The sequence below is a fragment of the Pseudooceanicola marinus genome, assembly GCF_002786295.1.
In the GTDB taxonomy this organism is placed as follows: Bacteria; Pseudomonadota; Alphaproteobacteria; order Rhodobacterales; family Rhodobacteraceae; genus Pseudooceanicola; species Pseudooceanicola marinus.
The window spans coordinates 174,104-226,999 of sequence record NZ_PGTC01000013.1 but is presented as its reverse complement, the minus strand read 5'-3'; the positions used below and the strand labels follow the sequence as shown (position 1 = coordinate 226,999).

The window sequence follows — 52,896 nt, the reverse complement described above, 5'->3', positions numbered from 1 at the left end:
ATGAAAACCCGTGCAGCCGTCGCCTTCGAGGCGAAGAAACCTCTGGAAATCGTCGAGCTCGACCTGGAAGGCCCGAAGGAGGGCGAGGTCCTGGTCGAGATCATGGCCACCGGCATCTGCCACACCGACGCCTACACTCTGGATGGTCTCGACAGCGAAGGCATCTTCCCCTCCGTTCTGGGCCACGAAGGCGCCGGCGTCATCCGGGCCGTGGGTCCGGGCGTGAAATCGGTGAAGCAGGACGATCACGTCATCCCGCTCTACACCCCCGAGTGCCGCCAGTGTAAATCCTGCCTCTCGGGCAAGACCAACCTGTGCACCGCGATCCGCGCCACCCAGGGCCAGGGCCTGATGCCCGACGGCACCTCGCGCATGTCCTACAAGGGCGAGGCGATCTACCACTACATGGGCTGCTCGACCTTCTCGAACTTCATCGTGGTGCCGGAGATCGCCGTGGCGAAGATCCGCGAGGACGCACCCTTCGACAAGGCCTGCTACTGCGGCTGCGGCGTGACCACGGGCGTCGGCGCCGTGACCAACACCGCCAAGGTGACGCCCGGTTCGAACGTCATCGTCTTCGGCCTGGGCGGCATCGGTCTGAACGTGATCCAGGGCGCCCGCATGGTCGGCGCGGACAAGATCATCGGCGTGGACCTGAACGACGCCAAGGCCGACTGGGGCCGCAAGTTCGGCATGACCGATTTCGTGAACCCCTCGAAGATCGACGGCGACATCGTGCAGCACCTGATCGCCATGACCGACGGCGGCGGCGACTACACCTTCGACTGCACCGGCAACACCATGGTGATGCGCCAGGCGCTGGAAGCCTGCCACCGGGGCTGGGGTGTGTCGACCGTGATCGGCGTGGCCGAGGCGGGCAAAGAGATCTCCACCCGTCCGTTCCAGCTGGTGACGGGCCGCGTCTGGAAGGGCTCCGCCTTCGGCGGCATGAAGGGCCGCACCGAGGTGCCGAAGATCGTCGACTGGTACATGAACGGCAAGATCGAGATCGACCCGATGATCACCCATGTCCTGACACTGGAAGAGATCAACAAGGGCTTCGACCTGATGCACGCCGGCGAGAGCATCCGCTCCGTGGTGGTCTTCTGATGGACACCGTCAGCACCAATCGCGCCTTCGGCGGCACGCAGGGTGTCTACAAGCATGTCTCGACGGAGACGGGGACCGAGATGACATTCTCGGTCTTCGTGCCCGATCACGCGGAGGGGGAGATCCTGCCGGTGGTCTGGTACCTGTCGGGACTGACCTGCACCCATGCCAACGTGACGGAAAAGGGCGAGTTTCGCGCCCATTGCGCCAAGCATGGCCTGATCTTCGTGGCCCCCGACACCTCGCCGCGCGGCGAGGGCGTCGCGGATGACGCGGAGGGCGCCTATGATTTCGGTCTCGGCGCCGGGTTCTACGTGAACGCCACCGAAGAGCCCTTTGCCGCCAACTACCGGATGCAGGCCTATGTCGAGGACGAACTGCCGGCCCTGATCGCCGATCAGTTCCCCGCCGACATGTCCCGCCAGGGCATCATGGGCCATTCCATGGGCGGCCATGGCGCGCTGACCATCGGGCTGCGCAATGCCGACCGGTTCAAGGCGGTCAGCGCCTTCGCACCCATCGTCAGCCCGCTGAACTGCCCCTGGGGCGAGAAGGCCCTGACCGGCTACATCGGCGCCGACAAATCCGCCTGGCGCCAGTATGACGCCTGCGCCCTGATTGAGGATGGCGCCCGTGTGCCCGACCTGCTGGTCGACCAGGGCACCGCCGACGATTTCCTGGAAGGGCAACTGAAGCCGGAACTGCTGGTGGAGGTCTGCAAGGAGAAGGACCAGCCGCTGACCCTGCGCATGCAGGAGGGCTATGACCACTCCTATTACTTCATCTCGACCTTCATGGGCGAGCATCTGGACTGGCACGCCGCTCGGCTGAAGGCCTGAGGCCCGCGCGCCGCAGGCGCAACCGGACCGGAGAGAGACAACGGGCGGGCCTTCGGCTCCGCCCGTCTTTGGTTCGACCGGCCCTGGCCGTCGCTCAGGGCATCTGGCTAATCCGCATCAGGCCGGCGCTGCAGAAGGGCATCAGCCGCTCGTAGACCTCGTCCAGGTTCGAGAAGTCCGCCCGGTCGAGGTCCACCGTCGCAGAGCGTATCTCGCCGGAAAGGCAGCGCGTCGTCAGGGTCAGCAGGAAGGTCAGACCGTACATCACGTTCTCCTCCCGGGCACCGGGCAACGATGTCAGGATGGCCTCGACATAGTCCCGGGCCGTCTCGTCGAAATGCTCGGCGATCAGAGCGTCGAAACGGGTGTCCTGCGAAGTGTAGGCGACCATCCGGACATAGCTGACCCAGCCGGGGTCCTGCGATTTCATCTTGTCGAACAGCGGGCGCATGTAGGTGGCAACCACGGTCTCGGTGTCCAGCGTGCCAGCCGCCCGAAGCTCGGCCAGTCGCTCCCTTCGCAGGCGCGCCAGGTCCGGCGCCCGGCGGGCAATGGCCGCGGCAAACAGGTTTTCCTTCGAGGAAAAGTAGTATTTCACCAGCGCCAGGTTCACCCCGGCTTCGCCGGTGATCCGGCGCAGGGACACCGCGTCGTAGGGGCCCGTGGCAAACCCCCTCTCGGCCGCGTCGAGGATCTTGTCCCGGGTCGCCTTGCCGTCCGCCCTGACTGCGGTGCGTTCCTTTTCTCCCGCACCGGATGCGGCGGGCCTCTCCTGCGGTACAGGCGTCTTATTCGTCAAGTGCTCGCGGCCCCCTCAGACCTCTCGTCCCTCGTTCCAGGTCCGGGTCGGAGCCGCCGAGGTCAGTGGGCCGGTCTGGAAGACCCGAAGGTATCTCCCATAGCGGTGACACCACCCCCATCCATTAGCGGTTCACCACAGGAAACCGGAACATCGGTGCGTTCTTCCGATGCAAACAAAGTCGAGGCAGGACATAGCGAGCTTTTGCCCGGGATGGCACCAATTCCTCACCGCGGAGAGCGTTTGGCGAGAATCCGCTGCAACGTACGGCGGTGCATGTTCAGCCGGCGGGCCGTTTCGGAGACGTTGCGGTCGCAAAGCTCGTAGACGCGCTGGATATGCTCCCAGCGGACCCGATCGGCGCTCATCGGGTTTTCCGGTGGCGGCGGCAGCTCATCTCCGGTGGCCAGCAGGGCGTTGACGATGTCTGTCGCATCGGCGGGTTTGGCCAGGTAGTCGGTGGCGCCGACCTTCACCGCGGCCACGGCGGTGGCGATGGCGCCATAGCCGGTCAGCACGACGATCCGGGCATCGGGGCGCTTTTCGCGCAGCACCTCGACCACGTCGAGGCCATTGCCATCCTCCAGCCGCAGATCGCAGACCGCATAGGCGGGTGGACGGGCGGTGGCGATGGCGCGACCGGCGGCCACGGTCTCGGCCGTCTCGACGTCGAAGCCGCGCTTCTCCATCGCCTTGGCCAGGCGTTTCAGGAAGGGCTCGTCGTCGTCGAGAATAAGAAGCGACCGGTCTTCGCCGATCTCGCGCAGGTCGGTCATGTCGTCCTGTCCCATCAAGGTGATAAAAGGGCGGCCAAAGCGCGCCTCGGACAGTAGTAATGCGCTGATTCCAAGCCGTCAAACCGGCGCGGATCACTTTGCCGCAGGGGCAGGGCGCCGACCGGCTGGGTGCCAGCCATCGCATTGCCTTGGCCGACGCGGCCCCCTATCAACAACGGGCGCCGCGGGCGCCGTACAGACAGGAGCATGCCATGGCCTCGCCGGACACATCCCCCGACACGGCCGAAATATCCCTGCCCCAAGGCCAGTACCGCGGCAACTGGATCCGTCTGCGCACGCTGGTCCTGCTTCGCTGGGGCGCGATCTGCGGCCAGCTGTCGGCGCTGGTGGTGGCCGGGCAGATCTACGGGCTGCAACTGGAATACGGCGCCTGTCTCTTCGTCATCGGCCTGTCGGTGATTTCCAACCTGATCACCGGCTTCGTCTTCCCCGAAAGCAAGCGCCTGAACGAGGTCGAAAACCTCGCCATGGTGCTGTTCGACCTGCTGCAACTGGGGGCGCTGCTCTACATCACCGGCGGGTTGCACAACCCCTTCTCGATCCTGATCGTGGGACCGGCGACCGTCTCGGCCCTGGCACTGTCGGCGCGGATGACGCTGTTCGTCGGCTCCACCGCCATCGTGCTGGTCACCCTGCTGGCCGAGTTCCACCTGCCGCTGCGCACCGCCGACGGACAGATCCTGGAGGTGGCGCAGGTCTTCCTGTTCGGCAACTGGCTGGCCATCGTCATCGCGGTGATCTTCCTCGGGATCTATTCCCGCTGGATCGTCAACGAGATGCACTCCATGTCCGACGCCCTGCAGGCCACCCAGATGGCGCTGGCCCGCGAACAGAAACTGACCGATCTGGGCGGCGTGGTCGCCGCCGCCGCGCATGAGCTGGGCACGCCCCTGGCGACGATCAAGCTGACCTCGGCCGAGTTGATGGATGAGCTGGAGGACCAGCCCGAGCTGGCCGAGGATGCCCGGCTGATCCGCGACCAGGCCGACCGTTGCCGCGACATCCTGCGGTCGATGGGACGGGCCGGGAAGGACGATCTGCACATGCGCCAGGCGCCCCTGTCGACCGTGGTCGAGGAGGCCGCCGAACCGCACCGCGACCGGGGGATCGAGATCCATTTCTCCCATGGCGACGGAGACACCCCTCCCCCCGCAATCCTGCGTCGCCCCGAGCTGATCCACGGGCTGCGCAACCTGGTGCAGAACGCCGTCGATTTCGCCCGGTCCGAGGTGCGTGTCGAAAGCCGCTGGACCGAGGACACGATCTCGGTCCGGATCCTCGACGACGGGCGGGGCTTCTCGCAGACGGCTTTGGGTCGCATCGGCGATCCTTTCATGCGCCGGCGCTGGTCCTTTTCCGAAAGCCAGGAACGGCCGGGGTACGAAGGCATGGGCCTGGGGCTCTTCATCGCCAAGACGCTGCTGGAACGCACCGGGGCCGAGCTGATCTTCGCCAACGGGAACACCCCGGCGGCGGAGATGAAAGACGGCGCCCACCCGGGCCTGCGCGGGGCCATCGTCGAGGTCACCTGGCCGCGCCGATTGATCGACGCCCGCGAGGGGGACAATGCCCTGCGCCCCGGTCGCAACATCCCCTTCGTGTGACGCCCAGTCGCGCTCCTCTTCACCCGGGTTCGCCGGATCGAAGAGATTGGTTAATCAATTCTTTACTCTTGCCTCAGCATGCTTCCGGCTGAGCAGGAGGATTTTCCCGTGACGCCAATTGACGTCAGTTCATTCAATAGCCTGACCCTTTTCGAACTCGCCCTGGCCTTGCCACTAAGCCTTGCCCTGACCCTTGCCGCGCTGATCCTGGTGCGATCGCGCCATCGGGACCGGGCCGTGCGCGCGCGCCCGTCCCAAAGGTCGCGGCCATCCCACGCCGATTTCAGGCCGGACCGCTTCCAGCCGGGCCCGGACCGCTTTCAGACGGAGCCGGACCGGGGCGCGGCCCCCTCAGGTGGCGCGCGGATCCCCCTGGAGGACCGGTTCGAACATCTGCCGATCCCCAGCTGGGTGATGACCGACGACGGGCTGATCGAGGACGGCAATGCCGCCTACGAGAAGATCGCGGCGCGCCTGCAAACCTCCGACGACATCCTGGCGCCCCTGCGGCGCAGCGACGAACGCAGTGACGAACGGCCAGGCTTCACCTACCGCGCCCGCCTGCCCGTGGAGGGACGCCAGGGCGAAAGGTGGCTCGACATCTCGGCCCGACGCAGTGCCGGCGCCTGGGACTGTGCCGCGCAGGACGTCACCGCCCTGGTCGAGGCCGAGCGGGCGCAGCGCGATTTCGTCCAGACCCTGACCAAGACCTTCGCCCAGCTGTCCACCGGGCTGGCCATCTTCGACCACGACCGGCAGCTGATCCTGTTCAACCCCGCGCTGCTGGACCTCACGCAGCTCAGCGCGGAATTCCTGGCCTCGCGCCCGGCGCTGTCGCATTTCTTCGACCACCTGCGCGACCGGCAGATCATGCCGGAGCCGAAGAACTACGCCACCTGGCGCGAACACCTGTCGCATCTGGTCAGCGCCGCCACCGACGGTCGCTACCAGGACACCTGGAGCCTGCCCGGCGGCGCGACCTACCGGGTCAGCGGGCGGCCCCATCCCAACGGCGCCGTGGCCTTCCTGTTCGAGGATATCACCGACCAGATCGCCATGACGCGCCGCTTCCGCCAGCAGCTGTCGCTGTCGCAAAGCGTGCTGGACGCCTTCACCGACGGCATCGCGATCTTCGATGCTTCGGGCACGCTGTCCTACTGCAACAGTGCCTATCGCCAGCTTTTCGGCCTGCCCGAGGCCACCGACCTGGCCGGGGTCACCACCGACGATTCCCTGCGCCTCTGGGCCGGACAAAGCGAGGACAGCGCCGCGCTGGAGCCGGTGCGCCGGCAGCTGGAGCTCTATCGCGGGGGCGACGGCGCGCGGCACGAGGTCGTCCTGAAAGGGCGCGGCCCGGTCAGTTGCACCGTGCTGTGCCTGGCCGGTGGCGCGCGCATGGTCAGCTTCGGCGCGCGGCCGGGGCAATTCGTGCCGCTGCAATCGCCCGAACGGCTCGACAGCGCCTGAGTGCAAGGTCCCGGGCCGGGGCGCGATCCGCGGTCCTGATCCACGCGCCTGACCGCCGGGGGATGCCGCGGGCCACGAAACCCGCTTGCGGGGGCGGGCCTGCCGGGTAATGTCGGCAGGGATGAGCAGCACCCCGTTTCAAGACATCTTCCTGCCCGCGCCGGAGGCCACCGCAGGGCTGGCCCGCCGCCTTGGCGCGCGCCTGGCGCCCGGCGACGTAATCCTGCTGTCGGGCGGCATCGGCGCCGGCAAGACCCATTTCGCCCGCGCCCTGATCCAGTCCCTGCTGGCCGAACCGGAGGATGTGCCCTCGCCCACCTTCACCCTGGTGCAGGAATACGACACCACGCACGGCCCGCTGTGGCATGCCGACCTCTACCGCCTGTCCGACCCGATGGAGGTGGTGGAACTGGGCCTCGAAGAGGCCTTCGAGACCGCCATCTGCCTGGTGGAATGGCCCGACCGCCTGGCCGACCTGACCCCCGCCGACGCCCTGTCGCTGGAACTGACGGCCCTGCCCGACAATGACGGTGAGGCGCGGCGGCTGGTGATCCATGCCCCCGCCCGCTGGCAGCCCCTTCTGACCGAGATCCTGAAAGAGACCGACGCATGAGCCGCGACGCCGAGAAACGCGCCTTCCTCTCCGGCACCGACTGGGCGGGGGCAGAGCTGCGCCCGCTGGCCGGCGATGCCTCGCTGCGCAGCTACCAGCGGCTGCACCGCGCCGATGGCAGCACCGCGGTGCTGATGGACGCGCCACCGGGCAGCGGCGAGGACATCCGCCCCTTCTGCGCCATGGCGCGGCACCTCACGGCCCTGGGCCTGTCGGCGCCCGCATTGCTGAAGGAAGACGCCGGGGCGGGCCTGCTGCTGCTGGAAGACCTCGGCGATGCGCTCTACGCCCGGGTAATCGCCGAGGATCCCGCCCTGGCCGCACCGCTCTACGATGCCGCCGCCGAGGCGCTGCGCGTGTTGCATGCCGCGCCGCCGCCCGAGGGGCTGGCTGCCTATGACACCGGCATCATGACGCAGATGAGCGTGCTGGCCTACACCTGGTACCAGGCCGGCGCCACGGGGCAGGGGGTGCGCAACCTGCCCTTCTTCGTCACCACGCTGCAACCGCTGCTGGCCGCGCTGGAGGCCGAACCGCCCGTCGTGATCCTGCGCGACTACCACGCCGAGAACCTGCTCTGGCTGCCCGACCGCGCCGGCGCCGCCCGCACCGGCCTGCTGGATTTCCAGGACGCCATGCTGGGGCACCCGGCCTATGACCTCGTCTCGATGCTGCAGGACGCGCGGCGCGACGTGGACCCGGCGCTGGAAGACGCCATGGTGCCCCGCTTCGCGGCCGCCACGGGGCGCGACCCGGACACCTTCCGCCGCGCCTATGACCTGCTGGGCGTGCAGCGCAACCTGCGCATCCTCGGTGTTTTCGCCCGGCTGTCGATGCACTATGGCCGCCCGCGCTACGTCGATTTCATCCCCCGGGTCTGGGGCCTGCTGTGCCGCAGCCTGGACCGACCGGGGCTGGAGCCACTGCGCGAGCGCCTCCTGACCGACCTGCCCGAGCCCACCCCCGAGATCCTCCAGACCCTGAGAGACAAATGCGCGACCGTCCCGCAGCCCTGATGCTTTTCGCCGCCGGCCTTGGCACGCGGATGCGGCCCCTGACCGACGACCGGCCGAAACCCCTGGTCGAGATCGCGGGCCGGCCGCTGATCGACCACGCGCTGGCGCAACGCGGCGACCTGCGGCTGAAGACCGTCGCCAATGCCCATTACCGCGCCGAACAGGTGGAGGCGCATTTCGACGGGAGTGACGTGACCGTGCTGCGCGAGGCGCCCGCGATCCTCGACACCGGGGGCGGGTTGCGCAACGCCCTGCCAGCCCTGGGCGAGGGGGCGGTTTTCACCCTGAACACCGACGCGGTCTGGAAGGGCCCCGCCGCCCTGCCGCTGCTGGCCCGCGCCTGGGACCCGGCGAAGATGGACGCCCTGCTGCTTTGCGTGCCGCGCGACCAGACCCGCGGCCATACCGGGCCGGGCGATTTCACCACCGACGAAGAAGGGCGCGGCAGTCCCGGCCCCGGCGCGATCTATTCCGGGGCGCAGATCATCGACACCCGGCTGATGGACGGGATTGAGGGCCCGGCCTTCTCCATGTGGGAGCTGTGGCGCCGCGCCCTGGCCCATGACCGGCTCTACCTGCTGGCCTACCCGGGCCTGTGGTGCGACGTCGGCCGCCCCGACTGCATCCCCATGGCCGAGGACATGCTGGCCGATGACTGAGCTGCGCCTCTTCGACCGGCCCGGGCCACGCCTCTTCGGCCTGCCGCCCGGCGCGGATTTTCCCGCCGAGCTGCTGCGGGGGCTGGAGGACCGGCTGGGCGACGCCCCGCCGCATGCGCGCGCCCGGGTGCAGATCGTGGTGAACACCCGCCGCATGGCCCGTCGCCTGCGCCGCCTCTACGACAGCGGCCCGGCCCGGCTGCTTCCCCGGATCGACCTGCTGACCGGCCTCGACTGCCGCGCCGCGATCCCGCCCTCCGTCTCTGCCATTCGCAGGCGTCTGGAACTGATCCGCCTGATCTCCGCCCTGCTGGACGCGGAGCCCGACCTGGCGCCGCGCGCCGCGCTTTACGACCTGGCCGACAGCCTGGCACGGCTGCTGGACGAGATGCAGGGCGAGCGGGTCACGCTGGATGACATCGCCGCGCTGGACGTGTCGGACCTGTCCGGCCACTGGGCGCGGGCACAGCGTTTCCTGGAAATCGTTGGGCAGATCCCGCGCAGCGACGACCTGCCGGACCCCGAGGAACGTCAGCGCCGCGTGGTCGAGACGCTGATCGCGGAGTGGGAGGAAAACCCGCCGCAACACCCGGTGATCCTGGCGGGCTCCACCGGGTCGCGCGGCGCCACCCACCTGCTGATGCAGGCCGTGGCGCGTCTGCCGCAGGGCGCCGTGGTGCTGCCCGGGTATGATTTCGACCTGCCCGACGCGATCTGGTCGGAACTGGACGACCCGCTGACCGGCGAGGACCACCCACAGTACCGGTTCCGCAAGCTGATGCTGGGCCTCGGGCTGGAGCCCGGCGAGGTGGGCAACTGGGTCGAGGGCGCCGCCGCCGACCAGGCCGAGGACAGCGCGCGCAACCGCCTGCTGTCCCTGGCCCTGCGCCCCGCGCCCGTCACCCACCAGTGGCTGGAGGAGGGCCCCGGGCTGGGCGCCCTTGGCCCGCCGACCGAAGGCATCACCCTGGTCAAGGCGCCGGGCCCGCGGGCCGAGGCCATGGCCATCGCCCTGCGCCTACGTATGGCCGCCGAAGAGGGACAGACCGCCGCCCTGATCACCCCCGACCGGATGCTGACGCGCCAGGTCTCTGCCGCGCTGACCCGTTGGGGTATCACCCCGGACGACAGCGGCGGCACGCCCCTGCAAACCACCGCGCCAGGCCGCCTGCTGCGCCAGGTCGCGGACCTGCTGCACGCGCCCCCCACGGCGGTGCAGTTGCTGGCGCTGCTGAAACATCCGCTGACGCATAGTGGCGAGGGGCGCGGTACCCACCTGGACCTGACACGCGGCCTGGAACTCTACCTGCGCGGCGAGGCGCGGCCCCATCCCGGCCCCGACGATATCCGCGCCTTTGCCGCCACCCGGGAGGAAGCCCTGGCTGCCCCCTGGGCCGAGTGGCTTTGCACCACCGCCTTCGCCGCCGCCGCGCCGGAACCGGTGCCGCTGGAGAAGCGCGTCGCCGATCACCTCGCCCTGGCCGAGGCCATCGCGCGCGGCACAGATGCGGCGGGCAGCGGTACGCTCTGGCTGCGGGACGCGGGCGAGAAGGCGCGTGGCGTGATGGACCGGCTGGCCGAGGATGCCCCCCATGGCGATGCCCTCTCGGCCCGCGACTATGGTGATCTGGCCGGCGCGATCCTGGCCACCGAGGAGGTCCGCAACCCCGATGAGCCGCACCCCAGGATCCTGATCTGGGGCACGCTGGAGGCCCGCGTGCAGGGCGCCGACCTGGTGATCCTGGGCGGGCTGAACGAGGGCAGCTGGCCCGAGGCGACACAGCCCGATCCCTGGCTGAACCGACAGATGCGCAAGGCCGCGGGGCTGCTGCTGCCGGAACGCAAGATCGGCCTTTCGGCCCATGATTTCCAACAGGCCGTTGCCGCGCGCGAGGTCTGGCTGACCCGCGCCACCCGCAACCAGGACGCCGAAACCGTGCCCTCGCGCTGGCTGAACCGGCTGACCAACCTGCTGAACGGCCTGCCCGGCCAGGGCGGCGCCGAGGCGCTGGCCGAGATGGAGGCGCGCGGCGCCCATTGGCTGGACCTGGTGCGCCAGGTCGAGGCGCCGATCGCCGCCCCCAAGGCGCCGCGCCCCTCGCCCGCGCCGCCCGTCGCCGCGCGGCCCCGCACCTACTGGGTGACCGACATCCGCCACCTGATCCGCGACCCCTACACGATCTACGCCAAGCGCATCCTGCGCCTGCGCCGGCTGAACCCGCTGATGCGCGACCCCGACGCAATGATGCGCGGGATCGTATCCCACACCGCCATCGAAACCTTCGTGCAGGGCGTCAATGCCGGGGAAATCCCGCTGACCCGCGGCGCGCTGCTGTCCACCGTCGCGCAGGTGCTGGACGCCGACGTGCCCTGGGGCGAGGCCCGCGCGCTGTGGCTGGCGCGGCTGGAACGCAACGCCGACTGGTTCATCGCCGGCGAGGCGGCCCGCCAGGCCGAGGCCGTGACGGTCCATACGGAGGAGAAGGGTGAAGCCACGATTACGGAGCTGGGCATCACCCTGGCCGCCAAGGCCGACCGGGTGGACATCGACGCCCAGGGCCGTGTGCATCTGTTCGACTACAAGACCGGCGAGCCGCCCAGCAAGGCGCAGCAGAAGGCCTTCGACAAGCAGCTGCTGCTGGAGGCCGCGATTGCCGAACAGGCCGGATTTGCCCGCATCGGCCCCCGCGACGTGGCCCGCGCCACCTACATCGGGCTGGGCACCAACCCGAAGGAGGTCGAGGCGCCGCTGGACGAGGAAAGCCCGGCGCTGGTCTGGGAGAAATTCACCGAGCTGGCCCGCGCCTGGGCCGATCCGGGGAAGGGCTACACCGCGCGGCGCGCCATGGAAGAGATGCGCACGGGCAGCGATTACGACCAGCTGGCGCGCTTCGGCGAATGGGACGATACCGACGCGGCCCTGCTGACGCCGCTGGTGATGCAAGGGGGCGAGACATGAAACGCGATCCCGCCTCCGACCGGCAAATCCGCGCGGCGGAACCCGGCCGCTCCACCTGGCTGGCCGCCAACGCCGGGTCGGGCAAGACCCGCGTGCTGACCGACCGGGTGGCGCGGCTGCTGCTGAACGGCGTGTCGCCGCAGAACATCCTGTGCCTGACCTATACCAAGGCCGCCGCGTCGGAGATGCAGAACCGCCTGTTCCAGCGTCTGGGCGAATGGGCCATGCTGGACGATGCGGCGCTGCGGGCGGCCCTGCAGCGCCTTGGCTTCGAGGATGTGATCGACGGCGCCCGGCTGGCGCGGGCACGCACGCTCTTTGCCTCCGCCATCGAAACGCCCGGCGGGCTGAAGATCCAGACGATCCACAGCTTCTGCGCCGCCCTTCTGCGCCGCTTTCCGCTGGAGGCTGGCGTTTCGCCACAGTTCCAGGAGGTCGACGACCGCAACGCCCTGATCCTGCGCGACGCCGTGGTCGAGGAGATCGCGGAAAGTGAGGATGCCGAGGTGCTCAGCCGCGCCGCCCTGCTGACCACGGATGAGAATTTCCGCGGCCTGACCGGCGAGATTGCCCAGTACCGCGACCTATTCGATACGGCTCCGGATGGAGACGCGCTGGATGAGCTTCTGGGCCTGCCGCCGGGCATGACCCCCGACGCAGTGCTGGAACTGGCCTTCACACGCGCCGACATGGAACGGCTGGGCCATCTGGTCGAGGCGCTGCGCGGCGGCACCACCAAGGGCGATGAGACCGCGTTGCACAAGCTATCGGTGCTGACCGGGCCGTCGCTCGCGGCGCTGTCGGTGCTGGAGGATGTTTTCCTCACCGGCGCCACGGCGAAGGAGCCCTTCTCGCCTTCCTCCCGCTTCCCCTCTGCCGGGGTGAAAAAGGCCCACGCCCACCTGATGCCCGAGATCGAGGACTGGCAGGCCCGTGTGGCCGAGGCGCGGGAGCTGCGGGTGGCCCTGCTGGCGCGCGACAAGGCGCAGGTGCTGCAGGATTTCGCCCGCGCCTTCCTGCCCCGCTACGCCCGCGCGAAAGAGGCGCGCGGCTGGCTGGATTTCGACGACCTGATCCTGCGCACCCGCGAGCTGCTGACGAATACCGTTGTTTCCCAATGGGTTCTCTGGCGGCTGGACGGCGGTATCGACCATATCTTGGTGGATGAGGCGCAGGACACCAGCCCGGTGCAATGGCAGGTGATAGCGGCGCTGGCGCGCGAGTTCACCTCGGGCGCAGGCGCCCGCGATGGCGTGGAACGCACCATCTTCGTGGTCGGCGACAAGAAGCAGTCGATCTATTCCTTCCAGGGCGCCGACCCCTCCGGTTTCGACCGGATGCGCGCCGATTTCGGCGCCCAGCTGGCCGAGACGGGCCAGCCGCTGCAAGTGTTGGAGCTGGAATACTCCTTCCGCTCCGCCGGGGCGATCCTGGGGCTGGTCGACCGCGTCTTCGATGGCCGCGAAGAGGCCGGGTTCACCACCGACCAGCGGCACAAGGCGTTCAAGGACGCCATGCCGGGGCGCGTGGATCTTTGGCCGCTGGTGGAAAAGCCCGAGGTCGAGGACAAGGAGGATTGGTGGGATCCGGTGGACAAGCCGGGGCAGAACAATCACCACGTCCTGCTGGCCCGGCAGATCGCGGAAGAGATCCAGCGCATGCTGCAGGACCGCGTGCCGGTGCCTGTCGAGGTGGGGCATACGGGGCAGTATCGTGCGCGGCCGATCCGGCCCGGTGACATCATGATCCTGGTGCGTTCTCGGTCACGCGTCTTCCCGCATCTGATCGCGGCCTGCAAGGCGCTTGGCCTGCCGATGGCGGGGGCCGACCGGTTGAAGGTGGCCGCGGAACTGGCGGTGCGCGACATCACCGCCCTGCTGAACTTCCTCGCGCTGGAACAGGATGACCTGAGCCTGGCGGCGGTGCTGAAATCGCCCCTGTTTGGCTGGGATGAGCAGCGCCTCTTCGACCTGGCGCAGGGCCGAGGCCGACGGACCCTGTGGCAGGTGCTGCGGCAGAACCCGGAAACCTACGCCACCGAACTGTCCCTGTTGCACGACCTGCGCGACCAGGCGGATTTCCTGCGCCCCTTCGACCTGATCGAACGGCTGCTGACCCGACACGAGGGGCGGCGCAAGCTGCTGGGACGGCTGGGGGAAGAGGCCGAGGATGGCCTCGACGCCCTGCTGGGCCAGGCGCTGGTCTATGAACAGACCGAGATCCCCAGCCTGACCGGTTTCCTGGTCTGGATGGAGGCGGACGAGCTGCAGATCAAGCGGCAGGCGGACAGTGCCAGCAACCAGATCCGGGTGATGACGGTGCATGGCGCCAAAGGGCTGGAAAGCCCGGTGGTGATCCTGCCCGACAGCCTGAACTCCCCCGACCAGGACCGCGCCCAGGTGCTGCCGACGCTGGACATGCCGCTGTGGAAGGTGAAGGCCACCGAGGAGCCCGCCGCCATGCGCGAGGCCCGCGAGGCGCGGCGCGCCCGCGCCGAGGAGGAACGCGACCGGCTGCTGTACGTGGCCATGACCCGGGCGGAAAAATGGCTGATCGTCTGCGGCGCGGGCAAGATCGCCAAGGACCGCAGCGATTGGTACGCCCGGATCGAGGACCAGATGGCCGAGATGGGCGCGGGCGAACACGCCTTCCCCGGCGGCGAAGGGCTGCGGCTGGAAAACGGCGACTGGGCCGGGCTGGCGATGGACGACACGCCGCCCACGCCCCGCGCGCGGCCCATGCTGCCCGACTGGGCACGCCAGATGGCGCCCCCGGCGGAGGGGCCGGAACAGACGCTGTCGCCCTCCGTCGATCTGGGCGGGGCCAAGGCCCTGGCCGGCGAGGACGGACTGGACGAGGAAGCCGCGAAACGGCGCGGGCGGCAGGTGCACCTGTTGCTGGAACACCTGCCCGGCAGCGACCCGGACACTTGGGAAACGATGGCCGACACCCTGCTGGGCGAGGGCCCCGACCGGGCCGAGCCGGCGGAACTGGACCTGCTGCTGGCCGAGGCGCGCGGCGTGCTGACGAAACCCGCCACCGCACGGTTCTTCGCCACCGAGGCCCTGGCCGAGGTGCCCGTCACCGCCACGCTGGAAGAGCTGGCCGGGCGCCGCATCCACGGCACCATCGACCGGCTGATCGTCGGCGAGGACGAGATCTGGGCGGTGGATTTCAAGACCAACGTGACGATCCCGGACCGGCCGGAGGATACCCCCGAGGGCCTGCTGCGCCAGATGGGCGCCTATGCCGCCGCGCTGACGCAGATCTATCCCGATCACCGCATCCGCACGGCCCTTCTGTGGACCCGTTCAGCAACCCTGATGGAGCTGCCCCACGATCTCGTCATGGCGGCCCTGCGCCGCAGCGACCCTTCTTGACCCCTATCCCACGGATACCTAGGTTCGGTTCAACATTCCCTCGATGGAGACGAGATCAATGGCTACCGTTCACGCCACCGACGACACTTTCGAAGCCGAAGTCCTGAAATCCGACACCCCCGTCCTGGTCGACATCTGGGCCGAGTGGTGCGGCCCCTGCCGCCAGATCGCCCCGGCGCTTGAAGAAATCTCGGAAGAGATGGACGGCAAGCTGAAGGTGGTGAAGCTGGACGCGGATTCGAACCCTCAATCCGTGATGTCCATGGGCGTGCGCGGCATCCCCGCGCTGTTCATCTTCAAGGACGGCGAGATCGTGTCGAACCGCACCGGCGCCGCCCCCAAGGCCGCGCTGCAAAGCTGGATCGACGAAACGATCTGATCCCGCACCGGGCTATCAATTCGAAAGGGGCGCCTCTGACGGGGCGCCCTTTTTCATGTCCGCCGGGTCAATCTCCAGCGGCACGCCCAAGCGGTGCAGCCGCGCGGCGATCTGCTGCTCCACGTTGGGACGGCCTGCATTTATGCTCATCTTCTGCCAGAACCACCAGATGTAGCGGTCATAACCCGGGGTATGGTCGGCGATCCTGTCGAAATCCTCCGGGCCCAGGCAGATGTGGTGAAAGTCGATCCGGGCAAAGGTGATCGCCGGCTTGCCGAAGAAGAAGCCGAAGAAGGCGGCGGAGCTGTTTTCCGTCACCACGTAATCGCAATGGGCCAGCAGGTCGGCCATCGGCCGTTCGGTCAGCTGCAACCGGGGGAAGCGGCGGGAAAGATCATCCAGCGCGGCGCGTTCCTCGGCCGAGTAGGTCTCTTTCGGGTGCAGGGTGGCCAGAAGCGGGCGCGCAGGCTCCGCCTCCAGCACCCGTTCCAGCATCTCGATCGGCGCGCAGTCCTGGAAGTTGCGGTGTTCCAGCAGGCGGCCCTGCAGGGGGATGTAGACGAACCCGTCACGCCGGGCCTGCTGTGGCGCATCGCCGAAGAGGCGGCGTTGCCAGCGGGCGTGGAAGGCGGCGGCCTTTTCCGGGTCGATCCGGTGCAGGGGAAAGCGCGCCTGCGCCACCGGCCAGCGCCAGCGTTGCGCCTGGCGTTCGATGGCCCAGAAGGGCCCGTGATAGACCTTGCGGAAGACCAGCGCACGGTCGTGGGTCGGGTGTTCCATGTGAAACATCGCCCAGCCGGGCTGATCCGGCGCCGCGTCCTTCGCCGCCGCGTCATTGCGGCAAAGCCGCACGCTATAGCCATTGCGTTCCAGCACCCCCGACACCTGCGCCAGGAAGGCATGGCGCCTGGCCTCGACCTCGGCGATCAGGCGGCGGGACAGGTAAAGGCGAAAGTCACGGGACGCATCCATTGCGGCAGGCTAGGCTGCGCCTGCGGGCCGGGCAAGGGGGGCGTCCGGGTTGCCCCGCGGCGCAGGCGCCCTCATATAGCCTGACAGACCAAAGGAGGCAGACATGGCAGAAAGCGAATTTCCCGGCTGGCACGGCACCACCATCATCGGCGTGCGCAAGGGCGGGCGCGTGGTGGTCGCAGGCGACGGGCAGGTCTCGCTGGGCCAGACCGTGATCAAAGGCACCGCCAAGAAGGTGCGCCGCCTCAGCCCCGGGGGCTACGACGTGGTGGCGGGCTTTGCCGGGTCCACCGCCGATGCCTTCACCCTGCTGGAACGGCTGGAGGCCAAGCTGGAGGCGACGCCCGGCCAGCTGGCCCGGGCCAGCGTCGACCTGGCCAAGGACTGGCGCACCGACAAGTACCTGCAGAAACTGGAGGCGATGCTGATCGTCACCGACGGCAAGGACCTGTTCGTCATCACCGGCGCGGGCGACGTGCTGGAACCCGAACATGACATCGCCGCCATCGGATCGGGCGGGAACTTCGCCCTGGCTGCGGCGCGCGGGCTTTACGATCATGAAGACGACGCCGAGACGATCGCGCGCAAGGCCATGGCGATTGCCAGCGACATCTGCGTCTACACCAATGGCAACCTGACGGTGGAAGCCATTGACGGCTGATATCACCCCCGAAGACCTGCGCGCCGCCATCGCCGCCGGTCACTTGACCGAGGCGCAGGCGGCGTCGCTGAAGGCCCTGGCAGAGACCCGCGCCGGGCTGCGCACGCCGGAGGATGAACCCTTCGAGCTGTTCCGCGGCTTTTCCGAGATCTTCGTCACCGTGGGGCTGGGGATCCTGATCGCCGGCGGCTTCGGCCTGGCGCTGGCCCTGTCGGTGCCCTTGGTCATGGCCCTCGCGATCGTGGCCTTCTACTTCCTCGGGCGCTATTTCACCCTGCGGCGGCGGATGATGCTGCCCTCGATCCTGCTGGTGACGGCCTTCGCCACGGCGCTGGCGGCCATCGTCGGATCGCTGATGTCCGTGGATAACCCGTTTTCGTCGATCTACGACCTGTTCGGCGATGCACGCACCAGCCTGACGCAGCACCTGGTCGTCTGCACGGTGACCGCCGCCGGGCTGATCGCCTGGTTCCGCGTCTTCCGTGTGCCCTTCACCATGTTCCTGCTGGGCGTCACCGGGGCCTTCGCGGTGCTGTCCATCGCTGGCGCCACCGGCGACATCGCGGGCACCGAAAACCCCTTCGACCTGCTAGAAGGATCGACCGTGGCCTGGGGCACGCTGGTGCTGGGCCTGGCCGCCCTGGCCGGGGGCATCTGGTTCGACATGCGCGACCCGCACCGCCTGGGCCGCATGTCGTCCTCGGGCTTCTGGCTGCACCTGGTGGCGGCGCCCGCGCTGGTGAACACCGTGGCCCAGACCTTCCTGACCATGGGGCCGGGGCTGGGGTACGTGCTGATGGCCATCGCCCTGGCGCTGATCACTCTGCTGGCCGTTGTGCTGGACCGGCGCAGCTTCCTGACCGCCGGGATCGGCTACCTGATCTTCCTGCTGCTCTACGTCACCGACCGTTCGGGCGAGGGACGCAGCTGGGTCTTCGTCTTCCTCGGCACCGGGGTCTTTCTGACCCTTCTGGGCAGCTTCTGGATCGAGGCGCGCGGCCAGATCATGCGCGCCCTGCCGAACTTCCCCGGAAAGCACCGGTTGCCGCCCTACAAGACCGCAATCGCAACACCGACGCCCGCCTGACGGGCCAGCCAGGCCCCCGCGGGGCCCGGCATGAACAGACAGACAGGCAAGGACATCATGACAGACCTTACCCCCCGTGAAATCGTCTCCGAACTCGACCGGTTCATCATCGGTCAGAAGGACGCCAAGCGCGCCGTGGCCGTGGCCCTGCGCAATCGCTGGCGGCGCAAGCAGCTGCCCGATGACCTGCGCGAAGAGGTCTATCCGAAGAACATCCTGATGATCGGCCCGACGGGCGTCGGCAAGACCGAGATCTCGCGCCGCCTGGCGAAACTGGCCCGCGCGCCCTTCATCAAGGTCGAGGCGACGAAGTTCACCGAGGTGGGGTACGTCGGCCGGGACGTGGAACAGATCGTCCGCGATCTGGTCGATGCGGCCATCGCCCAGACCCGCGACTACATGCGCGAAGAGGTGAAATCGAAGGCCCATGAGGCCGCCGAGGACCGCGTGATCGAGGCCATCGCCGGCAGCGACGCCCGCGAGGGCACCCGCGAGATGTTCCGCAAGAAGCTGCGCGACGGGCTGCTGGATGACACGGTCATCACGCTGGAGGTGGCCGACACCTCCAACCCTCTGGGCGGCATGGAAATTCCCGGCCAGCCGGGGGGCGGCCAGATGGGCATGATGAACCTGGGCGACATCTTCGGGAAGGCCTTCGGCAACCGTACCGTGACCAAGCGGATGACGGTCTCTGAAAGCTATGAGCTGCTGATCGGGGAAGAGGCCGACAAGCTGCTGGACGACGAAACGGTGAAGACCACCGCGCTGGCTTCGGTGGAGGAAAACGGCATCGTCTTCCTCGACGAGATCGACAAGGTCTGCGCCAAGTCCGACGCGCGCGGCGGCGACGTCAGCCGCGAGGGCGTGCAGCGCGACCTGCTGCCGCTGATCGAGGGCACGACCGTTTCCACCAAGCATGGCGCGGTGAAGACGGACCATATCCTGTTCATCGCCTCGGGCGCCTTCCACATCGCGAAACCGTCGGACCTGCTGCCGGAACTGCAGGGCCGCCTGCCGATCCGTGTGGAGCTTCAGGCGCTGACCGAGGGTGATTTCACCCGCATCCTGACCGAGACCGACAACGCCCTGACCCGGCAATACGCCGAGATGCTGGGCACCGAGCAGGTGAAGGTCACCTTCACCGAGGACGGCATCGCCGCCATCGCCCGCATCGCCGCGGACGTGAACCGCTCGGTCGAGAACATCGGCGCGCGGCGGCTTTACACCGTGATCGAGCGGGTCTTCGAGGAGCTGTCCTTCCAGGCGCCGGACAAGGCGGGCGAGGAAGTGACCGTCGACGCCGCCTTCGTCGAAAAGAACGTGGGCCAGCTGGCGGCCAGCGCCGACCTCAGCCGCTACGTGCTCTGAGGCCTGCGGGATAGAGGAAGACAGTGGCCCGGCGGATCGCTCCGCCGGGCCTTTTTCATGCGTATCCGCAAGGGGCAGGGCGCGTCAGACCGCGACGCCGAAGAGCGCGCCGACCGCAGCCGTCACCCCCATGGCGAAGGCCCCCCAGAGGACCACGCGCAGGGCCGCCCGGCCCATGGGCGCGCCACCCGTGCGCGCGCCAAGCGCGCCCAGCACCGCCAGCAGCAGCAGGGTCACCACCAGCACCACCGGGATAACCAGCGCCGAGGGCGCCAGGATCGCGGCCAGCACCGGCCAGATCGCCGCCACCGAGAAGGTCACACCAGAGGCGAAGGCCGCCTGCAACGGGTTGGCCGAGCTGACCTCGGTCACCCCGATCTCGTCGCGCATATGGGCCGAGAGGGCGTCGTGGGCATGCAGCTCCCGCGCCACCTGTGCAGCGGTTTCCGGGCTGAGGCCGCGCGCCTCGTAGATCTCGGCCAACTCCTGCATCTCCCCCTCGGGATCGGCCTGCAGCGCCTCAGCTTCGCGGGCCATGTCGGCGCGCTCGGTGTCCGACTGCGAGGAGACGGAGACATATTCACCGGCCGCCATGGACATCGCCCCGGCGGCCAGCCCCGCGACCCCGGCAATGGCGATGGCACGCGGATCGGGATCGGCGGCGGCGACGCCGACGATGATCGAACTGACCGACACGATGCCGTCGTTGGCGCCCAGCACCGCCGCACGCAGCCAGTTGGACCGGGTCATGAAATGGGGATCATCCGCGTGGGCGGAGGGCTGAGGGGCAGGGGACATGGCAGAAACCTCGACGGGAACACTCTTTAGAGTCATTCTAAACTATGAGGCAAACCTTGGGTAGCCCAAAGGACGCCCTGCGGCGATTTGGGAGAAACGACAGACGTCGGCGCCACCAGTGGACGACCGAAATTATCGCTATCGGCGCACAGCCGCGCGCGCTGCTCTGCATTCTTCCAATCTCCGCGCGCCCGTGTCATCTCTTGACTTCGCAGGTGCAGAAAGCATGTTGCGCGCATGTTTTACCCGCTCCGCCCGGAGCGGCACGATAAGGATTACCGCAATGCAACCACCTGAGAGCCAGGCCGTCGTCGATCCGGAGGACCTGGATCCGGCCCGCAACCGGCTGGTCATCGGCCTGCTGATGATCTCGACCTTCACGGTGATCCTGAACGAGACCCTGATGTCGGTGGCCCTGCCGCGGCTGATGACCGACCTCGAGGTGACCGCAAACGCCGCGCAGTGGCTGACCACGGCCTTCCTGCTGACCATGGCGGTGGTGATCCCGATCACCGGCTACCTGCTGCAACGGCTGCCGACACGCACCGTCTTCCTGATGGCCATGGGCTTCTTCAGCCTGGGCACGCTGATCTGCGCGATCTCGCCCAGCCTGATACCGCTGGTGGCCGGGCGCATCGTGCAGGCCATCGGCACGGCGATCATGATGCCGCTTCTGATGACCACCATGATGGCGCTGGTGCCGGCCGAAAGCCGGGGCAAGACCATGGGCAATATCTCCGTCGTGATCTCGGTCGCGCCGGCGATCGGGCCGACCCTTTCGGGGCTGATCCTGGAGTTCTTCCACTGGCGCTGGCTGTTCATCCTGATGATGCCCATTGCCCTGGGCGCGCTGAGCCTGGGCTACCTGAAGCTGGTGAACGTGAACGAGGCCCGCGAAAAGACGCTGGATCTGCTGTCGGTGCCGCTGTCGGTGCTGGGCTTCGGCGGGCTGGTCTACGGGTTCTCGGCCATCGGCGAAGGCCATGGCGAAGGCGGGCCGATCCCGCTGTGGCTGCCGCTGGCCGTGGGGGCGGTGTTCCTCGTGCTGTTCATCTGGCGCCAGCTGGTGCTGGGGCCGAAGGACCGCGCCCTGCTGGACCTGCGCACCCTGGGCGTGCGGGTCTTCACCGTTTCGGTCATCATGATGGGCCTCGCTATGATGGCGCTGTTTGGGATGATCGTGCTGCTGCCGCTGTTCATGCAGTCGGTGATGGGGCTGAACACGCTGCATTCCGGCCTGCTGCTGCTGCCCGGCGGATTGATGATGGGACTGATGTCGCCCTTCGTCGGGCGCATGTTCGACCGCGTCGGTGCGCGCAAACTGGTGATCCCCGGCGGTACCATCGTCAGCGCGGGCCTCTGGGCGATGACCCTGCTGAAGCCCGAATCCTCGGTGGTCATGGTGCTGATCGCGCACCTTCTGCTGAGCATGGGGCTGGCGCTGCTGTTCACTCCGCTCTTCACCTCCAGCCTGGGTTCTCTGCCTGCGCACCTCTACTCGCACGGCTCGGCGGTGATCGGCACGGTGCAGCAGGTGTCCGGCGCCGCCGGCATCGCCATCTTCGTCTCCGTCATGTCGCTGCGCATCGGGGATGAACTGTCGGGCGGGGCCGAGATGGTGCAGGCCACCGCCTCGGGCCTGCACGCGGCCTTCACCGTGGCGGCCTCGATCTCGCTGCTGCTGATCGTCGCGGGCTTCTTCGTGCGCCGCCCGCCGGACATGCAGCCGGGCGCGGCGGCCCATGGCGGGCACTGAGCCAGACAACACAGACGGCGGGTTCCGACAGGGCCCGCCGTTTTTCGTTTCCCCTCAGCGCGCGCGGCGCAGGTAGACGTAGAAGGCGCCGGTGCCGCCGTGCTTGCGATGCGCCGAGGTGGTTTGCAGCACGATCTGCGCCAGCGGCGGCGTCGACAGCCAATGCGGCAGCTGGTGTTTCAGGATGCCATGGCGCACGGGGATCGGGCCGTCCTCTTCGGACCGGCGGCCCTTGCCGGTGATGACCAGGACCAGCCGCAGATCGTTCTGCACCGCGCGCAGCATGAAGGCCACCAGCGCCTGATGCGCCCGGTCCACGGTCATGCCGTGCAGGTCGATGCGCGCCTCGGGCGCCATCTTGCCCCGGGTCATCTTGCCGTGGGTCTTCTTGTCCATGCGCAGGGGCGCCTGGTGCAGCCGGTCGTGGATCGGCGGCAGCACGTCGTGACCGCCGGCGCGGCTGCGCGATTTCTCTCCCAGGCGGAAGGGCGACAGGGGCTGCGGGGCCTCCGGTTCGGGGCGCTGCTTCGCCGGCTTCTCGGCCACCGCCTTCTGCGGGCGGGCCAATACCCGCTTTTCCGGGTGCATACGCTCGGTGGATCCGGCGACCTTGTCCCACAGCTCCTTCTCGTCGGGGCGCAGCTTGCGGCGGCGGCTCATATGTTGTCCTCCACCAGCATGGCATAGGCGCGCTGGATCGGCAGCAGGACGACCAACCGTCCCTCATCCTTGATCCGCGCTGCGAGTTTACCCGCCCCGGGGCCGGAGCCGACGAAGACATCGGCGCGCTGCGGGCCCTTGATCGCCGATCCGGTGTCCTGCGCCACCATCAGCCGGCGCAGCCCGCGAAAGCCTGTCTTCTCAATCCAGACCGGCGCGCCGAGCGGCACATAGGCCGGGTCAATCGCCAGGGACCGCATGGCGGTGAGCGAGCGGTTCATGGCGCCCTTCGGCCCGGCCTCGGGCGAGACATCCCGGATTTCGCGGAAGAAGACATAGCTGGGATTGTGCCGCAGCAGTTCGGCGCCCTGCGCAGGGTTGCGACGCACCCAGTTGCCGATGACCTTGGCCGAGACCTGATGCGCGTTGTAGATCCCGCGCCGCACCATTTCCTGCCCGATGGAGGCATAGGGATGGCCATTGTCGCCGCCATAGCCGATGCGGATATGGCTGCCGTCGCGCAGCAGGATGCGGCCCGAGCCCTGGATCTGCAGGAACATCAGCGCCACCGGGTCGTCGACCCAGGCGATCTCCAGCCCGCGGCCCGACAGGGCGTCACCCTGTTCGATCTGGGCGCGCGAAAGCCAGGGGCGGATTTCCAGCGCCTCGGGCGGCATCCGGTAGACCGGATACCGATAGCGGGCGCTGCGCTGACGGGCGCCCTCGATCTCCGGCTCATAGTAGCCGGTGAAGAGGGCGGGGGTGCCATCCTGGATCAGCACGGGCGTGAAGAACAGCTCGAAGAAGGTGCGCGCGCTGTCGGGTGTCTGGGTCTTGGCCATGTTGCACACGGCAATCCAGTCGGGGGCGCGCATGTCACCGCAGGTGGCGGTGAAGGTGGCAAGGGCGGCCGCGTGATCGTCGGCCGCCCATCCGGACAGATCGTCGAAATCGAGGACGCTCACCGTCGGCGCCTCGGCCAGGTCCGGCTCCGTATCCTGGGCCCAGGGCGCGGTGCCCGGCAGGAGGAGCGCCATCGCCAGATATGCCGCGATCCTCCGCCGTCCCATGCCGCGCCTTAATCCCCCGTCGCGACCAGTTGCCAGTTCAGGTCGTCGGTGCCCATGCGGCGCTCGAAGGTCCAGCTGTCCTTCTGGGTCTTCACCTTGCCTTCATCGCCTTCGATGATGTCACCGGCGCGGTCGCGCACGACCTGGGTCAGCTGGCCGACGTAACGCACGGTCAGCTCGGCGATGCCGGTGTCGGGATCATAGGCGGCATCGGCCAGGGTCAGCTCGCGAACGCCGATGAAATCGGCCTCGACGGTCAAACCTTGCGCGTCACGCGCGGCCACCACCTCGGCGAAGGTCTGGTAGACCTCGTCGGACAGGAAGGGCTTAATATCGGCCATGTCGCCGCGCTCGAAACCCATCAGGATCATCTCATAGGCTTGGCGGGCACCGCCGAGGAATTCGGACACGGAGAAGCCCGGTTCGACCTTCTTCATCTCGGCCAGGGCGCGGGCTGCGGGGCTGTCCTCGGCCACGTGGTCGATGATGTCGCGGTCGGGGCCGCCCTCGATCACCTCGAAGCCGGAGCGTTCCAGCGGGCTCGGCGCGGGTTGCCCGGTTACCGGCGGCTTTTCGAATCCTTCGCGGGTGCCCAGCACGCTCTTCAGGCGCAGGATCAGGAAAACGGCAATGCCAGCAAGGACCAGCAGCTGGATAATCGGCAAGGGGTCAACCTCCTCTTGGGCCTCCGGGCATGGCATCGCCCGGGGTCCGTCCCTATGTAGGTGCTAGGCAGAGCCAAGTCTACATCTGCCACGGAAAGGAGATTGAGGACATGTGGCTTCTTCTGGCCTTCATCGCGGTGCCGATGATCGAAATCGCGCTTTTCATCCAGGTCGGCGGCGTCATCGGCCTGGGCTGGACCCTTGCCATCGTGCTACTGACGGCCGTGCTGGGCACCTGGCTGGTGAAACAGCAGGGGCGCCAGGCGATCGCGAACATTCAGCGCAGTTTTTCCGACATGACCGACCCGTCGGAACCGCTGGCAGACGGGGCGATGATCCTGCTGTCCGGTGCGCTGTTGCTGACGCCGGGGTTCTTCACCGATGCCGTCGGCTTCGCCCTGCTGACGCCGGCCTTCCGTCACGTCGCCTTCCGGTGGCTGCGCAAGCGGGTCAAGGTCCAGAGTTTCACCGCCGGCGGCGCCACGGGCCCCGGCGCCGATCCCCGGGATCCGCGCGGCCCCCGTGGCCCGCATCACGGAGGCCCGCGTCCCGGCCCCTCGGCCTCGGACGAGGTGATCGACGGCGAGTTTACCGAGGTGGACCCCTCGAAACGCCCCACGCACCCTTCCGGCTGGACCCGCCACTAGGGACCTGCGGATGGAACGTTGAGGCCGTGCGGCCAAGCTGCTAGGACAACGGCCAAGCTGACAAGACGCAGGAGAGCCAGATGGCCGAAGAGACGACCAACGGAGCAGCGCCGACGCAACCGCAACAGGCGCCGCAAGTGAAGATGAACGTGCTGACCCAGTACATCCGGGACATGTCGTTCGAGAACATCCTGGCGCGCAAGCCGGTGTCGGGCAACGTCCAGCCCGACGTGAAGGTGCAGGTCGCCCTCGACGCGAAGAAGCGCGAGGCGGAAAACCAGTACGAAGTGATCATGAAGCTGACGATCACCTCGAAGGCGAAGGACACCGGGGAATCCATGTTCCTGCTGGAACTGGAATATGTCGGCGTCTTCCACATCGAGGGCGTGCCGGAAGAGCAGATGCACCCTTTCCTGCTGATCGAATGCCCGCGGATGATCTTCCCCTTTGCGCGCCGCATCGTGTCGGACGTGACCCGCGACGGTGGCTTCCCGCCGCTGAACCTGGACACCATCGACTTCGTCGCGCTCTACCGTTCGGAAGTACAGCGTCGCGTCGCGGCACAGCAGGCGTCGACCCCGGCCAACTGAGGCCCGGTTGCACGAATGACAAAAGGGCGTCCCGCGGGGCGCCCTTTTTTCTGGCCCTTGGTCGGCCCTAACGGGCCGATGCCTTCGGCGAGAGTATTTTCGGCTTTCGGATAAGCAGGAGCGGCGCGCATCAAAGCCCTGGCGGCCTGAGCGTCAGCCCAGTTTGGACCAGAGCGCCTCTTCACCCATTTTTTCCACGAAGGCCTGGTGGGCGGCGCGTTCGTCTTCGGTCAGGCGCGAGGGTAGGGGCGTGGGCCGCGGGCGCGGGCGCCAGTCCTCGTCCACCGGGCCGCTGTCGCTGCTCTTGCGGCCGGCGCCCAGCACCAGGTCGGGTTGGCGGCCCCCGATAAGCTCCAGGTAGACTTCGGCCAGGATTTCACTGTCGAGCAGGGCGCCGTGCAGCGTCCGGGCGGAGTTGTCGATGCCGAAGCGACGGCAGAGTGCATCCAGCGAAGCGGGCGAGCCCGGGTATTTCTTGCGCGCGATGGCCAGGGTGTCGATGGCCTGTTCCCAGGGCAGCTTCGGCATGCCCAGCCAGCCCAGTTCGGCGTTGAGGAATTTCATGTCGAAGGCGGCGTTATGGATCACCAGCTTCGCATCGCCCACGAAATCGAGGAAATCCTGCGCCACGTCGCGAAACAGCGGTTTGTCGGCCAGGAATTCCGACGACAGCCCGTGCACCTTGAAGGCATCCTCGGGCACGTCGCGTTCGGGGTTGATGTAGACGTGGAAGGTCTCGCCGGTCGGCACGTGGTTCAGAAGCTCGACACCGCCGATCTCGACCAGCCGGTCCCCCTGTTCGGGTTCAAAGCCAGTCGTTTCCGTATCCATAACAATTTCACGCATCTTTCACCTTTGACCTGATTTCCGACACTATCTGCCGAACTTGCGCCCGCGCATGGTCCATCGTGTCGGTCGTCACCACGTAATCCGCCCGGGCGCGTTTTTCCGCGTCAGGCATCTGCTTCGCACGGATCATCTCGAACTGCGCCTCGGTCATGGTGCCACGCGCCAGGACGCGGGCCTTCTGAACCTCCGGCGCGACCGAAACTACCACCAACGCGTCCATCGACCGTTCCGATCCGCCCTCGAAGAGCAGGGGGATATCCAGGACGACGATATCGGCCTGCGTCTCCGCTAGGAAGGCGCGACGGTCCTCGGCGACCAGCGGATGCACGATCCCCTCGATCCGTTTCAGGGCCTCGGGATCGGCGGCGATCACCTTCTTCAATGCTTCACGTGAAACATTGCCGTCTTCGACCACCTCCGGCCAGATCAGCCCGAGCGGTGCCACCGCCGCGCCGCCGGGCCCGTAGAGGCGATGCACCGCCGCGTCGGCGTCCCACAGGGCGCAGCCTTCGTCGACGAACATCTGCGCCGTGGTCGACTTGCCCATCCCGATGGAACCGGTGAGGCCCAGGATGAAGGTCATGCCAGGGCCGCCGCGCGGGCCTCCGCCGTGACTTCCGGGCGCTTGCCGAACCATCGTTCGAACCCCGGGACCGCTTGGTGCAGCAGCATGCCGAGGCCATCGACCACCGTGGCGCCGGCTTTCTCAGCCTCTAGAAGAAGGTTAGTTTTCAGAGGGTTATAGACAATATCCGTGACGACCTGATGCTTGCTCAGCCCGTCCAGCGGCACCCGCAGCTCGGGCTTGCCCAGCATCCCGAGAGAGGTGGTGTTGACCACCGTCGCCGCATCCTCGATCGCATTGCCGGCCTGAACCCATTCGACGACCCGCACCCGGCGGCCGAAATCATCGTGCAGCTTGTCCGCCCGCGCGCGCGTCCGGTTGGAAATGACGATCTCCGGCACGCCGGCGTCCAGCAGCGCCGAGATCACCGCCCGCGCGGCGCCGCCGGCGCCCAGCAGGGCGGTCGGGCCGGCGGTCGGATCCCAGTTCGGCGCGTTTTGCTTCAGATTCTCGATGAATCCGTAACCATCTGTATTATCTGCATGAATCTTTCCATCGTTGCGGAAGATCAGCGTGTTCGCGGCCCCGATCACCGTCGCCCGGTCGGTCACCAGGTCGGCAATCTCCAGGATCGCTTCCTTATGGGGGATCGTCACGTTGACGCCAACGAAGCCCATCTTCGGCAGGGTGCGCAACACCTCGCGCAGATCCTCGGCGGCGACCTCCATCGGGATGTAGTGCCCGGGCAGCCCCATGGATTTCAGCCAGTAGCCATGCAGCTGCGGCGAGCGGGAATGGACGATCGGGCGACCGATGACACCGGCAAGGGGGATCATGTCGGGATTCATGCGGCGATGGCTCCTCTCAGGCCGAGGTAATCGAGGATTTCAAGGAGCGGCAGCCCCAACACGGAGAAATAGTCGCCGTCAACCCGGGTAAAGAGGCGCGCGCCCTCGTTCTCCAGCTGATAGGCGCCGCAGGAGTGTCCGATCGCGGGCCAGTTCCGGGCGATATAGCCGTCCAGATAGGCGGGCGAGGGGCGGCGCATCGTCAGCTTAACCTCCGACAGTTTCCGCCAAACCGGCTTGCCCTCGTTATGGATGACCGCCGCAGTGTGCAGAGAATGCCGCTGCCCGGCCAGGCGTTCGATCTGGGCGCGGGCCTCCTCGGCGCTTTCGGGCTTGGAAAGGATCTCTCCGTCCAGTTCCAGCACCTGATCGCAGCCGATGGTGAACGCATCTGGGTGCTTCAGTCCGACTTTTTCAGCCTTCAGACCCGCCAGGGCGTCCGCGATGTTGCGCGGCCGCTCGCCCTCGGCCTGCAGAGAGGCCTTAACCATCTCTTCATCAATGCGTGCTTTGCTGATCTCGAAGGCCACGCCCGCGCGGCGCAGCAGCTCTGCCCGGATTTCGGAACCGGACGCCAGGAGGATAGGTGCGGGCATGTGGATAAACCGGCGGAAAACTGGGTGATGGGTTAGAGATACTTCTGGGAAAAATTGCGTCTTGACGCAAGACCCGGCGCATCGCTGTGCGTAACCCCCCGAGTCCCTCACAGCGATGCGAAAGACTCCCACCGAGGGATAAGGACAACTGGAAAACTCCGTATCCCGAAGACTCCCCGGATTCGATCCCCACAAGGCATCTTTCGTTGCCCACAGGTTTGTCCCAGGGCAAGCCACTGGAATCCAAAAACTTTCGGAATCTCGCGAAAACTTCTCCTCGATTCGCTAACGATTCCCCCCAGACTTATCCCCCTGTGGATAAACCTGTGCGGAAAGAAAGGATCCACAGGGTAGGGGTCAGACTACAACAAACAACAACTTCTTTTTTTCTTTCTTATTTATTAGGGGGAGAGAGACTGACCGGAGTTCCCCATGCTCGATTTCCTCGCCCTGGCCTACCCGTGGACAAAGTTCCTGCACATCATCTCGGTGATTTCCTGGATGGCCGGGATCTTCTACCTGCCCCGTCTCTTCGTCTATCATACCGAACAGGATCTGGATGAGACGACGGACCAGCTATTCCAGACCATGGAACGCCGCCTTCTGCGCGGAATCATGAACCCGGCGATGATCGCGACCTGGGTTTTCGGCCTCGCCCTCGTCTTCACCCCCGGGATCGTCTACTGGGGCGATGTCTGGCCCTGGCTGAAGGCGATCTCGGTGCTGGCGATGACCTGGTTCCATCACTGGCTGGGCCTGCGGCGGAAAGATTTCGTGCGCGGTGACAACACGCGGAGCGGCCGGACCTACCGGATGATGAACGAGGTGCCGACGCTTCTGATGATCGTCATCGTCGCCTCCGTCGTCGTGAAGTTCTGATTTTATTGACTCAGAAAGGGGAAGCGCCTATCTGAGGCTCCAAGCCGCCCGTCCGGGCGAGTCGATCTTCCATGCATATACCCGATCCGCGTGCCCCTTCGGGCCGGACTAAGGACCTTTTTTTCATGACCGAGAACCATCTGAACCTGTCCGATCTGAAGGCGAAGAGCCCCAAGGATCTGCTGGCCATGGCCGAGGAACTCGAAATCGAGAACGCCTCGACCATGCGCAAGGGCGAAATGATGTTCCAGATCCTGCGCGAACTGGCCGACGACGAATGGACGGTCGGCGGCGATGGCGTGCTGGAGGTGCTGCAGGACGGGTTCGGCTTCCTGCGCTCGCCCGAGGCGAACTATCTGCCGGGTCCCGATGACATCTACGTCTCGCCCGACATGATCCGCCAGCATTCGCTGCGCACCGGCGACACGGTCGAGGGGCTGATGAAGCAGCCTGACGACAACGAACGCTACTTCGCGCTGACCTCGGTCACCCAGATCAACTTCGAGGCGCCTGAGAAGGCCCGCCACAAGATCGCCTTCGACAACCTGACGCCGCTCTACCCGGATGAGCGGCTGAAGATGGAAATCGAGGATCCCACCATCAAGGACCGCTCGGCGCGGATCATCGACCTGGTGGTGCCGATCGGGAAGGGCCAGCGTTCTCTGATCGTGGCGCCGCCGCGTACGGGTAAGACCGTGCTGCTGCAGAACATTGCGCACAGCATCGAGACGAACCACCCCGAGTGCTATCTGATCGTCCTGCTGATCGACGAACGCCCCGAGGAAGTCACCGACATGCAACGGAACGTGAAGGGCGAGGTCATCTCCTCCACCTTCGACGAACCCGCCACGCGCCACGTTGCCGTCTCGGAAATGGTCATCGAAAAGGCCAAGCGCCTGGTCGAGCATAAACGAGATGTTGTGATCCTTCTCGATTCGATCACAAGACTTGGTCGTGCCTTCAACACCGTGGTGCCGTCTTCGGGCAAGGTTCTGACCGGCGGTGTCGACGCCAACGCCCTGCAGCGGCCCAAACGCTTCTTCGGTGCGGCGCGGAATATCGAAGAGGGCGGCTCGCTGACCATCATCGCCACGGCGCTGATCGACACCGGTTCGCGCATGGACGAGGTGATCTTCGAAGAATTCAAGGGCACCGGTAACTCGGAAATCGTCCTGGATCGCAAGATCGCGGATAAGCGCGTTTACCCGGCGATGGACATCCTCAAGTCCGGCACGCGGAAAGAGGATCTGCTGGTCGACAAGGCCGATCTGCAGAAGACTTTCGTCCTGCGCCGCATCCTGAACCCGATGGGTACGACCGACGCCATCGAGTTCCTGATTTCCAAGCTGAAGCAGACGAAGACCAACTCGGAATTCTTCGACTCGATGAACACCTGATCCACCACGAGAGGGTGAGATGGACACGATTTTCGCGCTCACCTCGGCCCCCGGCCGGGCTGGCGTCTCCGTCATCAGGATTTCTGGGCCGGGAGCTTTCCCGGCCCTGTCGCGTTTTGGCCTGTCCGCGCCGGAACCGCGCGCCGCGGCTCTGCGCCTGCTGCGCGACGGCGAAGATGTGGTCGACCAGGCGCTGATCCTGGCCTTTCCGGGGCCGGCCAGCTTCACCGGTGAGGACGTGGTGGAACTGCATCTGCACGGCTCGCCGGCCATCGTGACCTCCGTCCTGCGTATGCTGTCCGAGGTGGAGGGCGGGCGCATGGCCGAGGCGGGGGAGTTCACCCGACGTGCGCTGGAGAACGGCAAGATGGATCTGGCCCAGGTCGAAGGCCTGGCTGATCTGATTGATTCGGAGACCGAGGCGCAGCGTCGTCAGGCGCAGCGGGTGTTTTCCGGCAAGCTGGGCGAGGTGGTTCAGGGCTGGCGCCACGATCTGATTCGCGCCGCCGCGCTGCTGGAGGCGGTGATCGACTTTGCCGATGAAGACGTGCCCGTCGACGTGCGCCCCGAGGTGCATGAGCTGCTGGATGGGGTTGCGGCCTCGCTGGAGACCCAGGCGCGCGGCGCTGCAGTGGCCGAACGGGTGCGCCAAGGGTTCGAGGTTGCCATTCTGGGCGCACCGAATGCCGGGAAATCTACGCTTCTGAACGCGCTGGCCGGGCGCGAGGCGGCCATCACCTCCGCTGTCGCCGGCACCACCCGCGACGTGATCGAGGTTCGGATGGACCTGAACGGTCTGCCGGTGACCCTGCTGGACACCGCCGGGCTGCGCGAGACCGAAGATGAGGTCGAATCCATCGGCATTGCGCGGGCAAAGGCCCGGGCCGAGGAGGCCGACCTGCGGATCTACCTGCTGGAACCGGGCGAGGATCCGCGAATCGACCTGCGCGAGGACGACATCGTCCTGCAAGGGAAAGCGGATCTGACCGGCGATCCGGAGGGAATCAGCGGTGCGACGGGGCAGGGGATCGACCGCCTGGTTACCCGGCTGACCGATGTTTTCAGCCAGCGCAGCGCGCTCGTCGCCACTGCGACCCGCGAACGCCACCGCGTCGCAATCCTGCGCGCGTTGGATGACCTGGCCCAGGCCCGCGTCCTGCTGCGTGATCCCGCCTATAGCGAAGACCTGATCGCCGAAGAGCTGCGCTCCGCTATCAGGGCGCTCGATTCTCTGGTAGGCATCGTGGATGTCGAGACCCTGCTGGGCGAGATCTTCTCGTCGTTCTGCATCGGTAAGTGAGGGAGATGTTTCACGTGAAACATTCTGATTTCGATGTTGTGGTCGTGGGCGGTGGACACGCCGGTTGCGACGCTGCCGCTGCCGCCGCCCGGTGTGGCGCCCGCACCGCGCTGGTCACGCTGAAGCTGTCCGGCATTGGCGTCATGTCTTGCAACCCGGCTATCGGGGGCTTGGGTAAAGGCCACCTGGTGCGTGAAATCGACGCGCTGGACGGGGTCATGGGCCGCGTGGCGGATCTGGCCGGCATCCAGTTCCGGCTGCTGAACCGTCGAAAGGGTCCCGCCGTGCAGGGGCCGCGCGCCCAGGCGGATCGCGCCGTCTATCGTACTGAAATGTTGCGGGAAATGACGAATACCCCGGGACTGACGGTGCTGGAAGGCGAGGTGACCGACTTCCGCATGGAGGGCGAGCGGGTTGCAGGTGTTATCCTTGGCGACGGGTCCGAGATCTCGGCCGGCGCCGTGGTTCTGACCACCGGCACCTTCCTGAGGGGCCTCATCCATATCGGCGACGTCAGTTATGGCGGCGGTCGCATGGGTGACAGCGCTGCGGATCGCCTGGGTGACCGCCTGCGTGCGCTTGATCTGCCGATGGGACGGCTAAAAACCGGCACGCCGCCACGGCTGAACGGCAAGACGATCGACTGGGAGGAGTTGGAGGATCAGCCGGGCGACGAGGATCCGGTGCTGTTTTCCTTCCTGTCCAAGGGCGTAAACCTTCGCCAGGTCGCCTGTGGCATCACCCACACCAACGCTGCCACGCATGAGATCATCCGCGAAAACCTCGAACGCTCGGCCATGTACGGCGGGCACATTGACGGGGTCGGCCCGCGCTATTGCCCGTCGATCGAGGACAAGGTGGTGCGCTTTGCCGACAAGGACAGCCACCAGGTCTTCCTGGAACCCGAGGGGCTGGACGACGATACGGTTTATCCCAATGGCATCTCCACCTCGCTTCCCGTGGAGGTGCAGCACGCCTATGTCCGGTCGATGAAGGGGCTCGAGAACGTCGAGATCCTGCAGCCGGGCTATGCCATCGAATACGATTACGTCGATCCCCGCGCCCTGGACACGCGGCTGTCTCTGCGCGACCTGCCGGGCCTGTATCTGGCGGGGCAGATCAATGGCACCACGGGCTATGAAGAGGCCGCGGCCCAGGGCCTGGTCGCTGGCGTGAACGCCGCGAAAGAGGCACTGGCACAAGATCCTGTGTTGTTCAGCCGGTCTGACAGCTACATCGGGGTGATGATCGACGATCTGACCACGCGCGGGGTCTCGGAACCCTATCGCATGTTCACCTCGCGCGCCGAATACCGGCTGTCTCTGCGCGCCGATAATGCGGATCAGCGGCTGACCCCAAAAGGCGTAGAGGCCGGGTTCGTCGGCGAGACGCGCCGTACCGCCTTCGAGGCAAAGATGGGCCGCATCGGGGCAGGGCGCGACGTGTTGGATAACACCGTGGTGACTCCGAAGCAGCTGAATGCCGCCGGCATTCGCGTGGGGGAAGACGGCAAGCAGCGTACGCTCTACCAGGTGTTGGCCTTCCCAGAGACAACTGTCGCAGATCTTGTGCTTCTGGCGCCCGAACTGGCCGATCTGGATCAGGAAACCCAGGAGCAGCTGCGGCGCGATGCGCTCTACGCCACCTATATCCAGCGCCAGCAGAACGATGCCCAGGCGCTGCAGAAAGACGAGGCGCGCGGGATTCCTGGTGATTTCGACTATGATCGGCTCGATGGGCTGTCGAATGAGCTGAAATCGAAACTGGTGCGCATCCGCCCGTCGAATTTGGCGCAGGCGGGCCGGATCGAGGGCATGACCCCGGCCGCGCTGGCGCTGATCCTGTCGCGTCTGAACCGCGATAAACGGGAAAAATCGGCGTGAGCAGGGATGACATCGCCGCCAATGTTTCACGTGAAACATTGCAGCGGCTCGACACCTACGCGGATCTGCTGACGCGCTGGAATCCGAAGATCAACCTGGTGGCCAAATCCACGATCCCGGAGTTGTGGACCCGGCACCTGCTGGATTCGATCCAGGTGGCCGATCTGGCGCCCGAAAGCTATGAAAAATGGGTCGATATTGGCAGTGGCGGGGGCTTTCCCGGCCTCGTCGTGGCGATCCTGACGGCGGAACGGCAGCCGCAGGCGCGCTTCACCCTGATCGAATCGGACCAGAGGAAGTGCGCCTTCCTGCGTTCGGTGGCGCGGGAATGCGGGCTGAGGGTGGATATTCTGGCCAAACGCATCGAATCTGCCCCGGAGCAGGGCGCCGATGTGCTTTCTGCCAGGGCGCTGACGCAGTTGGAGGGGCTTCTGGGCTTTGCCGAGCGCCATCTGGCCGCCGACGGAACGGCGCTTTTCCAGAAGGGCGCACGCTGGCGCGAGGAAGTTCGCGCGGCAGAGGCCCATTGGCGCTTTTCCTGCGAGGCCGTGCCGAGTACAACCGAACCCGAGGCTGTGATCCTGAAAATCGGAGGAATCGAACGTGTCTGACCTGCTTTCGGCGCATGGTCCCCGCATCGTCGCCATCGCCAACCAGAAAGGCGGGGTGGGGAAGACCACGACCGCGATCAACCTCGGTGCCGCACTGGCGGAGCAGGGGCAGCGGGTTCTCCTGATCGACATCGATCCGCAGGGCAACGCCTCTACCGGGTTGGGTGTCGAGCCCGATGACCGCACCTATACCAGTTACGAATTGATGCTGGACGATGCGCAACTTGACCAGATCATCATGCAGAGCGACGTGCAGAACCTGGACATCGTGCCGGCCACCGTCGACCTGTCCTCGGCGGATATTGAGCTGATCGCCAATGAAAAAAGGTCCTTCCTGCTGCATGATGCCCTGCGTCAGCCGGCGATGAACGACCTGAACTACGATTACATCCTGATTGATTGTCCGCCCTCGCTGAACTTGTTGACGGTCAACGCCATGGTCGCCGCGCATTCGGTGCTGGTGCCGCTGCAGAGCGAGTTTTTCGCCCTGGAAGGCCTGTCGCAGCTGATGCTGACGATCCGGGAGGTGCGCCAGTCGGCCAATCCCAATCTGCGGATCGAGGGGATCGTGCTGACGATGTACGACAGCCGCAACAACCTCAGCCAGCAAGTGGAGGAAGACGCGCGTGAGAACCTGGGCGACCTGGTGTTCCGCACGATCATCCCGCGCAACGTCCGGGTATCCGAGGCGCCGTCCTTCTCGGTGCCGGTGCTGGAGTTCGACACGATGTCGAAGGGGGCCGCGGCCTATCGCGCGCTGGCCTCTGAGCTGCTGCAAAAACACGAAAGCGTCGCCGCCTGAGGCGAGTGGAGAGCAGAATGGAAAAGAAAAAGAGCCGGGGTCTGGGCCGGGGGCTGTCCGCCCTGATGGCCGATGTGAACGAACAGCCGGCCGCAACGACCACCAGCGGCACCAGCGTCCGCCGTCCGGACATGATGGTGCCGATCGAGAACGTGGTGCCGAACCCCGATCAGCCGCGCCGGACCTTCACCGAGGATCACCTGGACGAGCTGACCGCCTCGATCAAGGAAAAGGGCGTCATCCAGCCCCTGATCGTGCGGCCGAAACCCGGTGACGAGGGCAAGTTCGAAATCGTCGCGGGTGAACGTCGCTGGCGCGCCTCGCAGCGGGCCAAGCTGCACGAACTGCCCGTCATCGTGCGTGATTTCGACGATACCGAGGTCCTCGAAGTCGCGATCATCGAGAACATTCAGCGTGCTGACCTGAACCCCATCGAAGAGGCCGCCGGTTTCCGGCAGCTGATGGAGAAGTTCGGCCATACCCAGGAAAAGTTGGCCCAGGCGCTCGGCAAAAGCCGCTCGCATATCGCCAACCTGATGCGTCTGCTGCAGCTGCCGGATGAGGTGCGCGAATACCTGGAAGAGGGCAAGCTGTCGGCCGGCCATGCGCGGGCGCTGATTACGTCGGATGATCCGGTAACGCTGGCCAAGAAAGTCGTCTCCGAAGGGCTGTCAGTACGCGCTACCGAGGCCTTGGCGAAGAAGCCGAAGCCCGGCAGCGAGACGCCCAAGGTGACCCGCAGCGCCCCGAAAAGCCTGGGCGACAAGGACGCGGACACCAAGGCGCTGGAGGCGGATCTGTCCGCCGCGCTTGGCTACAAGGTGCAGATCGACCATGTGGCGGGGCAGGAGTCCGGCAAGATCACCATCAGCTATCCCTCGCTGGAGGCGCTGGACGATATCGTGCAGATCCTCGGCAGCGGCACCTGATCGGCCCGGTCTAGCTGGGCCGCGTCCAGAGGAAGATCATCACGCAGGTCAGGGTCAGCCCCTGGATCAGCAGGATCGCCGGGCGCAGGCCCATCAGGACAGACAGAAGAAAAACGCCTCCCACCATCACGGTGGCGAGGCGTTTTGCCTTGAGGGAGATCGCGCCGCGGTCGTGCCAGTCGGCGATCGAGGGGCCGAACGTCGGGTGCTGCGTCAACCAGCTGTGCAGCCTCTCCGACGAGCGGGCGAAACAGAAGGTTGCCAGCAACATGAAGGGCACCGTGGGCAAAAGGGGCAGCACAACCCCCACGAGGCCGAGACCCATGGCCAGAAGCCCGGAAATCAGCCAGATGGCCCGCATTTCCTACGAATCCAGCAGTTTGTTTATGACCGCGTTCAGAAGTATACGTCCTTGATCTGTAACGAAAATTCGACCGTTTTCGACTTTTACCAGGTCTCTCTCGCGCATCTCCTCGACCTGGGACCCGTTGAGCGGCGCTGAGCTCAATTTCTCGAACCGGTCCAGAGAGATCCCTTCGCGCAGGCGAAGACCCATCAGAAGGTATTCCTCGGCCTGTTCCTGTCCAGTTAAGGAATCCACCAGGCTGTCGGCATTTCCGGCCTCGGCCATCTGCAACCACTTGCCGGGCGCGCGCGGCTGCTCGGTCGCATGGCGGTGCCCGTCCAGCGTCACCCGGCCATGGGCGCCGGGGCCGATGCCGATGTAATCGCCGTAGCGCCAGTAGAGGACATTGTGCCGCGACCGGGCGCCGTCGCGGGCGTGGTTGCTGACCTCGTAATTCTCGAACCCGTGGGCGGCGGTGACCTCCTGGGTCAGCTCCCACATATCGGCGGCCAGGTCTTCCTCCGGCAGGTCACGCAAGCCGCCACGCTTGTAACGGTCGCCAAAGGCCGTGCCGTCCTCGATCGTCAGCTGATAGAGCGACAGGTGGTCGATGGCGAGGGACAGGGCGCGGTCCAGCTCCGCCTCCCAGGCGGACAGGGTCTGCTTCTGCCGGGCATAGATCAGGTCGAAGCTGACCCGCTCGAACTGGTTGCGGGCGATGTCGAAGGCGCGCAGGGCCTCGTCGACGGTATGCAACCGGCCCAGGCGGCGCAGGTCCTCGTCGTTCATTGCCTGGAACCCCATCGACACGCGGTTCACCCCGGCCATGGCGTAACCGGCAAAGCGGCCCGCATCGACGGACGTCGGGTTGGCCTCCAGCGTGACCTCGGTGTCATTGGCCTGGGGCCAGAGCCGCCGTATGGCGTCCAGGATGCCCTCCACGGTGGCGGGTTCCATCAGGGACGGGGTGCCGCCGCCGAAGAACACCGATTGCACCACACGGCCCGGTGTGAGGGCCGCATAGCGTTCCAGCTCGGTGATGTAGGGTGTCAGCCAGCGCGCCTGATCGACCTTGTCCCAGACGTGGGAGTTGAAGTCGCAGTAGGGGCATTTGGATTGGCAGAACGGCCAGTGGATGTAGATCCCGAAGCCCGCGTTCTGCCAATCCTGATCCGCGTTACTCAAAGCAGGCCTTGAGTTTTGCAAAGGCATCGGCGCGGTGGCTGATGCGGTTCTTCTCTGCGGTGTCCATCTCGCCGAAGGTGATGTCGTAGCCCTCGGGGACGAAGATCGGGTCATACCCGTGGCCTTCGCTGCCGCGCATGGGCCATTCGACGCGGCCCTTGCAGATCCCGGCGAAGATCTCGTCATGGCCATCGGGCCAGGCCAGGCAGAAGGTACAGTTGAAGGCCGCGGTGCGGGGGTAGGGCGCATTGCGCTCTTCCAGCAGGTCCCAGGTCTTCTTCATCGCCATGGGGAAGTCGCGCCCATTGGGCGTTTCGGCCCAGTCGGCGGTATAGACGCCCGGGGCGCCGTCCAGGCCATCGACGGTGATACCGCTGTCGTCCGACAGGGCGGGCAGGCCGGTTGCCTTGGCGGCGTAATGCGCCTTGATGCGCGCGTTGCCGATGAAGGTATCCTGATCCTCCACCGGCTCTTCCAGCCCGTGATCGGCAGCAGAGCTGACTTCGATGCCATAAGGCGCCAGCAGCTCCGCGATCTCGTGCAGCTTGCCCTTGTTGTGGCTGGCCAGGACCAGCTGTTTTCCTTCGAACTTACGCATTTACGGCCGCCTTCTGGATCTCCGCCAACTCTTCCACGCCTTTTTCGGCGAGGTCCATCAGCTGGTTCATCTGGTCGCGGGAAAACACGCTGCCCTCGGCCGACATCTGCACCTCGATCAGCTTTTTCGAGCCGGTCATGATGAAGTTGCCATCCACGCCGGCCTCGCTGTCCTCGGGGTAGTCGAGGTCCAGCACCGGCTGGCCGGCATAGATGCCACAGCTGACGGCGGCGACCGGATCGGTCAGCGGATCGCTGATCACGTCGCCGGCCTTCATCAGCTTGCTGACCGCCAGCTTCAGCGCGACCCAGCCCCCGGTGATCGAGGCGCAGCGGGTGCCGCCATCGGCCTGGATCACGTCGCAGTCGATGGTGATCTGGCGTTCGCCCAGGGCCACGCGATCGACGCCTGCACGCAGGGATCGACCTATAAGCCTTTGAATTTCAATGGTTCTTCCGCCCTGCTTACCCATGGCCGCCTCGCGCCGCATGCGCGAGGTGGTGGAGCGGGGCAGCATGCCGTATTCCGCCGTGACCCAGCCCAGGCCGGACCCCTTGATGAAGGGGGGCACGCGGGGCTCGATGGTGGCCGTGCACATCACATGGGTGTCGCCCACCTTGATCAGGCAGGACCCTTCGGCGTGTTTCGTGACCCCGGTCTCGATTGAAACCGGGCGCATTTCGCTTAAATCTCTTCCAGACGGTCGCATGAATTCCCCTCTTTCTTCGGGCCGTGATAGGCAGGGGCGGCGTGCGAAGGCAACCCCGTTGACCTTTCAGGGGGCCTCTCTTTAATGACGATCAGGGCAGACGAGACGAGAATGGCCGAGAGAACTTCGACCCTTGAGGATCTGAACGACCGCTCGCGCGAGGTCTTTCGTCGCGTGGTCGAAGGCTATCTGGACACCGGCGAACCCGTGGGTTCGCGCAGCCTGACCCGGGTGATGAACGAGAAGGTCTCGGCGGCCACCATCCGCAACGTGATGCAGGACCTGGAATTCATGGGTCTGCTGGGCAGCCCCCATGTCAGCGCCGGCCGCGTGCCGACGCAGCAGGGGCTGCGCATGTTCGTCGACGGCCTGCTGGAAGTGGGCGACCTGGACGCGACCGAGCGCGAGAAGATCGACGCCACCATCGGCAACGGCGGTGACGTGGGCACGATGATGGACCGGATCGGCTCCGCGCTCAGCCTCGCGACCCATGGCGCCAGCCTGGTGCTGACCCCGAAACACGAGGCGCCGATCAAGCATATCGAGTTCGTGTCGCTGGGGCCGGAACGGGCGCTGGTGGTGCTGGTCACCGCCGACGGCCACGTGGAAAACCGGCTGTTCACCCCGCCGCCGGGCCAGACGCCCAGTTCAATGCGGGAGGCGGCGAATTTCCTCAACGCCGTGCTGGAGGGCAAGACCCTGAGCGAGGCGCGGTCGGCTGTTTCACGTGAAATAGACGCCCGCCGTCAGCAGATCGACGGGCTGGCCCGGGCGCTGGTGGAAAGCGGCGTGGCTGTCTGGGAGGACGAGGGTGATTTCCACGAACGGCTGATCGTGCGCGGCCGGGCCAACCTGCTGGACAGCCAGGAAGAGGACCTGGATCGGATCCGCGTCCTCTTCGACGATCTTGAACGCAAGCGGGACATTGCCGAGTTCCTGGAACTGACCGAGGATGGCGACGGTGTGCGCATTTTTATCGGCTCGGAGAACAAACTTTTCTCACTTTCGGGTTCCTCTCTGGTGGTCTCTCCTTATATGAACGCTGACCGGAAGATCATCGGTGCGGTCGGTGTGATCGGGCCCACGCGGCTCAACTACGGGCGCATCGTTCCGATTGTGGATTACACGGCGCAGCTGGTCGGGCGGATGCTGACGGACCGGCGATAGGCCGAGATGAGGTGAGACATGGCAGAGCCGAAGGACGAGAATTTCCTGGACGACATCGATGAGGCCGAAGCCGAGACCTATGAGGTCGAAGTGGAAGAGATCGACGATGACGCGGCGGAGGTTGACGCGCTGAAAGCCGAGCGGGATGAGCTGAAAGACAAGTGGATGCGCGCCCTGGCGGATGCGGAGAACGCCCGCAAGCGCGCCGACAAGCAGCGTCGCGAGGCGGAGAACTACGGTGGCGCCAAGCTGTCGCGGGACATCCTGCCGGTCTACGACAACCTGAAGCGCGCCGTCGAGGCCGCAGGCGAAAAGACCGAGGAAAACGCCGCCCTGATCGAAGGGCTGGAGCTGACGATGCGGGAGCTGCTGAACACCTTCCGCAAGCACGGCATCGAACCGATCGCGCCGGAAGTGGGCGACAAGTTCGATCCGAACGAACACGAGGCGATGTTCGAGGCCCCGGTGCCCGGCACCAAGGCGGGCGAGATCATCCAGGTCTCGGCCGAGGGCTTCATGCTGCATGACCGCCTGCTGCGCCCCGCTCAGGTGGGCGTGTCCAGCTTCACCGGCTGATCGCCGGGAATCGGCCCTTGGCCGATGGCCTCCGGCGGGGATATTTCCGGCCAAGAAATAGAGAAAGGGCGCGTCTCCGGGATCGGTGGCGCGCCCTTTTCCCATACAATGGCTGAAAATACTCCGGGGGAGCCGAAGGCGGGGGCAGAGCCCCCCTTTGACAGGATCTATCCCCGCGCGGTGTCCTTCAGCCGATAGAGCATCTCCAGCGCCTCGCGCGGGGTCAGGTCGTCGGGGTTCATGCCCTCGACCAGCTCACCCAAGGCCTGCAGCCCCTCCGGGATCTTGGCGCTGGCCGCAGGCGCCGGCGGGGGCGCGGCGGCAAAGAGGGGCAGGTCGTCGATCACCGCCTTGGGGCTGCCGCCTTTGCGCGCGTTGTCTTCGAGCGAGGCCAGAACCTCCCGCGCGCGGGCCACGACGCTGTCGGGCAGGCCCGCCAGTTTCGCCACCTGAACCCCGTAGCTGCGGTCGGCGGCCCCCATGCGCACCTCGTGCAGGAAGATCACCTCGCCCTCGTGTTCGCGCACGGTGACGGTGGCGTTTTCCACCCCGCTGAGGCGTTTCGAAAGCTCGGTCATCTCGTGGTAGTGGGTCGCGAAAAGCGCCCGGGTGCGGTTCACCTCGTGCAGGTGTTCCATCGTCGCCCAGGCGATCGACAGCCCGTCGTAGGTGGCCGTGCCACGCCCGATCTCATCGAGGATCACCAGCGCGCGGTCATCGGCCTGGTTCAGGATCGCCGCCGTTTCCACCATCTCCACCATGAAGGTCGAGCGGCCCCGCGCGAGGTCGTCGCTTGCCCCCACACGGCTGAAGATCTGGCTGACCAGGCCCACATGGGCCGTGGTAGCGGGCACGTGGCTGCCCATCTGGGCCAGCAGGGCGATCAGCGCGTTCTGCCGCAGGAAGGTCGATTTACCGGCCATGTTTGGGCCCGTCAGCAGCCAGATCGACGCGTCCTCGCCTTCGGGCGACAGCAGGCAGTCGTTGGCGATGAAGGGCGCGCCCTCGCGGCGCAGGGCCTGTTCCACCACCGGGTGGCGGCCGCCCTCGATCTCCAGCGTGCGGGACATGTCGACGCGGGGGCGCACCCAGTCCTCGGCGCGGCTGAGATCGGCCAGCGCCGTGGCCAGGTCGAACTCCGCCACCGACTGGCTGAGGCGGGTGATCTCCGGCGCCTTGTCGAGGATCGCCTGACGCAGCTGGCCATAAAGGCGCGTCTCGATCGCCTGGGCCTGGCCGGCGGCATTCAGGATGCGGGTTTCCAGCGAGGTCAGCTCGGGCGTGGTGAACCGCACCTGGTTGGCCGTGGTCTGGCGATGCTTGAACGTCTCGGAATGAGGCGGGTTCAGCATCTTGTCGGCGTGGGTCGCCGTCACCTCGACGAAATAGCCTAGCACGTTGTTATGCTTGATCTTCAGCGAGGAAATGCCGGTTTCCTCGGCGTACTGGCTTTGCATGCCCGCGATCACGCCGCGGCCTTCGTCGCGCAGCCGGCGCACCTCGTCCAGCTCCTGGTCATAGCCCGGGGCGATGAAGCCGCCGTCACGGGCCAGCAGGGGCGGCTCGGCCACCAGGGCCACGTCCAGCAGCGCCAGCAGCTCTTCCAGTCCCGACAGGCCGCGCGCGGCCTCGGACAGAAGCTGTGGCAGCTGCGCATCCGACAGCCGGGCCGACAGCACCCCGGCCTGACCAAGCGCGTTGCGGATCGCCGCCAGGTCCCGGGGGCCGCCGCGATCCAGCGACAGGCGCGACAGGGCGCGGTCCAGGTCGGGCACCTTGCGCAGGGCGTCGCGCAGGTCCGACGACAGGCGGGTGTGTTCCACGGCGAAATCCACCGCGTCCAGGCGCCCGGTGATGACCGGCAGCGCGCGGGAGGGCGAGGCGAGGCGCCGTTCCAGCAGGCGGGCACCCACGGCGGTCACCGTTCGGTCGATGGAGGACAGCAGCGAGCCGGCCCGGGCGCCGGTCATGGAATGGGTGATCTCCAGGTTGCGGCGGGTGGCCGCGTCGATCTGCACGTTGCCGTCCAGCGCCTCGCGGTTCGGCGGGCGCAGCAGGGGCAGTTTGCCCTTCTGGGTGATCTCCAGGTAGTCGACCACGGCGCCCATGGCCGACACCTCCGGCCGGGAGAAGCTGCCGAAGCTCTCCAGCGTGCCCACCTTGAACAGATCCGTCAGCCGCGTCTGGGCGCCGGCGCTGTCGAAACTGCCCCGCGACAGGGGCGTGAGGGAGATGCCGAATTCCTCGACCAGCGGGCGCAGCTCGGCCTCCTCGGCCTCGCTGACCAGCAGTTCGGAGGGCGTCAGCCGGGCCAGTTCCGGCCCCAGCTTCACCGCCGCCATGGGCATCACGTGAAACGCGCCGGTCGAAATGTCGACCCAGGCCAGGGCGCTTTCACCCCGTACGGTTGCAAATGCCGCGAGGAAGTTGTGGCGCCGCGCCTCCAGAAGGCTGTCCTCGGTCAGGGTGCCGGGGGTGACCAGGCGCACCACGTCGCGGCGCACCACGGATTTCGAGCCACGCTTCTTCGCCTCGGCGGGGTCTTCCATCTGTTCGCAGACGGCCACGCGGAACCCCTTGCGGATCAGCGTCAGCAGGTAGTTTTCCGCCGCATGCACGGGCACGCCGCACATCGCGATGTCTTCGCCCAGGTGCTTGCCCCGCTTGGTCAGGGCGATGTCCAGCGCGGCTGCCGCGGCTTCGGCGTCGGCAAAGAACATCTCGTAGAAGTCGCCCATGCGGTAGAACAGCAGAGCGTGCGGATATTGTTCCTTGATTTCAAGGTATTGCGCCATCATCGGCGTGACGTTGGCAGACGTGTTCATGGGGCCCCCGGGTCTTTCGGGCAATCTACAATCGCGCGCCCGGTGACGAAAGGCGAAAGCGGCGAGAGTTGGCAGGCGGTGCGCGCTTCGTGTAAGACGCGAGAGCCTTGAAGGGAGTGCATCATGTCCAAGAGCCGGATCAGTCGCGAAGACGCGCTGGCGTTTCACCTCGAACCCAGTCCTGGCAAGTTCGAGATCAAGGCCACCGTGCCGATGACCACCCAGCGGGATCTGTCCCTGGCCTACTCCCCGGGCGTTGCCGTGCCCTGCGAGGAAATCGCCCAGACGCCGGAAACCGCCTATGACTACACCAACAAGGGCAACCTGGTGGCGGTGGTCAGCAACGGCACCGCCGTGCTGGGCCTGGGCAACCTGGGCGCGCTGGCCTCGAAGCCGGTGATGGAGGGCAAATCGGTCCTGTTCAAACGCTTCGCCGACGTGAACTCGATCGACATCGAGCTGGACACCGAGGACCCCGAGGAAATCATCAAGGCGGTGAAGCTGATGGCACCGACCTTCGGGGGCATCAACCTCGAAGACATCAAGGCGCCCGAGTGTTTCATCATCGAACAGCGCCTGAAGGAAGATTGCGACATTCCCGTCTTCCACGACGACCAGCACGGCACCGCCGTGATCTGTGCCGCGGGCCTGATCAACGCGCTGCACATCTCGGGCAAGAAGATCGAGGACTGCAAGATCGTGCTGAACGGGGCAGGGGCCGCCGGCATCGCCTGCCTGGAACTGCTCAAGGCCATGGGCGCGCGTCATGACAACTGCATCATGTGCGACACCAAGGGCGTGATCTACCAGGGCCGCAAGGAAGGCATGAACCAGTGGAAGTCGGCCCATGCCGCCACCACCGATGCCCGCACCCTGCCCGAGGCCATGGACGGCGCCGATGTCTTCCTCGGCGTCTCGGTGAAGGGCGCCGTGACCCAGGACATGGTGAAGAGCATGGCGCCGAACGCCGTCATCTTCGCCATGGCCAACCCCGACCCGGAGGTGACGCCGGAAGAGGTGCACGAGGTACGCGAAGACGTGATCGTCGCCACCGGCCGGTCTGACTACCCCAACCAGGTGAACAACGTCCTGGGCTTCCCCTATCTGTTCCGCGGAGCGCTGGACATCCACGCCCGTGCGATCAACGACGAGATGAAGATCGCCTGCGCCGAGGCCCTGGCCAAGCTGGCGCGCGAGGACGTGCCGGACGAGGTCGCCATGGCCTATGGCCGGGCGCTGACCTTCGGGCGGGATTACATCATCCCGACGCCCTTCGACCCGCGGCTGATCTACATGATCCCGCCCGCCGTGGCCCAGGCCGGCATGGAAACCGGCGCCGCGCGGCGCCCCATCGTCGACATGGACGGCTATGAACAGACGCTGAAGGCGCGTCTGGACCCGACCGCCTCGATCCTGCGGGCGCTGCATGCGCGGGCCAAGAACGCCCAGGCGCGGATGATCTTCGCCGAGGGCGACGACCCCCGCGTGCTGCGTGCGGCCGTGGCCTATCAACGCTCCTCGCTGGGCGAGGCCATCGTCGTGGGTCGTGAGGCCGACGTGAAGGCCAAGCTGGAGGCCGCGGGCCTGGGCGACGCGGTCGAGGAACTGAAGGTGGTCAACGCAGCCAAGACCGAATACCTGGGCGAATACAAGGACTTCCTCTACAGCCGCCTGCAACGCAAGGGGATGGACCAGCAGGACGTGCACCGCCTGGCGGCGCGCGATCGCCATGTCTTCGCGGCGCTGATGCTGGCCCATGGCCATGGCGACGCGATGATCACCGGCGCGACGCGCAAGTCCGCCCATGTGATGGAGCTGATCAACCACGTCTTCGACGCCGGGCCGAAGGACGGTGCCGTGGGCACCACCGCCGTGCTGATGAACGGGCGCATCGTGCTGATCGCCGATACGCTGGTGCAGGAATGGCCGGATGAGAACGACCTGGCCGACATCGCCGAACGCAGCGCCGAGGTCGCCCGCGATCTGGGGCTGGAGCCGCGCGTGGCCTTCGTCAGCTTCTCCACCTTCGGCTACCCGGTGTCGGAACGCGCCGAGAAGATGCACCTGGCGCCCAAGGTGCTGGAAAAGCGCGGGGTGGATTTCGAGTTCGAGGGCGAGATGACCGTGGATGTGGCGCTGAACGCCCGCGCCCGCGCGCATTACCCCTTCGCCCGGCTGACCGACAATGCCAACATCCTGGTGGTGCCCGCGCGGCACTCGGCCTCGATCTCAGTCAAGCTGATGCAGGAAATGGCTGGCGCCACCGTCATCGGCCCGATCCTTTCGGGCGTCGACAAGCCGGTGCAGCTCTGCTCGACCGGGTCCACCGTGAACGACATCCTCAACATGGCCGTCATGGCCGCCTGCAAGGTGAAGTGAGATGACCATCTGGACCCTCGGCTCGGTCAACGCGGACCTCGTGTTCCGGGTGCCGCATCTGCCGGCGCCGGGGGAAACCCTGGCGGCCACCGATTTCTCCCGCGGGTTGGGCGGCAAGGGGGCCAACATGTCGGTGGCCGCCACGCGTGCCGGGTCCCGCGTGGAACATATCGGCGCCGTGGGCGAGGATGGCGGTTGGATGAAGGACCGGCTGGCGGGCTACGGCGTGTCGGTCACCCACCTGGCCGAGATGCGCGGCCCCTCGGGACAGGCGGTGATCGAACTGGATGACGAGGGGGAGAACCGCATCATCATCCTGCCCGGCACCAACCGGCGCATCGACATAATGGGCTTTGACGAGATCCTGTCGGAGGCGGAGGAGGGCGACTGGGCCCTGTTCCAGAACGAGACGAACGGGCTGCTCGACTTCGCCCAGGCCGCCAAGGCGCGCGGCCTGCCGCTCGCCCATGCCGCCGCGCCCTTCGACGCCGAGGCCGTGGCGCCTCTGCTGGAGCTCTTGGACCTGCTGGTGATGAACCAGGTGGAGGCGGAGCAGCTGCAGACGGCCACGGGCCTGGCGCCCGAGGCGCTGCCTGTTCGTGACGTGGTCATCACCCTGGGGGCGAAGGGCGCGCGCTGGATCGGCGCCGACGGCGACCGCAGCTTCGAGGCGCCCAAGGTTCGGCCCGTGGATACCACCGGCGCCGGGGACACCTTCACCGGCTACCTGGTGGCCGGGCTGGAACAGGGGCTGGCGATGGCCGAGGCGATCGAGCTGGCACAGCGCGCGGCCGCGGTGATGGTCACCCGCATGGGCACGGCCGACGTGATCCCCAAACGCGACGAGCTGTGATCCGATCACGGGCTTCAATACGGGGCTGCATCACGGGCCTGTCATGTCTCGTGATGCCCCTTGGCGTCTTTTTCTGAAACTCCCTGCGCGGCGGCCCGTGAGTCAAAGCAACCGACCCCAAACGGGGACGGTCCTGACATCACAATGGGAGATATGACATGAAGACCCTTATCGCAGCCGCCGGCCTCAGCCTCGTTGCCTCCGTCGCCCTCGCCGACGATCACATGGCCCCCATGGTCGAAGCCATGGACCAGGACGTGTCCAACGGCGTGGTCAGCGCCACCAAGGTCGTGGCCCCGGAAAACGGCTGGTTGGTCGTGCACCGCACCGATGCCGAAATGGCCCCCGGCCCGGTCGTCGGCTATGCACCCCTGCGCGTCGGCGAAACCATGGATGTGGCCGCCATCCTGCAAGAAGACGTGATGCCCGGCGACATGCTGATGCTGATGGTCCACTCCGAAGAGGGTGGCATGACCACCGGCATGTTCGAATACACCCTGGGCGCCACCGAGGACGGCCCGATCAAGCCCGGTGGTGACCTGGTGATGTCGGTCATCACCGCAGAGTGATCGGCTGCCGGCGGAGGGGGGCCTTTGCTCCCCTCTTGCCATCGGGGCCGCGAAATTCGGCCAGTTTGATCGGCGGGTCCGGATTTTCCGGATCCGCCGATTGGCTTTCCGGCGCCAGCCTCCTAGCGTCGCCCCAAAGACGGAGGTGACGATGAGCGATACCCGGGACCAGACCGCCCATGATGCGGAACATGACGCCCGCAACGATGACCTGAAGTTCTGGCTGAACGGCAAGATCGTCGGCAAGGCCGAGGCCGTCGTGTCGATCTACGACAGCGGCTTCATGCTGGGCGATGGCATCTGGGAGGGGCTGCGCCTGTATGACGGGCACTGGGCCTTCCTGGACGAACACCTGGACCGGCTGTTCGAGGCGGCCCTGGCCATCGACCTGGACATCGGGCTGTCCAAGGGAGAGATCGAGGTGGCGCTGGAGGAGCTGCGCGCCGCCAACGGCATGGAAACCGACGCCCATGCCCGGCTGATGGTCACCCGCGGCGTGAAGGACCGCCCGTTCCAGCATCCCTCGCTGTCGCGGTCGGGGCCCACGGTCGCGATCATCATGGAACATTCCAAGCCGGTCCTGGGCCGTCCGATCCGCCTGGCCACCGTGCCGCATCTGCGCGGCCTGCCGATGACCCAGGATCCCAAGCTGAATTCCCATTCCAAGCTGAATTGCATCCTGGCCTGCATCGCCGCCGAGAAGGCCGGCGCTGACGAGGGGCTGATGCTGGACGTGCATGGCTTCGTCAACACCACCAATTCCTGCAACTTCTTCATCGTCCGCAAGGGCGAGGTTTGGACCTCCACGGGGGACTACTGCATGAACGGGATCACCCGGCAGAAGGTGATCGATGTCTGCCGCGCCGAGGGCATCCCGGTGTTCGAGCGCAACTTCTCCCTCGTCGATACTTATGGCGCGGACGAGGCCTTCCTGACCGGCACCTTTGGCGCCCAGACGCCTGTCGGGGAGATCGACGGGCGGCAGATCGGCACCGGCGCGCTGGGGCCTGTCACCGAACGCATCCGCGCGCTTTACAAGGATCTTGTGGCGCGGGAGGCATCGCGATGAAGATCGCCTGCTGGTCCGGCCCCCGCAATATCTCCACCGCGATGATGTATGCCTTTGGAAACCGGGAAGATTTTTCCGCCGTGGATGAACCCTTCTACGCTGCCTACCTGGCGCTGACGGGCCGAGTGCACCCGATGCAGGCGGAGATCCTGGCGGCGCAACCGCAGGACCCGGGTGAGGTGATCGCCACGCTGACAGCCCCCGATGCCACGCCGCATGCCTATCACAAGCATATGGCCCAACACATGATCCCGCAGATCCCGCGCGACTGGTTCGGGGACATGCGGCATGTCTTCCTGATCCGCCATCCGGCCCGCGTCGTGGCCAGTTTCTCGGCCAAGTACGACAATCCGGAACTGTCGGAGATCGGCTTCGTCCAGCAGGCGGAGCTGTTCGAGCAGGTGCTGATGGAGGGCCATGATCCGGTGGTCATCGACAGCCTGGACATCCGCGCCGACCCGGAGGGAATGCTGCGCGCGCTCTGCGACCGGCTGGGGCTGGCTTGGGATCCGGCGATGCTGTCCTGGGAGGCGGGCCCGAAATCCCATGACGGGGTTTGGGCCGCGCATTGGTACAATGCCGTTCACGGCTCGACCGGGTTTGCCGGGGCCGAGGGGGAGATGCCGAGGCTGACCGGGGAGATGGCCACGCTGGCCGAGGCCGCGCTGCCCGCCTATCAGGCGCTGGCGTCCTGCCGGTTGCGCCCCTGATCTTGGCCGGACCCCAAGGCGCGGCGCGTCAGTGCCGTCGCGCCACCATGTCCACCAGGGCGGAGGGGCCGGAATGGCCCGCGCCCTCTTCCAGCACCTTCTCGTAGCTGGTCAGCTCGACGATCTCGCAGCCCGAAAAGGCCTCGCGCAGCATCGCCTCGGTATAAAGCTGTTCGGCGACGCGGGGGCCGCCGGTGCCGTGCTCCAGCTGGTCCACCGTGTAGCCGTGCACCAGGATCGTGCCGCCGTGCTTCGTGGCGCGGATCATGCCGTCGAAGACCTGCGCGCGTTCCTCGGGGGTGAGGAACTGGAAGAAGATCCCGACGACCAGATCGTATTGCTGCGCGTCCCAGTCGTAGTCGAGGATGTCGGCGACGGAGGTCTCGACCTCCACGTGCCAGTCCTCGGCCAGCTTGCGCGCCTTTTCGACCGCCTTGGGCGCGCCGTCGAAGGCGGTCACCTTCATGCCGCGTTCGGCCATGAAGACGGAATTGCGCCCCTCGCCATCGGCAATGGACAGGGCCGTCTGACCCGGCACCAGCAGGCCTGTGTGGGTGCGCAGCACCTGGGAGGGCGAGGTGCCGTAGACGTAATCGGGGGTGTCGAAACGGTCGTTCCAGTTCATCGGGGGATCTCCTGTCGCTTGCCGTGAATGTGTCACGTGAAACGCGGACGGCAAGAGGGGCGCGGTGTCGCGGACCCGCATGCCCGGACCCCTGAAACGCAAAACGCGGCGCCCGGAGGCACCGCGTTTCGGATCGCGAAGATCGCTTTGGCTTAGGCCAGGGCGATGTTCGATGCGGATTCGCGACCGTCACGGCCGGATTCCACGTCGAAAGTCACTTGCTGGTTGTCGGCCAGGCCGGTCAGGCCTGCGCGTTCCACGGCGGAGATGTGGACAAAGATGTCCTTGCCGCCGGATTCCGGTGCGATGAAGCCGAAGCCTTTAGTGGTGTTGAACCATTTCACGACGCCATTGGCCATATCGTGGTCTCCTTCAATAAACCTGCCCGCAGGATGCGGCAGCGTGGCGTTGTCGGTCTGGATCGAGAAAGACTGAGCGCCGGTTTAGAGGAGACAGCTGTCGAAATAGAAAAACGTAAGCTCGCGACCTCTACGCCGCTTGGGCGAGTCGCACAAGGGAAAGTTGAGGTAGGGATGGGAGCTTCGATTTTATGGTGAACGGGGCTCCCGACTTCAATGCTCACGCCTGGCATCATGTCCCGCCCGGCGGGCGCGGCCCCAATATTCGTCGCGGCCCCCTCGCAGCCGGGCCCGGGTCGCTTCATCCGGCAGCTGAAAATACTCCCGCCGGAGGCTGCCGTCGCAGACGGCATTCGGGGGGCGGCGTGGTGGTAAGTTTTCAGCGGGCGGCCGGGCTGCGAGGCCCGGGGCTCCGCCCGTTCGGCTCTGAAACTAGCCGCCGGACAGTTTCCAAGACGGGCCTCACCCCAGAACCTTCCCCAGCTTCATCGCCAGACCCATGTCGCCCGAGACCTTGATCTTGCCGAAGGCGAAGGCGGTCATCGGGTTCAGGTCGCCCGCCATCAGCTTCACGAGGTTGGCGCGGCTGATGTGGATGGTGCAATCGGCGGGCTCATCCGCCAGCACCACGCCGCCGTCGCGAATGGTGATCGCGCCGTCCGCACCGCAGTCGAACTTGAAGCTGTCCTCGACGGGCCGTTTCTCCAGCCCGCGGGCGATCTTCGCGGCAATCTCTTCCATGGTCATCACTGTCCCTCCCTCTGGTCGCCGGCAGTTGAGGGCGGGGGCAGGGCGCTGCCAAGGGTGACGTGGCGCGCCTTGACGTTAACGTAACGTCAGCACGGGGGCGGCGGCGCGCACAAACGCAAAACGGCGCCCGAAGGCGCCGTTTCCACGAGGTATCCGACAGGTCCGCAGACCCGACGGACGAGGTTACTTCACGCGCTTGTTGCGCGCCGCCAGCAGCTTCAGCCGCAGGGCGTTCAGCTGGATGAACCCGGCTGCGTCCTTCTGATCGTAGGCGCCGGCGTCGTCCTCGAAGGTCACATGGGCCTCCGAATAGAGCGAGTAGTCGGACCAGCGCGCCACGGTACGGGCCGAGCCCTTGTAAAGCATCAGCTTCACGGTGCCGGTGACAAACTCCTGGGACTTGTCGATCAGCGCCTGCAGCATCTCGCGTTCGGGGCTGAACCAGAAGCCGTTGTAGATCAGTTCCGCGTAGCGTGGCATGATCGAATCCTTCAGGTGGCCGGCGCCGCTGTCGAGGGTGATCTGCTCGATGCCACGGTGCGCCTCCAGCAGGATCTCCCCGCCCGGCGTCTCGTAGATGCCGCGGGACTTCATGCCGACGAAGCGGTTTTCCACGAAGTCGAGGCGCCCGATGCCGTGTTTCTTGCCCAGCTCGTTGAGCTTGGTCAGGATCGTGGCGGGCGACATCTGTTCACCGTCGATGGCAACTGCGTCGCCTTTTTCGAAAGTGATTTCAACGTATTGCGGCTCATTCGGGGCCGACAGGACCGGATCGTCGGTCCGCTGGTAGACATATTCCGGTGCCTCGACGGCGGGGTCTTCCAGCACGCGGCCCTCGGAGGAGGTGTGCAGCAGGTTGGCATCGACCGAGAAGGGCGCCTCGCCGCGCTTGTCCTTGGCGATCGGGATCTGGTTCTTCTCGGCGAAGTCCAGCAGCGAGGTGCGCGAGTTCAGGTTCCATTCGCGCCAGGGGGCGATGACCTTGATCTCGGGGTTCAGGGCGTAGCAGGCCAGCTCGAACCGGACCTGGTCGTTGCCCTTGCCGGTGGCGCCATGGGCCACGGCATCGGCGCCGGTTTCGGCGGCGATTTCCACCAGCCGCTTGGAAATCAGCGGGCGGGCGATGGAGGTGCCCAGCAGGTAGAGGCCTTCGTAGACCGCGTTGGCGCGGAACATCGGGAAGACGAAGTCGCGCACGAATTCTTCCCGGACATCCTCGATGAAGATCTCCTTCACGCCCAGCATCTCTGCCTTGGCACGAGCCGGTTCCAGCTCTTCGCCCTGACCGAGGTCGGCGGTGAAGGTGACGACTTCGCAACCGTATTCGGTCTGAAGCCATTTCAGGATGATCGAGGTGTCGAGGCCGCCGGAATAGGCCAGGACGACTTTCTTGGGCGCGGACATATCTGTTCCCTCTTGCGGATGCGAGAGCGGCGATAGCGGGTTTTGCGGGGCAGGGCAAGCGACAGCCCCGCAAAGCGCCTTGTACGAAGGGCTTTCGACCCGCCGCCCCTTGCCAAAAGCCGCGCCGTGCGGCACCTCTGGCGCCATGGATACCTTCGTTCAGGCCGCCCGCGACGCCATGGAGGCGATGCGCGAGGTCTTCCCCGCCACGCCCCTG

51 protein-coding genes (1 of these 51 running past the window's edge) are annotated in these 52,896 nt (G+C 66.4%); 31 read left to right on the top strand and 20 right to left on the bottom strand.

What is annotated here, in order from left to right:
- Positions 1-1,110, top strand: a 1,110-nt coding sequence (locus CVM50_RS09180) for an S-(hydroxymethyl)glutathione dehydrogenase/class III alcohol dehydrogenase (protein WP_100148409.1), incomplete at its 5' end; no start/stop codon positions are given.
- Positions 1,110-1,949: an S-formylglutathione hydrolase gene (fghA, locus tag CVM50_RS09175; RefSeq protein WP_085889515.1), complete on the top strand. Its 840-nt coding sequence runs from the start codon at positions 1,110-1,112 to the stop codon at positions 1,947-1,949. The genes CVM50_RS09180 and fghA, both read left to right, overlap by 1 nt.
- Positions 1,950-2,043: 94 nt before the next feature.
- On the opposite strand, the gene CVM50_RS09170 is transcribed toward fghA, so the two are convergent.
- Complete coding sequence (locus CVM50_RS09170) at positions 2,044-2,748, bottom strand: TetR/AcrR family transcriptional regulator (RefSeq protein ID WP_085889516.1); 705 nt, start codon at positions 2,746-2,748, stop codon at positions 2,044-2,046.
- Positions 2,749-2,975: 227 nt separating this feature from the next.
- Positions 2,976-3,524, bottom strand: coding sequence for an ActR/PrrA/RegA family redox response regulator transcription factor (locus CVM50_RS09165; protein WP_085889517.1), 549 nt, complete (start codon positions 3,522-3,524; stop codon positions 2,976-2,978).
- A gap of 212 nt (positions 3,525-3,736) precedes the next feature.
- Between CVM50_RS09165 and regB the strand changes: the two genes are divergently transcribed.
- The 8 genes from regB to trxA all read left to right on the top strand — a co-directional run bounded on the left by regB (position 3,737) and on the right by trxA (position 15,622).
- The gene (regB, locus tag CVM50_RS09160; protein ID WP_085889518.1) at positions 3,737-5,149 is read left to right on the top strand and encodes a sensor histidine kinase RegB; all 1,413 of its coding nucleotides are present in this window, start codon (positions 3,737-3,739) and stop codon (positions 5,147-5,149) included.
- 108 nt (positions 5,150-5,257) lie between these two features.
- The gene (locus tag CVM50_RS09155) at positions 5,258-6,616 is read left to right on the top strand and encodes a PAS-domain containing protein (RefSeq protein WP_143515635.1); all 1,359 of its coding nucleotides are present in this window, start codon (positions 5,258-5,260) and stop codon (positions 6,614-6,616) included.
- Between the two features lie 121 nt (positions 6,617-6,737).
- A complete protein-coding gene (gene tsaE, locus CVM50_RS09150) occupies positions 6,738-7,229 on the top strand; it encodes a tRNA (adenosine(37)-N6)-threonylcarbamoyltransferase complex ATPase subunit type 1 TsaE (RefSeq protein WP_085889520.1) in 492 nt (163 codons plus the stop codon).
- Positions 7,226-8,245: an aminoglycoside phosphotransferase family protein gene (locus CVM50_RS09145; RefSeq protein ID WP_085889521.1), complete on the top strand. Its 1,020-nt coding sequence runs from the start codon at positions 7,226-7,228 to the stop codon at positions 8,243-8,245. Before tsaE ends, CVM50_RS09145 begins: the two co-directional genes overlap by 4 nt.
- On the top strand, positions 8,221-8,904 hold the full coding sequence (locus CVM50_RS09140) for a nucleotidyltransferase family protein (RefSeq protein ID WP_085889522.1): 684 nt from the start codon (positions 8,221-8,223) through the stop codon (positions 8,902-8,904). The genes CVM50_RS09145 and CVM50_RS09140 overlap by 25 nt, the downstream gene beginning before the upstream one ends.
- Positions 8,897-11,863: a double-strand break repair protein AddB gene (addB, locus tag CVM50_RS09135; RefSeq protein WP_085889523.1), complete on the top strand. Its 2,967-nt coding sequence runs from the start codon at positions 8,897-8,899 to the stop codon at positions 11,861-11,863. The genes CVM50_RS09140 and addB overlap by 8 nt, the downstream gene beginning before the upstream one ends.
- Positions 11,860-15,243 (top strand): double-strand break repair helicase AddA, encoded by a 3,384-nt coding sequence (gene addA, locus CVM50_RS09130; protein WP_085889524.1) that lies wholly within the window; start codon positions 11,860-11,862, stop codon positions 15,241-15,243. Before addB ends, addA begins: the two co-directional genes overlap by 4 nt.
- A gap of 58 nt (positions 15,244-15,301) precedes the next feature.
- Positions 15,302-15,622, top strand: a complete 321-nt coding sequence (gene trxA / locus CVM50_RS09125; RefSeq protein ID WP_085889525.1) for a thioredoxin — start codon at positions 15,302-15,304, stop codon at positions 15,620-15,622.
- A 15-nt stretch (positions 15,623-15,637) separates the two neighbouring features.
- On the opposite strand, the gene CVM50_RS09120 is transcribed toward trxA, so the two are convergent.
- Complete coding sequence (locus tag CVM50_RS09120; protein WP_085889526.1) at positions 15,638-16,594, bottom strand: hypothetical protein; 957 nt, start codon at positions 16,592-16,594, stop codon at positions 15,638-15,640.
- A 103-nt stretch (positions 16,595-16,697) separates the two neighbouring features.
- On the opposite strand from CVM50_RS09120, the gene hslV reads away from it, so the two are divergent.
- The 3 genes from hslV to hslU are packed head-to-tail and all read left to right on the top strand — an operon-like array spanning position 16,698 to position 19,710.
- Positions 16,698-17,255 carry an ATP-dependent protease subunit HslV gene (gene hslV / locus CVM50_RS09115; protein ID WP_085889527.1) on the top strand — a complete coding sequence of 186 codons (558 nt, stop codon included), beginning with the start codon at positions 16,698-16,700 and terminating at the stop codon, positions 17,253-17,255.
- Positions 17,245-18,342, top strand: a complete 1,098-nt coding sequence (locus tag CVM50_RS09110) for a hypothetical protein (RefSeq protein WP_100148469.1) — start codon at positions 17,245-17,247, stop codon at positions 18,340-18,342. The genes hslV and CVM50_RS09110 overlap by 11 nt, the downstream gene beginning before the upstream one ends.
- Before the next feature lie 57 nt (positions 18,343-18,399).
- Entirely contained in the window at positions 18,400-19,710 is a 1,311-nt protein-coding gene (hslU, locus tag CVM50_RS09105; RefSeq protein WP_085889528.1) for an ATP-dependent protease ATPase subunit HslU, read from the top strand.
- An 84-nt stretch (positions 19,711-19,794) separates the two neighbouring features.
- Here hslU and CVM50_RS09100 read toward each other — a convergent pair whose 3' ends face one another.
- A complete protein-coding gene (locus tag CVM50_RS09100; RefSeq protein ID WP_232618197.1) occupies positions 19,795-20,508 on the bottom strand; it encodes a VIT1/CCC1 transporter family protein in 714 nt (237 codons plus the stop codon).
- A gap of 283 nt (positions 20,509-20,791) precedes the next feature.
- On the opposite strand from CVM50_RS09100, the gene CVM50_RS09095 reads away from it, so the two are divergent.
- Positions 20,792-22,264, top strand: a complete 1,473-nt coding sequence (locus tag CVM50_RS09095) for an MDR family MFS transporter (protein ID WP_085889530.1) — start codon at positions 20,792-20,794, stop codon at positions 22,262-22,264.
- Positions 22,265-22,318: 54 nt separating this feature from the next.
- Here the strand turns inward: CVM50_RS09095 and CVM50_RS09090 are convergent, their stop codons facing one another.
- From CVM50_RS09090 to CVM50_RS09080, 3 genes are read right to left on the bottom strand one after another with little or no spacing between them, the layout of a single operon-like run.
- Positions 22,319-22,924: a Smr/MutS family protein gene (locus tag CVM50_RS09090; RefSeq protein ID WP_085889531.1), complete on the bottom strand. Its 606-nt coding sequence runs from the start codon at positions 22,922-22,924 to the stop codon at positions 22,319-22,321.
- Positions 22,921-23,961: a murein transglycosylase A gene (gene mltA, locus CVM50_RS09085; protein WP_085889532.1), complete on the bottom strand. Its 1,041-nt coding sequence runs from the start codon at positions 23,959-23,961 to the stop codon at positions 22,921-22,923. Before mltA ends, CVM50_RS09090 begins: the two co-directional genes overlap by 4 nt.
- Before the next feature lie 41 nt (positions 23,962-24,002).
- Positions 24,003-24,695 carry a Tim44/TimA family putative adaptor protein gene (locus CVM50_RS09080; protein WP_085889533.1) on the bottom strand — a complete coding sequence of 231 codons (693 nt, stop codon included), beginning with the start codon at positions 24,693-24,695 and terminating at the stop codon, positions 24,003-24,005.
- A 74-nt stretch (positions 24,696-24,769) separates the two neighbouring features.
- Between CVM50_RS09080 and CVM50_RS09075 the strand changes: the two genes are divergently transcribed.
- Positions 24,770-25,306: an FxsA family protein gene (locus CVM50_RS09075; protein WP_085889534.1), complete on the top strand. Its 537-nt coding sequence runs from the start codon at positions 24,770-24,772 to the stop codon at positions 25,304-25,306.
- 80 nt (positions 25,307-25,386) lie between these two features.
- A complete protein-coding gene (gene secB / locus CVM50_RS09070; protein WP_085889535.1) occupies positions 25,387-25,896 on the top strand; it encodes a protein-export chaperone SecB in 510 nt (169 codons plus the stop codon).
- Between the two features lie 153 nt (positions 25,897-26,049).
- Here the strand turns inward: secB and dnaQ are convergent, their stop codons facing one another.
- From dnaQ to CVM50_RS09050, 4 genes are read right to left on the bottom strand one after another with little or no spacing between them, the layout of a single operon-like run.
- On the bottom strand, positions 26,050-26,742 hold the full coding sequence (gene dnaQ, locus CVM50_RS09065) for a DNA polymerase III subunit epsilon (protein ID WP_085889536.1): 693 nt from the start codon (positions 26,740-26,742) through the stop codon (positions 26,050-26,052).
- Complete coding sequence (coaE, locus tag CVM50_RS09060; protein ID WP_085889537.1) at positions 26,735-27,328, bottom strand: dephospho-CoA kinase; 594 nt, start codon at positions 27,326-27,328, stop codon at positions 26,735-26,737. Before coaE ends, dnaQ begins: the two co-directional genes overlap by 8 nt.
- Entirely contained in the window at positions 27,325-28,158 is an 834-nt protein-coding gene (locus CVM50_RS09055; RefSeq protein ID WP_085889538.1) for a shikimate dehydrogenase, read from the bottom strand. The genes coaE and CVM50_RS09055 overlap by 4 nt, the downstream gene beginning before the upstream one ends.
- Complete coding sequence (locus tag CVM50_RS09050) at positions 28,155-28,754, bottom strand: Maf family protein (RefSeq protein ID WP_085889539.1); 600 nt, start codon at positions 28,752-28,754, stop codon at positions 28,155-28,157. The genes CVM50_RS09055 and CVM50_RS09050 overlap by 4 nt, the downstream gene beginning before the upstream one ends.
- Before the next feature lie 432 nt (positions 28,755-29,186).
- Here CVM50_RS09050 and hemJ point away from each other — a divergent pair, with 432 nt between their 5' ends.
- The 7 genes from hemJ (at position 29,187) to CVM50_RS09015 (ending at position 36,555) form a co-directional block, all read left to right on the top strand.
- Positions 29,187-29,633, top strand: a complete 447-nt coding sequence (gene hemJ / locus CVM50_RS09045; protein ID WP_085889540.1) for a protoporphyrinogen oxidase HemJ — start codon at positions 29,187-29,189, stop codon at positions 29,631-29,633.
- Positions 29,634-29,758: 125 nt separating this feature from the next.
- Positions 29,759-31,030 (top strand): transcription termination factor Rho, encoded by a 1,272-nt coding sequence (rho, locus tag CVM50_RS09040; RefSeq protein ID WP_085889541.1) that lies wholly within the window; start codon positions 29,759-29,761, stop codon positions 31,028-31,030.
- A 19-nt stretch (positions 31,031-31,049) separates the two neighbouring features.
- Positions 31,050-32,330 carry a tRNA uridine-5-carboxymethylaminomethyl(34) synthesis GTPase MnmE gene (mnmE, locus tag CVM50_RS09035; RefSeq protein ID WP_085889542.1) on the top strand — a complete coding sequence of 427 codons (1,281 nt, stop codon included), beginning with the start codon at positions 31,050-31,052 and terminating at the stop codon, positions 32,328-32,330.
- Positions 32,331-32,335: 5 nt separating this feature from the next.
- Positions 32,336-34,213: a tRNA uridine-5-carboxymethylaminomethyl(34) synthesis enzyme MnmG gene (gene mnmG / locus CVM50_RS09030; RefSeq protein ID WP_198431879.1), complete on the top strand. Its 1,878-nt coding sequence runs from the start codon at positions 32,336-32,338 to the stop codon at positions 34,211-34,213.
- Positions 34,210-34,824, top strand: a complete 615-nt coding sequence (rsmG, locus tag CVM50_RS09025) for a 16S rRNA (guanine(527)-N(7))-methyltransferase RsmG (RefSeq protein WP_085889543.1) — start codon at positions 34,210-34,212, stop codon at positions 34,822-34,824. Before mnmG ends, rsmG begins: the two co-directional genes overlap by 4 nt.
- Positions 34,817-35,626: a ParA family protein gene (locus tag CVM50_RS09020; protein WP_085889544.1), complete on the top strand. Its 810-nt coding sequence runs from the start codon at positions 34,817-34,819 to the stop codon at positions 35,624-35,626. The genes rsmG and CVM50_RS09020 overlap by 8 nt, the downstream gene beginning before the upstream one ends.
- 17 nt (positions 35,627-35,643) lie before the next feature.
- The gene (locus tag CVM50_RS09015; protein WP_085889545.1) at positions 35,644-36,555 is read left to right on the top strand and encodes a ParB/RepB/Spo0J family partition protein; all 912 of its coding nucleotides are present in this window, start codon (positions 35,644-35,646) and stop codon (positions 36,553-36,555) included.
- Positions 36,556-36,565: 10 nt separating this feature from the next.
- On the opposite strand, the gene CVM50_RS09010 is transcribed toward CVM50_RS09015, so the two are convergent.
- The 4 genes from CVM50_RS09010 to rph are packed head-to-tail and all read right to left on the bottom strand — an operon-like array spanning position 36,566 to position 39,393.
- The gene (locus CVM50_RS09010; RefSeq protein WP_085889546.1) at positions 36,566-36,916 is read right to left on the bottom strand and encodes a YbaN family protein; all 351 of its coding nucleotides are present in this window, start codon (positions 36,914-36,916) and stop codon (positions 36,566-36,568) included.
- 3 nt (positions 36,917-36,919) lie between these two features.
- Positions 36,920-38,113 (bottom strand): radical SAM family heme chaperone HemW, encoded by a 1,194-nt coding sequence (gene hemW / locus CVM50_RS09005; RefSeq protein ID WP_085889547.1) that lies wholly within the window; start codon positions 38,111-38,113, stop codon positions 36,920-36,922.
- Positions 38,079-38,684 (bottom strand): RdgB/HAM1 family non-canonical purine NTP pyrophosphatase, encoded by a 606-nt coding sequence (gene rdgB, locus CVM50_RS09000; RefSeq protein ID WP_085889548.1) that lies wholly within the window; start codon positions 38,682-38,684, stop codon positions 38,079-38,081. The genes hemW and rdgB overlap by 35 nt, the downstream gene beginning before the upstream one ends.
- Positions 38,677-39,393, bottom strand: coding sequence for a ribonuclease PH (rph, locus tag CVM50_RS08995; RefSeq protein WP_085889549.1), 717 nt, complete (start codon positions 39,391-39,393; stop codon positions 38,677-38,679). The genes rdgB and rph overlap by 8 nt, the downstream gene beginning before the upstream one ends.
- 111 nt (positions 39,394-39,504) lie before the next feature.
- Between rph and hrcA the strand changes: the two genes are divergently transcribed.
- Together hrcA and CVM50_RS08985 are read left to right on the top strand one after the other, a co-directional pair.
- Positions 39,505-40,560: a heat-inducible transcriptional repressor HrcA gene (gene hrcA / locus CVM50_RS08990; RefSeq protein WP_085889550.1), complete on the top strand. Its 1,056-nt coding sequence runs from the start codon at positions 39,505-39,507 to the stop codon at positions 40,558-40,560.
- Between the two features lie 18 nt (positions 40,561-40,578).
- Positions 40,579-41,136 (top strand): nucleotide exchange factor GrpE, encoded by a 558-nt coding sequence (locus CVM50_RS08985; RefSeq protein WP_085889551.1) that lies wholly within the window; start codon positions 40,579-40,581, stop codon positions 41,134-41,136.
- A gap of 167 nt (positions 41,137-41,303) precedes the next feature.
- Here the strand turns inward: CVM50_RS08985 and mutS are convergent, their stop codons facing one another.
- Entirely contained in the window at positions 41,304-43,961 is a 2,658-nt protein-coding gene (mutS, locus tag CVM50_RS08980) for a DNA mismatch repair protein MutS (RefSeq protein ID WP_232618196.1), read from the bottom strand.
- 123 nt (positions 43,962-44,084) lie between these two features.
- Between mutS and CVM50_RS08975 the strand changes: the two genes are divergently transcribed.
- The 5 genes from CVM50_RS08975 (at position 44,085) to CVM50_RS08955 (ending at position 49,541) form a co-directional block, all read left to right on the top strand.
- The gene (locus tag CVM50_RS08975; protein ID WP_085889552.1) at positions 44,085-46,340 is read left to right on the top strand and encodes an NADP-dependent malic enzyme; all 2,256 of its coding nucleotides are present in this window, start codon (positions 44,085-44,087) and stop codon (positions 46,338-46,340) included.
- A gap of 1 nt (position 46,341) precedes the next feature.
- Entirely contained in the window at positions 46,342-47,193 is an 852-nt protein-coding gene (locus CVM50_RS08970; RefSeq protein ID WP_085889553.1) for a ribokinase, read from the top strand.
- 158 nt (positions 47,194-47,351) lie between these two features.
- Positions 47,352-47,762: a DUF7282 domain-containing protein gene (locus CVM50_RS08965; RefSeq protein ID WP_085889554.1), complete on the top strand. Its 411-nt coding sequence runs from the start codon at positions 47,352-47,354 to the stop codon at positions 47,760-47,762.
- A 151-nt stretch (positions 47,763-47,913) separates the two neighbouring features.
- Positions 47,914-48,831: a D-amino acid aminotransferase gene (locus CVM50_RS08960; protein WP_085889555.1), complete on the top strand. Its 918-nt coding sequence runs from the start codon at positions 47,914-47,916 to the stop codon at positions 48,829-48,831.
- Complete coding sequence (locus CVM50_RS08955) at positions 48,828-49,541, top strand: sulfotransferase-like domain-containing protein (RefSeq protein ID WP_085889556.1); 714 nt, start codon at positions 48,828-48,830, stop codon at positions 49,539-49,541. Before CVM50_RS08960 ends, CVM50_RS08955 begins: the two co-directional genes overlap by 4 nt.
- Before the next feature lie 28 nt (positions 49,542-49,569).
- On the opposite strand, the gene CVM50_RS08950 is transcribed toward CVM50_RS08955, so the two are convergent.
- The 4 genes from CVM50_RS08950 to CVM50_RS08935 all read right to left on the bottom strand — a co-directional run bounded on the left by CVM50_RS08950 (position 49,570) and on the right by CVM50_RS08935 (position 52,679).
- Positions 49,570-50,166, bottom strand: coding sequence for a class I SAM-dependent methyltransferase (locus CVM50_RS08950; RefSeq protein WP_085889557.1), 597 nt, complete (start codon positions 50,164-50,166; stop codon positions 49,570-49,572).
- Between the two features lie 152 nt (positions 50,167-50,318).
- Positions 50,319-50,525 (bottom strand): cold-shock protein, encoded by a 207-nt coding sequence (locus tag CVM50_RS08945; RefSeq protein ID WP_085889558.1) that lies wholly within the window; start codon positions 50,523-50,525, stop codon positions 50,319-50,321.
- 462 nt (positions 50,526-50,987) lie between these two features.
- Entirely contained in the window at positions 50,988-51,272 is a 285-nt protein-coding gene (locus tag CVM50_RS08940; RefSeq protein WP_198431878.1) for an SCP2 sterol-binding domain-containing protein, read from the bottom strand.
- 186 nt (positions 51,273-51,458) lie between these two features.
- Positions 51,459-52,679 carry an argininosuccinate synthase gene (locus CVM50_RS08935; RefSeq protein WP_085889559.1) on the bottom strand — a complete coding sequence of 407 codons (1,221 nt, stop codon included), beginning with the start codon at positions 52,677-52,679 and terminating at the stop codon, positions 51,459-51,461.
- A 145-nt stretch (positions 52,680-52,824) separates the two neighbouring features.
- Here CVM50_RS08935 and ilvA point away from each other — a divergent pair, with 145 nt between their 5' ends.
- Positions 52,825-52,896: the 5' portion of a threonine ammonia-lyase IlvA gene (gene ilvA / locus CVM50_RS08930; protein ID WP_085889560.1), read on the top strand. 1,164 nt of this gene lie beyond the right edge of the window; only the first 72 of its 1,236 coding nucleotides appear in the window; it begins with the start codon at positions 52,825-52,827; the stop codon falls past the right edge of the window.

What these genes read in the sequence shown, in the direction of transcription:
- trxA (WP_085889525.1), top strand. Translation starts at nt 15,302, where the DNA reads ATGGCTACCGTTCACGCCACCGACGACACTTTCGAAGCCGAAGTCCTG.
- hrcA (WP_085889550.1), top strand. Translation starts at nt 39,505, where the DNA reads ATGGCCGAGAGAACTTCGACCCTTGAGGATCTGAACGACCGCTCGCGC.
- hemW (WP_085889547.1), bottom strand. Translation starts at nt 38,113, where the DNA reads ATGCCTTTGCAAAACTCAAGGCCTGCTTTGAGTAACGCGGATCAGGAT.
- CVM50_RS09010 (WP_085889546.1), bottom strand. Translation starts at nt 36,916, where the DNA reads ATGCGGGCCATCTGGCTGATTTCCGGGCTTCTGGCCATGGGTCTCGGC.
- CVM50_RS09080 (WP_085889533.1), bottom strand. Translation starts at nt 24,695, where the DNA reads ATGCCATGCCCGGAGGCCCAAGAGGAGGTTGACCCCTTGCCGATTATC.
- rph (WP_085889549.1), bottom strand. Translation starts at nt 39,393, where the DNA reads ATGCGACCGTCTGGAAGAGATTTAAGCGAAATGCGCCCGGTTTCAATC.
- CVM50_RS09140 (WP_085889522.1), top strand. Translation starts at nt 8,221, where the DNA reads ATGCGCGACCGTCCCGCAGCCCTGATGCTTTTCGCCGCCGGCCTTGGC.
- CVM50_RS08940 (WP_198431878.1), bottom strand. Translation starts at nt 51,272, where the DNA reads ATGACCATGGAAGAGATTGCCGCGAAGATCGCCCGCGGGCTGGAGAAA.
- CVM50_RS09100 (WP_232618197.1), bottom strand. Translation starts at nt 20,508, where the DNA reads ATGTCCCCTGCCCCTCAGCCCTCCGCCCACGCGGATGATCCCCATTTC.
- CVM50_RS08945 (WP_085889558.1), bottom strand. Translation starts at nt 50,525, where the DNA reads ATGGCCAATGGCGTCGTGAAATGGTTCAACACCACTAAAGGCTTCGGC.
- CVM50_RS09095 (WP_085889530.1), top strand. Translation starts at nt 20,792, where the DNA reads ATGCAACCACCTGAGAGCCAGGCCGTCGTCGATCCGGAGGACCTGGAT.
- mltA (WP_085889532.1), bottom strand. Translation starts at nt 23,961, where the DNA reads ATGGCGCTCCTCCTGCCGGGCACCGCGCCCTGGGCCCAGGATACGGAG.
- rdgB (WP_085889548.1), bottom strand. Translation starts at nt 38,684, where the DNA reads ATGCGTAAGTTCGAAGGAAAACAGCTGGTCCTGGCCAGCCACAACAAG.
- CVM50_RS09120 (WP_085889526.1), bottom strand. Translation starts at nt 16,594, where the DNA reads ATGGATGCGTCCCGTGACTTTCGCCTTTACCTGTCCCGCCGCCTGATC.
- mutS (WP_232618196.1), bottom strand. Translation starts at nt 43,961, where the DNA reads ATGAACACGTCTGCCAACGTCACGCCGATGATGGCGCAATACCTTGAA.
- tsaE (WP_085889520.1), top strand. Translation starts at nt 6,738, where the DNA reads ATGAGCAGCACCCCGTTTCAAGACATCTTCCTGCCCGCGCCGGAGGCC.
- regB (WP_085889518.1), top strand. Translation starts at nt 3,737, where the DNA reads ATGGCCTCGCCGGACACATCCCCCGACACGGCCGAAATATCCCTGCCC.
- CVM50_RS08975 (WP_085889552.1), top strand. Translation starts at nt 44,085, where the DNA reads ATGTCCAAGAGCCGGATCAGTCGCGAAGACGCGCTGGCGTTTCACCTC.
- addB (WP_085889523.1), top strand. Translation starts at nt 8,897, where the DNA reads ATGACTGAGCTGCGCCTCTTCGACCGGCCCGGGCCACGCCTCTTCGGC.
- CVM50_RS08970 (WP_085889553.1), top strand. Translation starts at nt 46,342, where the DNA reads ATGACCATCTGGACCCTCGGCTCGGTCAACGCGGACCTCGTGTTCCGG.
- CVM50_RS08950 (WP_085889557.1), bottom strand. Translation starts at nt 50,166, where the DNA reads ATGAACTGGAACGACCGTTTCGACACCCCCGATTACGTCTACGGCACC.
- CVM50_RS08985 (WP_085889551.1), top strand. Translation starts at nt 40,579, where the DNA reads ATGGCAGAGCCGAAGGACGAGAATTTCCTGGACGACATCGATGAGGCC.
- dnaQ (WP_085889536.1), bottom strand. Translation starts at nt 26,742, where the DNA reads ATGCGTGAAATTGTTATGGATACGGAAACGACTGGCTTTGAACCCGAA.
- CVM50_RS08960 (WP_085889555.1), top strand. Translation starts at nt 47,914, where the DNA reads ATGAGCGATACCCGGGACCAGACCGCCCATGATGCGGAACATGACGCC.
- mnmG (WP_198431879.1), top strand. Translation starts at nt 32,336, where the DNA reads ATGTTTCACGTGAAACATTCTGATTTCGATGTTGTGGTCGTGGGCGGT.
- CVM50_RS09165 (WP_085889517.1), bottom strand. Translation starts at nt 3,524, where the DNA reads ATGACCGACCTGCGCGAGATCGGCGAAGACCGGTCGCTTCTTATTCTC.
- CVM50_RS09055 (WP_085889538.1), bottom strand. Translation starts at nt 28,158, where the DNA reads ATGAATCCCGACATGATCCCCCTTGCCGGTGTCATCGGTCGCCCGATC.
- coaE (WP_085889537.1), bottom strand. Translation starts at nt 27,328, where the DNA reads ATGACCTTCATCCTGGGCCTCACCGGTTCCATCGGGATGGGCAAGTCG.
- CVM50_RS09075 (WP_085889534.1), top strand. Translation starts at nt 24,770, where the DNA reads ATGTGGCTTCTTCTGGCCTTCATCGCGGTGCCGATGATCGAAATCGCG.
- CVM50_RS08935 (WP_085889559.1), bottom strand. Translation starts at nt 52,679, where the DNA reads ATGTCCGCGCCCAAGAAAGTCGTCCTGGCCTATTCCGGCGGCCTCGAC.
- CVM50_RS08955 (WP_085889556.1), top strand. Translation starts at nt 48,828, where the DNA reads ATGAAGATCGCCTGCTGGTCCGGCCCCCGCAATATCTCCACCGCGATG.
- addA (WP_085889524.1), top strand. Translation starts at nt 11,860, where the DNA reads ATGAAACGCGATCCCGCCTCCGACCGGCAAATCCGCGCGGCGGAACCC.
- CVM50_RS09050 (WP_085889539.1), bottom strand. Translation starts at nt 28,754, where the DNA reads ATGCCCGCACCTATCCTCCTGGCGTCCGGTTCCGAAATCCGGGCAGAG.
- CVM50_RS09145 (WP_085889521.1), top strand. Translation starts at nt 7,226, where the DNA reads ATGAGCCGCGACGCCGAGAAACGCGCCTTCCTCTCCGGCACCGACTGG.
- hslU (WP_085889528.1), top strand. Translation starts at nt 18,400, where the DNA reads ATGACAGACCTTACCCCCCGTGAAATCGTCTCCGAACTCGACCGGTTC.
- fghA (WP_085889515.1), top strand. Translation starts at nt 1,110, where the DNA reads ATGGACACCGTCAGCACCAATCGCGCCTTCGGCGGCACGCAGGGTGTC.
- rho (WP_085889541.1), top strand. Translation starts at nt 29,759, where the DNA reads ATGACCGAGAACCATCTGAACCTGTCCGATCTGAAGGCGAAGAGCCCC.
- CVM50_RS08965 (WP_085889554.1), top strand. Translation starts at nt 47,352, where the DNA reads ATGAAGACCCTTATCGCAGCCGCCGGCCTCAGCCTCGTTGCCTCCGTC.
- hslV (WP_085889527.1), top strand. Translation starts at nt 16,698, where the DNA reads ATGGCAGAAAGCGAATTTCCCGGCTGGCACGGCACCACCATCATCGGC.
- CVM50_RS09090 (WP_085889531.1), bottom strand. Translation starts at nt 22,924, where the DNA reads ATGAGCCGCCGCCGCAAGCTGCGCCCCGACGAGAAGGAGCTGTGGGAC.
- mnmE (WP_085889542.1), top strand. Translation starts at nt 31,050, where the DNA reads ATGGACACGATTTTCGCGCTCACCTCGGCCCCCGGCCGGGCTGGCGTC.
- secB (WP_085889535.1), top strand. Translation starts at nt 25,387, where the DNA reads ATGGCCGAAGAGACGACCAACGGAGCAGCGCCGACGCAACCGCAACAG.
- hemJ (WP_085889540.1), top strand. Translation starts at nt 29,187, where the DNA reads ATGCTCGATTTCCTCGCCCTGGCCTACCCGTGGACAAAGTTCCTGCAC.
- CVM50_RS09015 (WP_085889545.1), top strand. Translation starts at nt 35,644, where the DNA reads ATGGAAAAGAAAAAGAGCCGGGGTCTGGGCCGGGGGCTGTCCGCCCTG.